The following is a 53,161-nucleotide window of genomic DNA, read 5'->3' as shown; positions in this document are numbered from 1 at the left end:
GGAATATGCTTTTCTTCCGTTGATAGTAGTTATTTTGACCGTATCTTCATCAATTACAAAATCCCTTTTGTATGAAAAAGTCATTGAGGATGGCGAAAACTCTACCTTTTGCCATTTTGCCTTTTTCTGTTTCTTCAATGTTTTGTAACATCCAGCAACCTGTCTTGGAATGTTACAACTCATCTGAGATTTCAATTTTAATGTTTCACGAAGATAGGAGTAAACTTCCTGCTGTAACTTCATTGCTGGAATTGGTTTACCTTTATCAAAAAGAACTTCAGAAGCATAGTTCATTCCATCTGAATATTTCTGCATAGTTTCCACCAAATCATTATCAGGATTTGCTATTTTCAGGATAACTGTTTTAGTGAGAAACATATACTACTATATTCACACGTAAATTATAAATACTTTACTGTGAATCAATAGACGCATTCCTCCCCTACCTTACGGAAGGGGACTCCTGCTCGGTAAGTTGAAAAAGAAAAATGAATTAATAATTGATACTATTCTTCAACCTATCCATAGCACTGGAAAAGGGATGGGAAGATTTTTCGACAGTAAATATTTTGGATAGGCCATGCGCGGACACCTCACACATGCATGGAATCGAAGTAAGTACAGGCACTCCATATTTTTCACCCATTTGCAATGATTGTTCATCAAGACACATGTTTTCCACAATCCCACATTTTTTGCCCAGGGGAGTGTATATTCCATCAATTGCCTGCTTTATATTTGTGAGACAGTATTCATTGGGTTTTACTACCATCAGGACGTAATCACTGCTTGCCACAACATTGACCGATGTGAAATCCACCCCGGGACTTGTATCCATAATTACAACGTCAAAACCTTCCTTATGAAGATCTTTTTTGGATTGAATCAATGCTTTGAGTGCATTTGATTGCCATTTCCTGTCCTTTGAAGAAAATTCCCTGATTGCGGAAATTTCGGGATTTGAGTAACCTACATAGAAACGAGCCTCTGAAGCAATGCTTTTTGAACCATCCACTATTACTTGACGTATGTTTTTTTTGTAATCAAAAATATCATTTATCCACTCACTCGAGGGAGGGAACATGCCATTAAATGTGCTGGGAGATTTCAGGTCCATGTCAAGCAAACATACATCCTTACCTTCTTTTGCATAAGCACATGCAAGATTGATGGCAACACTTGTTTTTCCCGTACCCCCACGTGGAGAGTGGACTGCAATTGTAAACGTATCTTTCATTTGATTTGCCCACAGATTAATTGCTTAATTAAATAAACCACCATCAATAATAAATTCGTAACAATGACACCAATTCTTGATGGAAATATCTTTTGTTTTTAAATATAGAGACCCATTCTTCAGAATGAAGATGTATTATACATTAATTATTCTGCTGAAGATTAATCACAGTGATTAATATTAATTTTTCTTCACTCAGAAATATGTTATCTTTATTGAACTGTAAAAAAGACTTTTCTGCCATTTCTGTACTTGTGTACATGACCCATACGTACAAGCTGATTGAGATAATTGCTTTCAACTGCTCTTTCCTTAGATGTTTTTTCCGAAATCTGTGCAGCGGTTGCAGTTCCCATTTCAAATAAGACGGTCGCTGTCGTGCGCAAATGATCCGGCAGGGAAAGAAGGGTCATTACATCGAGCTCATTTAAACCATCTTCCTGTGAAACATGAGACGAAGAATCCTGCTGGAATAACAGCCTGTCGAGCTTATCATTGATTTCATTCAAAGCTACAAGAATATTGTTCATTTCAACTTCTGAAACCATGTGACCACCATAATTTGTATCCTGGTATTACAGTAATACTGTATTCCAATAAAACTATAAAAAAGTACAGTATACACAGAAAAGAATTGAACTACTCCACGCTTACGCTTAAAGATATTTTACCATATAAGGGCCTTCCAGAACATAACCCAGTTTCCGGTAATATTCACGTACACCAATACCGCTGATAATACTGAGTTTTTCAAAACCGGCATCTTTTGCCATTTTCTCAGCCTCAGAAATCAACCTGAGACCATAACCCCTGTGTTGCCAGTCGTGATCCTTTGCAGATCCACCCACGACAACCATTGAACCATAAACATGTAATTCCCGTACAAGAGCCGAATTATCAAGTTCAGGCCGATGTGGATTGTTCGGAAACCTCAACCTCAAAAATCCAATCAAGATGTCCTGACTGACATCCTCGAACGATAGGAAATGTTCCTCCCCTCCACAGGAAGAGTAGGATTGCACCATAAATTCAATATCTTCTATTGAAGGTGGCCTTTCTTTCAGGATATTATGACCAACTTCCCTGCAACGTATACAACTGCATTTGCCACCTTTTTGCAGAAGTCGCTGGCCTGCAAGCTGGCGAATATTACTCTTTTTCACACCGGCCAATATCTGCTGTGCAGGAATATCCCGCTGGATACGTTGCAGCCGCACCCACCTGGGGAGCATTGCTTTTATGTCAGCAAGCAGTTCCACAGCTTCTTCATCATAGAGGGGATCGTACTTGCCTGCCCTCCACATTTTTTCAAGCTCTGTACCTTCGGTTACAAGAGTGGGATAGATCTTCAGGAAATCCGGCATGAAACGTGAATCACTGAACAGTTTTTTAAATCCCCGCAGGTCCCGCTCATTATCCGAACCCGGAAGACGGGGCATTATATGGAAACCTACTTTCAGGCCACTATCGCGTAATACGCGATTTGCCTCAGCGGTGTCGGCAACTGTATGGCCCCGACGCATCCTTGAAAGTACAAAATCGTATACACTTTGCACCCCGATTTCTACTTTTGTAGCACCAAAATCCAGAAGCCGGTCTACCTCCACAGGAGATGTCCAGTCGGGACGTGTCTCATAGGTTATACCTATGTTGCGAACCGCAGAACTTTCATTGGTCTCCTGTACATCTTCGATAGGAATATAGCCGTAAACATTATGGACACTATCCCGCCATTGATGCCCCTTAAAATCATTCATCGCCTCAAGACAACGTTTGGTGAACCATTCCTGGTAATCCATATTACGGGATGTAAATGTACCTCCCATGACTATAAGTTCTGCCTTATCGACTTCGTGCCCGATTTCCTGCAACTGTTTCAGGCGTGCGTGCACTATCCTGTAGGGGTCATACTCATACTGTATACCCCGCATGGCGGCGGGCTCCCTTCCCATATAACTCTGAGGAGACTCAAAAGCAGATGCAGGCCCGCCGGGGCAGGGCACACATACACCGTGAGGACAGGGTGCAGGAGATGTCATAACCGCAATAACCGCCACACCGGATATTGTCCTTACAGGTTTACGCCGCAGCCGGCTGCGCACATATTCCTTTTCACTATCAGAAGCAGCGGCTATGACATCGGAATTACGAGGAAGAGTTGACAGCCCATATTGCCTGCTTATGTTCAATTTTTCCCTGTTGAATTGCACTTTATCCAATGTTAAATCTTCAAGAACCAGCTCAACAAGTTTCCTGCAGGCTTTAGCAAAATCACTCTCATCAGACATTGGCCATCTCCGTGACCAGTCGTTCAAGATGTATCCTGTCGTTAGCGGCACTCCTGACATTCAGGTCAGCATCGGCAATCTTCAACAGGATCCGGGCAAGGATTGCGGGAGATTCACCGGTATCATTCACAATCCGATATAAATGCCTGACAATTTCCACCCCTGACATACCGTCTTCAATAAGCATTTTATCAATCGCTTTACGTGCCAGGGGAAAATCCGCAGCTGAGATGGCTTCCTGAAGGGAAGAAACACCCGCAGGTACATCTTCCATTACTACCTCAAAGATTATGTCTGCAGATAGTTTTTCGCCGGCATGTTGAAGAGCTGCAGACTGGAGAAGCCGCAGAGCACAGTCCACGTTGCCCTTACAATGACGCGCAAGACTTACGAGAGCTTCTGGTTCATAAGCAAGACCCTCCCTATCAGCAACATCACCAAGGAAACCTACAAGTTCTTCATCCGACACGTAGGTGAAAAATAATTGCAGACCACGGGAGCGCAGAGGGGAGATCAGTCTTGAGGGTTGGGTTGTGGAAAAGATGAACCTGCAGGTGCGACTGTAGCGTTCCATAATCCGGCGCAAAGCATGCTGGGCGCTTTCATTGAGGGATTCCGCACTATCGACAAAGATTATCTTATAATCTGCATCAATTGAGCCCATACTTGCATATTCATTTACCAGGTCCTTAAATATTGAAATTACACTTGACCTGATCTTTTTGGGATCATCCGTACCCAGAAAACGCACAAAACGTTTGTCCCTTACAAGATAACGTTTCCCCTGATCGAAAAAATCTGAGGCATTGAAATAGGTGAAGTTGTGCTCAAAGTTATCACCATAAATGCCTCTTGCAAGAGCAAATACAGCAGATGCTTTTCCACTTCCTGCAGGACCGTGGACTACAAGGTGTGGCAATTTCCCGGAAGATACCAGATGTTGCATTATCGATATTGCCTTCTCATTGCCTACAAAATCACCCAGGTACTGTGGCCTGTATTTCAATATCCAGAGACCTTTCATTGCTTCTCTCCTTTTTCCTGAAGCACTTCCTTTATCACCTTACCGTATACCGGACGGGCAATAAGTACACCAATCAATACACCGACAATGGTAGTTATGGCGAAACCTTTCAGGGCCCCAAAGCCCATGACAACCAGGGGCGACATTGCAATGATCGTGGTTGCAGCGGCTGCAAAGATTATGCTGAAAGCCCGGGCAATTCTCGAAAGGTAAACCTTTGTCGGTGGTAATTTGCCCTCATAGAGTACCTCGTCGGTAATTATCACAAGGTGATCGATACCCGTACCTATCACTGCTATTATACCGGCAATGCTTGGAAGGTCAAGTTGCCACCCTACAGCTGCAGCAAACCCGAGGATCATGAGTACTTCACTAACAGAAGTTGCCACCATCGGCACAAGAATCTGTTTTTTACCATAACGTCTGTAGACCACACCGGCAACTGCAAGCATTGAAAGCAATCCTGCAAGCACTGCCTGTTTCTTGAACTGGTCTCCCAGTGAAGCATCGACCTGTCCGGAACCTACGAGCTCCACATTGACCGGCAGGGCTCCTGCACGCAGGTGTATCTGGAGTTGCTCGGCCTGTGCCTTACTTTCATTATCTGCACCTGTGGAAGCTTCCCAGGAATAAATTGGGTTCGTCCTTATACGGGATGCAGCTGAAGGGCTTAGCGGAGCACCATATACTTCCTTATCATCAAGATACATGTAAAGCCAGTGAGAATTGGGATCGTTTACTGCACCTGTCTCTATTGCAGCTTTTTGGAGAGCGTTTGCCCCATCAAGGGTCAGCTTAAATGGAGTGTACCACTGTCCATCATGACGTGAGGGGACACCGACACTGGAAATATCGTCACCGTAGAGCACATGTTTGGTATTGTTGCCTTCGGTTTGTATCCGTATTTCAAATTTACCAGGTTTTTGGGCAATCTCCTTGGCAGTTGTAAGATCGATACCTGCAAAGTCCATCAGTATGTATTCATCACCCACCGTACGTACCGGTATATCCTTCAGACCAAGGGCATTGAGTTTTTCACTGAGGATCTCTTTAGTAAGGTCCCGTGTCTCTGTGCGCACACCCTTCCGATAGAGTTTGTCACCGTTTTCATCGGTCAGCAGAGAACCGCCAACATCAGCCAATAAATTTTCAACAGTTTCCTGTTCTGCTTTGGTCCTGATTTCATATTCCACACCGCCGGGAACTGCATAGGGAATTACCTCGGCATTGAGTTCCTCGGAGAGATATGTGGCTATCAGTTGTTGTTCTGTTGTGTAAAGAGTGATCTCTGAAAGATTGCCTTCTCTACTTACTGAAGAATCACTCAGACCCAGTTGATTTAGCTGGGATTGGGTCACTGAAGCTTGTGTTTTTAGGGAGATGGTGATTGTGGATTGCCCTTCAGAGGGTGGTATGACATTCACGACTTCAACCGGAGAGCCAACAATATTTTCGACAAGAGCACTTGCAGTCATTCCAGAGTCTACATTGGCCTGTATTACAGCACCCTGCAGGCTTACCTGTAACCAGGAACCCCCTTCAAGATCAAGTCCATAATCGAGGTTGGTATCAAAACCTTCATCTGCCGAATACCAGGGCTGGATTGCAACAAGAGAAAGCAGAATGGCTATTATGAATATACGTACACGCCAGTCACTCAACAGCCCCTTTGGTTTTTCTTCGCTCATGTCTTCACCCCCTTGGGATTCTTATTCACATACCACCTGAGGATGCCCGTATTCAACAGCCAGGTATTCATCAGGTCAGCAAGTAGACCGAATATCAGTACAATGGAAATGTCAGATAAGAGGTTTATCTGTGAGACAGTTGAAGTCAGGACATAAGAATATGTGGAAACAATATACATAACCACTAGCGCTGCAAGGGTCGTGGTGGTCATCGTAATACCTGTATGCATTGCTAGGGATATTTTTTCATTTGCAGATCCGCGCCGTTTGAGTACACGGGTTGTGAGTAAGATATCACTGTCAACAGAGTAACCAATAAGCATCAATAAAGCTGCAACTGTACCAAGGGATAGTTCAATTCCTGTGATATTCATGAATGCAGCGGCTATGCTGATATCGGAAAGTGCAGAAAGGACCACTGCTACGGAGGGTATGGTGCTGCGGAAGATAAGGAAAACTACTATTGCCATGCCTATAAAGGACAGAACTACAGCCTGGAGAGCCTGTACCTGCAAATCCTTGCCGTAGACAGCTCCTACCTGCCGGATCTCTACGGATGAATACGCAGATGTTATTTTCTTTTCAAGTTCCAGCTGTTCGTCATTGTCCATAGGCCCAAACTGGAGTACTGCCCTTTGTCCGGTTTTACGTACATCGGCCAGAGAATATCCTGAATAATCGACCTCCAGTTTTTCTATCGGGTCGTCTGTCTGGAAGGAAATCATTGTTCCGCCCTTAAATTCCATACCCAGGTTCACAGGGGACCCGGATGTGGAATACACAAATACCATAATCAGTAAGGCTATTGCAAACACCGCAAGAGGTATAGTTACAAGTTGCCTCTCATTATGGTTTTTAATGAAGTTTTCAAGTTTATCAATAAACAGCGCCATAAATTGTATGCTCCGATAACATAGACTCAGAAGTCAAATTACACTTTTCCATACTATGAAGTAATATATACTATTTTCTTGTGTTATTGCTTTTTGGTGAATTTTCTCAAGGCCAGATTTCTGGAAAAGAGCTATACATAACTAATATATACTGCCGACAACCCATTTTACAGGCATGCCATACAGACCATCTGTTGACGAATACTTTCTTGAGATCGCTACCGTAATAGCCAAAAGATCCACATGCCTTCGCAACCGGGTGGGAGCGGTTATCGTGCGGGATAAACAAATCCTTTCCACAGGTTACAACGGAGCCCCAAGTAATATGGAACACTGCCTGGATATCGGATGTATCCGGCAAAAAAACAATATCGAATCAGGAACACGTCATGAGAAATGCCGGGCAGTGCATGCCGAACAGAATGCCATAATCCAGGCAGCACTGCACGGAGCTGGAATCGAAGGGGCAACCCTCTACTGTACACACCAACCCTGCATCCTGTGTACCAAAATGATAATCAATGCCCGGATAAAACGGGTGGTTTACCTGACATCATATCCGGATACTGATGCCCTGGATTTCTTTAATGATGCAGGAGTGGAGATAATAAACCTGCCAGTATCAAGACTCCTGGAAGATGCGTAAGGCCTTCTTTATAATATCCATGTTGTCCGGCCGGTAAAGCTGGCGGGCAGATGTTTTTTCCTCGGTAAACAGGGGTATGCCCCGTACAACAACTACCGGATTACCTCCACTCCCTTCTCCCATCAGCAGGTTTGCAGCAGCTGCCACTTCATCGGCAACCGCCTCCTCACTGATCTGCATTTCATAACCGAAAAGGTCCTTTGTACCTCTCCAGTAATAAATGGGTGTAGCATGATACAGCCCTATTGCAACACCTGTCTGACCCAGTCTGAAAGCCCTGCCATTGGTGTCAGTTACCACAACAGCAACCCTGCAACCTGTAATCTCTTCAACTCTCTCTCCTATACTTCTGGCACTGGCATCCGCATCCCGGGGGAGATCGGCAAGTAAATCGTTCTCGACATTGGAATCATCCACTCCCGCATTGATACATACATGTGCCCTGTCGGATTGCACAAGCATTACAGGAGATTCGACAAAACACTCACTGCACCTGTCCAGTACCGCCTCTACAAGCCGTGGGTCTTTATCGTCCTTTTTGCCAATCCCGATTGCCCGATCAGAGGGCGTAATGTCGTCAAGGGAAAACAGTTCATTTTCGGCTTTTGCAATGATGGTAGAAGCAATAACCAGCACATCGCCATCTTCCAGAGCGGCACGCTCACATATCATAGCCGCAATGTCGTCACCGGGTTTTACAAGGGGTATATCATCAACAGTAAAGGCTTCCATCCTCACCTTTTTTCAACTCCACAGAAAAATACAGCAGCTCATGAACGTCGGGAGTGCAGAGGGTCGTGGAAACCCATGACTTTAGTCGTGGGAGGAAACGTACCCTCGCCGCCCTTTTCACCTCTTTTACTTTTTATTGCTTTTAAATATGAAATGAAATAAATACTATCAGCCCCTATATTATGTTGAGGAACAAACTGTCCTGATACCCCTTGTGGGAAAGGCACAATCCGACAGGAAGTAAACGGTTGAAGTTCAGGGTAACAGTTTGAACACATTGCTCTTTCGGGCAAGGTGGTTGGTAACAACCCCGTGGAAACGACATTTGAAGCGTCTCGATTGAGTAGGCTGCCACTTTCGTAAGAAAGTCTAACCCGTTGTCCGGGCAGTGTCAACCAGTCATATGCGAAATGAATGTTACTTGTTAACATGATGATTTACCTGCAAGCCCTCGACTTTAGTCGTGGGTAGTTGACATATAATACTAGCCCTATATATTGACCTGCGGCGATGATGAGAGTTACCCCCACTGAGCAAAGTATGAGGACAGAACTTAGCTGATGCCGCAAAAAATGAAACCTCCCTGCAACCTGCAGAGAGGTAATATCACATTTAGCTAATTTATTCGATTGGGATCTTCGGCTTTTCAGCTTCTTTGGTTTTTGGTAATGTGACTGTCAGCACCCCTTCCTCAAGTTTGGCCGTGGCGCCTTCCTCAGTCACAGAAGCCGGCAAAGAGACAGCCCTGGAGAAACTTGAATAACTGCGCTCTTTCTGGAAATAACCTTCTTCCTCCTTCTCTTCTTCCTTCTTGCACGTTGCACTGATCTCAATCATGCCCTCGGATACACTGATGTCCACATCCTTCTTATCGACTCCAGGAAGATCTGTGGTGACAACTACTGAATCATCCTTTTCCTGAACATCCACAAGGGGAGCCAGAGTTTCGCCCCCTTTCCACTGTACCGAAGGTAAGAATTCCCTGAAAAGGTCGTTTAGGTAATCCTGCGTCTGTTTTATCTCATCGAATGGATCCCATCTGCTTACTGAAGGTGAATTTTCCCTGCGTATTAATCCTCTTTTCATATTATACCACTCCTGTTATTCCTGTTTTGAAATAACAGACATAATATGTGCATGTACTTCTATAAGAAGATTGCGGTTGCTCAAAGGGATAGCATGGTATGTATCAAGTCACAACCCCTGACAGTTGAAAGAATACCATCTGCTGCTGCATCTTCTGAGTAGGTTTTGACAATATCAGCATCCTTATTGAAAGATGGATAAATCACAAAGGGTACAGGATCGGGCGTATGAGTCCTAACTACAATTGGTGTAGGGTGGTCAGGAAGGACAAGTACGTTACACTCTTCAGACATTTTATCTATTCCTTCAAGGATGGTACCCACAACTTTGGAATCAAAATCCTCGACTGCCTGTATCTTGGCCTCCAGACTACCCATATGTCCCGCTTCATCCGGAGCTTCCACATGGACAAAAACAATGTCATGATCTTTCAGGGATTCAAGAGCATATTCTGCCTTACCTACATAATTTGTATCAAGATATCCGGTAGCTCCGGGAACTTCAATCACGTCCATTCCTCCACAGATACCCAGACCCTTGATAAGATCCACTGCAGATATTACAGCTGCTTTTAGTCCGTACATTTCTTCAAAAGAAGGCATCGAAGGAGCATAGCCCTGACCCCAGAACCATATGGAATTGGCAGGTCTCTTTCCCTCTTCAATGCGTTTTTTATTAACAGGATGCTCGGAAAGAATATCCCAGGATGCCCTTATCAATTCTTCCAGTTTTTCTGCTGAATCCCTCATTGGCATGTGATTTGAGGCCGGGTTCTCAATCACATCATGAGGAGGAGTACAGATAGCCTCCACACCAAATTGGGCAACCATAAGATGGCGATAGCTGATCCCCGGATAAAAATGGACATCTCCACCCAGTTCATCCTCAATTGCCTGCATGAGTTGACTTGCTTCTTCGGTGGAAATATGACCGCCACTGTGATCCAGTATATTACCATTTTCAATTGTTATCAGGTTACAACGAAAAGCAACATCATTTTTATCCAGCTCAATTCCCATACTTGCTGCTTCCAAGGGAGCACGTCCCGAATAATGTTTGGCAGGATCATAACCCAGAATGGACATATTAGCCACATCACTACCTGCGGGCATCCCATCCGGAACATTGGTAGCCAGCCCGTTTATTCCCTCCAGTGCCATACGGTCCATGTTGGGAATATCCGCAGCTTCTAATACAGTTTTGTCTCCCAGTTCCCTAATAGGATAATCTGCCATTCCGTCACCGATTAATACAATATGTTTCATACAAACACCTGCCATCTTTTTAAATACAAAACTGCCAATTATTCATAAGACAATTAAAAATATAATCATACAAGGGTGAGGACTAATGAAATATATACGTTTTGCAACTGCCGTCATTTGTGTATTCATAATCTTCTGTGGTTTTGCCAGTGCTGCAGAAGAAATAGAGGAACAAATCCAGCATGCTGAAATCACGGTGGGAGCAGGAGACAGCATCGTACTGGATCAGGGTTATTCCATCAATGTAATTGATATAAACAGTGAAAATGGAGATTTGCTCATAGAAGTTTACGTTGATGAGAAAAAGGTAGAACAGGGAATTGTCAAAGAAAATAAGCCTTTCAGATATCTGAAGACAATAGAAGATGAGGATGATGAAGAAACTGACTACCTGATATTCAATGTCAGCCTGCAGGATACTGAAGATAAAGACGGCGAAACATATTCCGAGATCATAATCAAACAGTATATCGATCCAGAAATTGCTCCTGATGACTATTTGATATCGGAAAAATCAGATAAGTCGAACAAGTCGTTGTCCATGATTATCGGAAAAGAAACAGAACTTAAAGAAGATTACACCATCAAGGCAACAGATCTTGACGATAAAACCGTAACTATCACACTTCGTAAAAACGGCAACATTGTAAAAATGACAGAAGACCTTGGTGAGGGGGATGTTTTTGCCTATACACGCAAAAATGGAGATCGTCTGAGGACTATTTTTATGGGAGAAATTGATACAATATTTGAAACTACGGATTCGGATCATGTAATCCTAAAAAAAGTTATTCAAAAAACCGATAAGGTAATGGGGGAAGGACTGGAAATCAAAATAGAAGTCCCTGAAAAAAGTCCGGCAAATGAAAAAGCCATCATAAGTTACACCCTTGATGGTTATGCAGACAAAGTCGAGATCTATGTAGATGGAAATCTCATTGACCAGAGAAAAGAAGTATATGAAGATACCTACGACGCAGTTACCGACAGATTAAGCACCGGGGAGTACAATATCGAGGCAAAAGCAATAACATCCGAAGGAATGGTGGGAACCGAGTCTGCGCTGTTGATTGTGGGGGACATAGCAAAAGAAGGAAGCCTGGAAAATGATGCCGCAGATATCATTGAAAGGGCAGAAAATGTGACTTCAAGTGCATCAGAGGCCGTGGACAAGATCTATGAAACTGCCAATACCCTGGAAAAAACTCCTGCACCTGGCGCATTTTTTGCTATATTCATACTTCTGGGAGCATGGATGTGTTGCAGGAGGAGGTGACAATATTTATATGCGCTTCTTCCCTATAACAGCCAGAATTTTACAAATCATCAATAACGTGATACTAATATGAGATATGTAATGAAATTCGGCGGGACATCCATCGAGAACGGGGAAAAGATCCGCCATGTCGCAGAATTACTGAAAGACTACAGGGGACAGGGACACGAAATCGTGGCAGTGACCTCGGCCCTTGGTGGAGTCACCGACGGGCTGATGGAAATAGGTATTGATGCATCCCATAAAGGCAAGATTTCCCGGGTAAAGGAATTTATGGCAGACCTTGCCAAAAAACACTACGATGCAATTGAGATTGCCATCGATGATGCCAGCATTGCCGATGAAACAATCCGCACGATCGATGCTCTTATCGATGAACTCGAAAAAGCACTCATCGGCATCTGCTATCTGGGGGAACTCTCCCCGCGTTCCATAGATTACATATCCTCCTATGGGGAACGTCTTGCAGCTCCTGTTGTTAGCGGAGCTGTGCAAAGTAAGGGAATTAATTCCAATTCATTTACCGGTGGAGAGGCAGGCATTGTAACCAATAGTGAATATGGTTGTGCCAGACCTTTCGAGAAAACCTATGAAAATGTTGGCAACATCCTGAAAAGGGTCGTTGCAGCATATGTTCCTATAGTTACCGGTTTTATCGCAGAGAATGAAGAAGGAATCATTACCACCCTGGGACGCAGTGGATCTGATTTCACTGCTTCGATTATAGGGGCTGCTATAGAGGCTGACGAGATCTGGTTATGGAAAGAAGTTCACGGCATAATGACCAGTGATCCCCGGATTGTCCCTGATGCACGTCCGATACCCCAGATATCCTATATTGAAGCAATGGAACTATCCTATTTCGGCGCAAAGGTACTTCATCCCCGTACAATTGAACCTGCAATCAAGCATGGAATACCCGTACGGGTGAAAAATACATTTGATCCTGATTTTGAAGGAACATTGATTGTTTCAGACCAGCGACTGCGCAAGGATGTAGTAAAAGCCGTGACCTTGATACGATCGGTAGCCGCAATAAACATCTCTGGGGCCGGTATGGTGGGTGCAATCGGTACAGCCGCCAGGGTATTTTCCACACTTGCCAATGCTGGAGTGAACATTATAATGATAAGTCAGAGTTCCTCGGAAGCAAACATGTCATTCGTTGTGGATGAGGCTCATCTGGAAAATGCTGTAGTTGCCCTGAAATCCGAGATGAACCGGGATGTAATAGGAGAAGTGGCCTGCGATCGGGATATCTGTGTAGTAGCGGTTGTAGGTGCCGGTATGGATGGTATCCCCGGTGTGGCAGGCAGGGTATTCAGCACACTGGGCAGGGAAAAAATAAATGTTATCATGATCAGCCAGGGATCTTCCCAGCACAACATTTCATTCGTTGTCAGCTCCGATGAAGCTGAAGAGGCAGTACGCCTGTTAAACCATGAGTTTGAACTTGGAAATTAAAACAGAGGGATAAAATGGACAAAAAACTTACCTACGCTGATTCAGGAGTTGACATTCATCAGGAAGAATCCACCATAGGCAATCTCACAGGAGGCATGACCTACAGCAGGGAAGGGTTGGGAGCCCCAATGACATGTATTGGGCATTATGCCGGCCTGATGGATTTTGGAGATTTTGCGCTTGCAATGGCCACCGATGGCGTGGGCTCCAAGGTGCTGATTGCAAATGAGATGAAAAAATGGGACACCGTGGGGATTGACTGTATTGCCATGAATGTCAATGACCTGATTGCCATTGGCGCCGAACCTGTCAGTTTTGTGGATTACCTGGCAATCGAGAAACATTCCGACGAATTCGCACGGCAGATCGGCGAAGGGCTTGCAAAAGGTGCCGAGATTTCCAGAATGTCCATTGTAGGCGGGGAGACCGCAACTCTTCCCGAGATAATCAAAGGATTTGACCTGGCAGGTACATGTCTGGGAATGGTGGACAAGGATGCCATCATTACCGGGGAGAAAGTAACAGAGGGTGACGTGCTTGTGGGTGTTCCCAGTAGCGGGGTCCACAGCAACGGCTATACCCTTGTCAGGAAGATCATTGGGAATTCCGATTATTCCTATCATGACCCCCTGCCCTATGATAGCTCCCGCACCATCGGCGAGGAACTGCTAACCCCCACACGGATATACATGGAAGTGCTCGATGCAATCCATAAGTGCGAGGTACACGGCCTGGCACACATTACCGGCAGCGGCCTGCTGAAGTTGCGCAGGGTAAGCGAACTGGGATTTGATTTCACAGACCCTATCGAGCCACCCGAGATCTTCCGTTTCCTCCAGAAAAAGGGCAATGTCGAGGAACTGGAGATGTACCGCACCTTCAATATGGGGATGGGCTTTCTGCTTATTGTCCCGCCACATGAGGCTAAAAACGTTGCAGAAATAGTCAACGGGAAAATTGTGGGCAGGATTACGGAAAAAGATATCCGTGTAAAAGACCTTATTATTGAATGATCAACATGGCATGTATCAGTGACCTTCCCTATGAGATCCTGCTAAAGGGCGCATCCGTCAAGAAAAGTGAGGAATTCATTCGTGAGAACTGTGACGAGGTCTACCACGTGCCGGGTGGCTATAGCCTGGCCGGAGTTATGCTTAAAGGCGGCAAGACCATACCCATAGGCGTCAAGGGCAATTCTATTTATTTCCAGTACGTCAAACCCTGCAAGGGACTGTTCGTCCTCAAACTGGATGATGCACAGGAAGAAATTGAAAAATTGAGGCAGGGAAATTACCAGTAATTACAATCTGGTATTCTTGCCCTGATCCACCGCACATCCCAGGAAATCCGCAGAAGGGAATTCATGGACAGTCGTGGCAATGATCAAACCCTCACCGAACTCTTTTTTCACCATCACAGCCCGGCCCTGCTCATCTTTAAGAATCACTTCCCCATCGGCCCGTGAGAAGTAACCATCGCATTCCACCGGCTCCTGAGGTTCTCCAATAATACAGGGCATAGAATCATCCACAACCTCCAGCGGGGATTGCATGTGCTCTTCCACATAGGACAGTTCAAAGGGCAGCCATTCATATTCATATTCCGGCATACAGGCCCCGAATACCACAAGCACACCGCCCCTTTTCACAAAATCGGCTATCTTGTCGCCTTTGTTCTCAATACCTTTCTGCACTTTCGTATAGGCCGGATTGGCAAAACCGGTGGGCACCATCAGGCATTTTGACGAGGGTAAAAAAGGAGTGCCCAGCGAATTGCCGTCCACCCGCAGGCATTCATAGCCGTGTTCCTTGAACAGTTTTTCAAAAAGGAGGGGAGTATCCCAGAGCAGCATTACGTCGGTCATGGAAGTTTGATTTGTGGCGGGAGATTATAATTGTGGCGGATGGTGTGGAAGAGGTTATGAATAAAGGTTGTATCTATTCTGTACTTCAGTTGCATTTAATGCATAGTCATAGATTGCGACTTCATCAAGTTCTCCATCAAATCCAAATTGTTTCATACCTCCCCCATAATTCTGAGTGATTTGAGCTCCTATTTGAAGAGAACCATCACTATTTTGGGCTGAGATACCTAATAAATTAACCTCTGAATTATCCAGTTCACCATCTATATATAAATTTATAGTACTTGAGTTCCACGTACCAATCAGATGGTACCACTGGTCTTCATTAAGTGAAATCGTTGAATCTACATCAACAGACTCCGACCCTGAAGAAGTTATACCAAATTTAACTTTTGAAGTGTCCCAAAATTGGAAAGTATATGCTTCATCCGAAAAATCTTTTAATTCACCTTTATGTACAAAGCCTGCAAAAGGTGTAAATTCGTCCATATATATCCAAGCTTCTACACTACCTTCATTAGATATATCAAGATTATCACTGTCAGGAACTGTGACATAATCATCCCGTCCATATACAACTAGTCCATTTGTTCCATTCAAACCTGTACCCCATGTTGCTTGACTGACAGTATTTCCATCATTTCCATCGATGTCATCATTCGCATTACTATTGTTAAAACTCCAGAGAGAAACAGGAGTAGGCAGCGTCGGCGCAGATTGATCTGGTATTGATAGTTGGTAGTAACCACTGCATTTTAAATATGTATATGATGGATTGAAGGTAAGGACCGTTGAGCCAAGATTGTAAAATCCAATGCTCGATATGTTTACTGCTGAATTATTAATCGGCCACCAATCAATTATTTTATTTCCATCGACTTTAAGATACATCTCACTATCATGAGAAGGAAGCTCATACCTTAAAGTAGAAGCATAATCAGACACTGGTTTGACATAAATATCTGTAACCTGACCGCTATCTTCCAAATTCCCATTGACATATAGTTTGACATTGAAATCAAAATTCGATATCTGAGAGCTGCCAATATTCATATCAATTTGACCTGATGTCTGATTACTTAAAATTTCAAGTTTAATAGAATCACCAGAACTTAAATTATATCTAGTATCATCTATTTCAACATATCTATAATCCCCACCATTTGTGAAACTTATGTACCCACCATCTTTTATAATTCCACCTTTGTTCGGCTTTTGCAGAATTATTTGATTCGCATAGGTACCAAGCAAATCTGTAACAGTCCAGACCCAGGAAATCGAATCCGTAAGTGATGGATCGGTTTGGTTGTGGGCAATAAGTGTCAGGTTATAGGTACCCACGGAAGGAGTATTCGTATAGGAAGGACTGGTGCCATTGGACCATGCTACACGGGTACCATTCAGAAGGAATTCATTGTCTGAAGACTGGTTGCTGGTTGCACTGAAGGTTACAGTTTCCAGAACGGTGCTGGAATAGGGAGAAGTTGGGGTCTGACTCGATAGTACCGGTGCTGTGGCTGGATCTCCATCGTCTCCACCACCCCCACTACCGCCATTACCACCAACTCCACTGTCCCCTATGGACCCATAGGCATCATAGATTACCAGACTGGAAGCGGTATGGACCAGTTTGGTAGGCACCCTGTCATCGGTGATGTCGTAATTGAACTGTGTAGAAGTATTAATCTCTATTACATCCCCCAGAGCCCATTCGTCCGAATCGTAATTGGCCCGGATCTGCTCTGAAGTCAGGGTTTCATAGGAACCATTGACATTGACCACAAGTTCAAGGTCTTCCACATCAACAGTTTCGCCTCCACTGTGGCGAAAATAGAGGGTATCGGTATCCTTATCGGCCCAGTGGTCGATGTCCACCCTGACGTTATCGGGTCCATCAAGAGAAGATAAAACAAAAGCAGCGACTGCCGCGATTGCAAGAACGATGATGCCGGTCAGCAGTATTTCACTGAAAACCTCGATGACCGCATCATCTTTTTTGGCAAAATCCTGCAGCCGTTTTGTCATGATACGCTTTATGATATCATGAATATATTAATTTATCTTATATATTATACTGCATTGAGATACCGTTTGGTTTCCCAGTCATGCACCTGTAATTTGTAGGCATCCCACTCGGCATAGGCAATCCGCAGCAGGTTCTCATGCACATGCGCACCCAACGCATCCCTGAGGAAATCATCCTTTGCCAGATGATTGGCTGCATCCAGCAGGGTTGGAGGCAGGGTTTCGATATTCCTGTCAGCAAGACCCTTGGGAGTGAGATCATAAATATTCACATCGGTGCCTTCACCCGGGTCAATCTTCTCTTTTATACCTTTCAATCCGGCAGCCAGAATCGCTGCAAAAGTAATATAGGGGTTGCAGGACGGATCGGGACTTCTCAGTTCCACACGGGTGCTCTGGCCTCTGGCGGCAGGAATCCTGACAAGGGAACTGCGGTTCGGGCCGGACCAGGTAATGTACACCGGTGCTTCATAACCCGGCACTAGGCGTTTGTAGGAATTCACCAACGGATTGGAAATTGCAGTGATACCTTTAATGTGTTCCAGGACCCCACCGATGAAATGATAGGCGATTTTGTCCAATTCTTCCTCATCCTGCGGATCAAAGAAAGCATTCTTACCATCCTTGGAAAGGGACAGATTGACATGCATCCCAGAGCCGTTTTCAGAAGTGAGAGGTTTAGGCATAAAAGTTGCATGTAGTCCATTGAGTTTTGCTATAGTACGTGTAACGTATCGGAAGGTCACCACATTGTCAGCAGTCGAGAGAGCATCATCATATTTGAAATCGATCTCATGTTGTCCGAAGGCAACTTCGTGATGTGCCGCCTCTATATTGAAACCAAGATCAATCAAGCCGAGAACAATCTCCCTGCGTATATCCTCTGCAAGGTCTGCAGGAGCAAATTCAAAATAGCGTCCGAAATCGTGGGGTTTGGTGGTTGCCTTACCATTTTCAATCTGGAAGAGGAAAAATTCCAGTTCAGGACCCACATTGAAAGAAAATCCCAGATCATGGGCTTCCTTCAGGACTCTGCGCAGGACGTACCTGGGATCACCTTCAAAAGGGGAGCCGTCCGGTTTGCAGATATCACAGACCATACGGGCTACAACTCCTTTTCCCTGATCCCAGGGGAGCAGGGCAAAAGACCTCACATCCGGTCTTAGTACCATATCGGATTCGTCTATTCTCACAAATCCTTCGATTGATGAACCGTCAAAAGAAATACCTGTTTCAAGGGCTTTTTTAACCTGCGTGACAGGAATTTCCACATCTTTGACCACACCCTGGATATCAGTGAACTGTAGTCTGATGAATTTGACATTATTGTTCTCTATCTCGTTGTATACGTCTTCCTTGCTCTTAATGTTCATTAAATCGCCTTAATAGCTTTGTACGAACTATATGAATGTGTTTTTTAGGATTAATATTGTATATCATGTTTTTGGTTTGGGAGAATGATACAGGAGAGATTGAGATAACCTTGATAAAAATCGTAGAGGATTTTATTCTGGATCCGGGAATAAACCATATATCTAAGAAAGAGGCCACAGATGAATCGGTAGTAGGACTGAAATTATTTGAAAAACCTGTTATTGGATATGCCAGTGCAAACGATGAGTTATTTGAAAAATTCAAAACCGACGAGAAGATAACACACGGTCGTTTTATTCCACCTCAAGAGTGGCTTGGAAGATGCTAAGACTGGCATATCGATTTTTTAGCCATATTCAAAACAGGTAAAACCAGGCAATAGTCGTAATATGAGGGAGCCATCAAAAGAATGGCTGCATGTTAGGCGTGAAGGCAAAAAGGCTATCGATGAACTTTCCCGGTATATTAAAGAGATTCTTACACAGAAGGGGTATTTGTGCGTTGCGCCTGGTATTGAGGATTGTTTTGAAGAGATAATAGACATCTGGCTTGATATCAATAGACCCCTTGATAACAGTGACTTTGGAAGTAATTGGTCACAAAGACACGTAGCTTATGTTGCTGGATTGGGCACCTTTGGTTTATCGAAAACCCTGATTACTAAGAAAGGAGTAGCAGGGACTTTTACAAGCCTTATCACGAACATGGAACATGAGCCTACAAAAAGGGACTATCAGGGAATTTATGATTATTGTTCCATGTGCGGAGCCTGTATCTCTAATTGCCCCCCCAAAAGCGATCACTTTTGAAGGAAAGACTATACACGTTGCTCTAAATTATAGATAATATCGCTAAAAATATGGACCCGGATATGGATGTGACAAATGTCAGGTTAAAGTTCCATGTGAAAATGGCATACCAAAAAGAAAAAATCAGTGACATGGGAATTAATGGAATGTTAAGTAATATGGAAAAACCTGAAAAATGTAAATGTTAAGAGATTGATATTAACATCATTCTTCGTAAAGAAAGATATCTTCAATTGAACATTCGAAGAATCGTGCCATCTTGAACGCCAGTTTTATGCTTGGATCGTACTTGCCTCGTTCTATGGCATTGATGGTTTGCCTTGTCACCTCCATTTCCCTGGCAAGGTGTTCCTGAGTAATATCCTTCTTTGCTCTCCAGACCTTTAGGGTATTTTTCATTCAACATCCATCCTAAAATTACATTTGTCTTTTGTACCAGTGGTAAAATCCCGCATAGGATAGCATTGTTATAGCAAACAACAGGGACACAACAGGATAGGCCTGGATATCGAATGCTGTAACCCCCAGCAATGCCATCAGTGTACCTTCGAGGATAATGAGTATGACCAGGGTTTTATGGCTGGCTTTCTCAGCAATATGAAGGATTCTTTCATCTTCAACTACGTTTCCCTTGTTTTTGAGGCGGATTTCACGAAGAGTGACCAGGAATAATGCAACTCCCGCACCTATGAAAGCCCCACCTGCCCCGCTCGGATTTATGATCCGGTCCGGCTCAAAAATGTGAATACCTGAACCTATCAGGAACAATATGAATCCAACAATTAACATATCTGTTTCTTTGACTTGCATATAACTCGCTATGTGAAGTATACATTACATTTTGTACATATAACTTTTCATAAAGGCATGTTATTGCTACATATTGTCATGTATATTTTGAGCGAAATGTGAACCGTTCATGATCAAATTGAACACATTACTCGATCGACCATATTAGGCAACCCTTTTACTAGTAAAACTTATATAATATGAAGTCTACAGTCAGTTACCGGTTTCCTAATAGAGAGGTGAATGAGAAGTATGTTAAAAAATATGGAAAAGTTTGGAAAATTAATGATACTAACCTGTGTGATACTTATTGCATTGTCATCACCAGGAGCAGCTGTTACGGCAGAAGAAAATGCGCAGGCAATCAATGACGTGCAGACAGCACTTACTTTTGTCTGGCTACTGGTAGCAAGTGCCCTTGTATTCTTCATGCATACCGGGTTCTCATTGGTAGAAATCGGACTTACCAGAAGTAAGAACACGGCAAACATCCTCATGAAAAACTTCATGACCATTACCCTCGGCATTTTGGTCTACTGGGCTGTGGGTTGGGGAGTTATGTACGGTGCTGATGCCGCAGGCCTGATAGGGACTGACCAGTTCCTCCTTATGGGGGTCGATAATGCGACTTTCAACGGCTGGTTCTTCCAGATGGTCTTTGCAGCGACCGGAGCAACGATTGTATCAGGAGCAATGGCTGAGAGGACCGGTTTTAAGGCTTATCTGGTCTATTGTATTCTGATGGTCGCCATTATATACCCCGTATACGGACACTGGGTCTGGAGCGGAGCTGATGCAGCACTCCTGACCGGGGCTGAAAGCCCGATCGTAAAGGCTATCGGGGTTGCACACCACGACTTTGCCGGATCAGGGGTAGTACACTCCATTGGCGGATACGCTGCTCTGGCTGGAGTGCTCCTTGTCGGAGCAAGGATTGGCAAGTTCAGGAACGGAAAACCCCTTGCTATTCCGGGTCACAACCTGACCTACGCTTTCATGGGGACTTTGATCCTTGCCCTTGGCTGGATAGGATTCAACGGAGGAAGTACACTTGACGGAAACGACCCTTACATGAATCTCGTTGTTGTCAACACCTTCCTTTCAGCCGCCGCCGGAGCGGTCATGGTAATGTTGATCACCTGGATGAAAACCGGAAAGCCTGACCCGTCCCTTACCGCAAACGGACTTCTGGGAGGGCTTGTTGCAATTACCGCTCCCTGTGGATCTGTCTCCAACGGAGCATCTATCGTGATCGGAATTATTGCAGGAATTATTATCTACGCAGGGGTCATGTTCAACGAAAATGTCCTCAAAGTAGACGACCCTGTAGGTGCCATCGCAGTGCACGGGTACTGCGGAAGCTGGGGCCTGCTTTCAGTAGGACTCTTCTCAATAGGGATAGGAAACGGAATTCTTGCAAATGCAGCTTATGCAGCTGAAGTTCCCGGACTGCTCTACGGAGGCGGTGTCGGTTTACTTGCAATCCAAGCAGTAGGAGTAATCCTGAGCGTCGTATGGGCTTTCGGGATATCATATATAATCTTCAAGATCATTGACGCGGTTATCGGACTGCGGGTTCCTGAGGAGATAGAAATCATGGGCCTGGATATCGCCGAACACGACATTAGGGCATACCCTGAACACCAGTTAATAGAGGACTGAGGTGATTGGAATGTACAAGGTAGAAGCAATCATAAAACCCACTAAATTACATGAAGTAAAAGATTCTCTTGAGGAAGCAGGATTTGCAAGCCTCACTGTGACCGAGGTTAAAGGAAGAGGGCAGCAAAAAGGGATGGTGCAGCAGTGGAGAGGAAGGAAATACTGTGTAGACCTCCTTCCCAAGACCAAAATAGAGATCGTGCTGTCTGAAGATGAAATCGATGAAGTTGTCGAGCTTATCCGGAAAACAGCTTCCACCGGAGAAATCGGGGACGGAAAAATCTTCATATACCCGGTAAAATCCGTGGTCAGGATCCGTACCGGGGAAAAAGACGGGGATGCACTCTGAAGGCATCCCTTTCTCATTTTTCTTTTTTTGAAGTTCCAAAGAGGCTAAAAAATAAGAAAACAGATCATATCAGTTGAACTGTACCAGAATATGTAAGACGAGTTAGAATATTTTAGAGATTCTAACATTTATTTGAAACAACTCCACTATTAGTAGGTATCCATAATGTCAGAATCCGAATTATTATCAAAACTCAACCCCAAAAATGTACACTTCGAGGTCCCTCGGGGATATGGCATGTCCGTTATCAAACTCTATTTTTGGGTAGGACTCGTATCCGCAATTCTCCTCAGGGTTATAATAATAGCCGACCACTACAGCGCATTCTATGCAAAAGTGATCTGGTATCTCGGAGTTGCAGGATACCTTTGGTTTTTCATGCACAGATACCATATAGCAAAGCGCAGGTTCAGTGTAATCAATGACCTTGAACTGCTAAAAAAGGTCCGAAACCAGCAAAATCTCTCGGAAAAAGATATTGAAGGGCTTAATTATCTGCTCTGGAGCCTCTCGGTTTCCAAAGAAAGTTCAAACTATCTGATTATCTCGGTATTTTCCGTGCTTGCAATCGTTTTATCTCTTGTCCTGGACCTGGGCATCCTACATATTTAAATGCTACCTGCAGGGTCCCTATTACTTTTTTATAAATTGTTATTTCTACAGAGCCCAAAAGACATTTTCCGAGTTGGTGTTTTGATCAGGAAATAGGTTATTTGACTACAACGTAGGGTACTTTATGGCAAGCCCTGACCCTGAGCAAACTATAAATAGAACCGATACGGTAAACGATTAGTTATTAGTGACAAAAGTCACATTCATACATTAAGGAGTAATTAAAGATGGGCAATCTTAGACAACCAAATGCAAATGAAGCAACAAGGACTTTCAACAGGTCCAAAAGTGTTGCCCCGATGTCCGGAATCTGCACACGCTGTGTAGATGGATGCCGTGGTAACTGTGAAATATTCAAATCATCATTCAGGGGACGTGAAGTCCTTTATCCAGGGCCTTTCGGAGAAATAACTGCCGGTGCAGACAAGGAATATCCTGTAGACTATTCTCACCTTAACATACAGGGATATGCAGTGGGTGCAGTTGGTCTCCCTGAGGGAATGGAAGCCAGCCCCGAAACCGCAAGGTTCCCCAACGTAGACACCGAAACCGAATACGGATGGAACAAAAAAGTAAAAATGAGGCTGCCCGCATTCACCGGTGCCCTCGGTTCCACCGACATCGCAAGGAAAAACTGGAACGAGTTCGCCGTTGGTGCAGCAATCACCGGAATCACCCTTGTATGTGGTGAAAACGTGTGCGGAATCGACCCGGAACTCAAACGTGACAACAACGGTCTGGTCACCGAGTCACCGGAAATGGACAGAAGGATCGCAGCCTACAACAAGTTCCACGAAGGCTACGGTGAAATGCTTGTCCAGATGAACGTAGAAGACACCAAACTCGGTGTTGCAGAATACATCTCCAGCAAACACGAAATGGACACCCTTGAACTCAAATGGGGACAGGGAGCCAAATGTATCGGTGGAGAAATAAAGGTCCGTGACCTTGACCGTGCACTTGAACTCAAAAGACGTGGCTACATCGTAACCCCTGACCCCGAAAATGCAGCCGTCCAGGAAGCTTACAAGGTCGGTGCAATCAGAGAATTCGAACGCCACTCAAGACTTGGTTTTGTTGACAAGGAAGGCTTCCTCGAAGAAGTTGACCGTCTCAGATCCATCGGCTATGACCGTATCACCTTAAAGACCGGTGCCTACTCCATGGTTGAAGCCGCAATGGCACTCAAATACTCTTCCGAAGCAAAGATCGACCTGCTCACCTTCGATGGTGCACCAGGTGGTACAGGTATGAGCCCCTGGCCAATGATGGAAGAATGGGGTATCCCAACGTTCTATCTCCAGTCCCTTGTATATGAGTTCGCAGAAAAACTCAACAACAAAGGCGAAAGAGTACCCGACCTTGCAATGGCCGGTGGATTCTCCAGTGAAGATGGTATCTACAAAGCACTTGCAATGGGTTCCCCATACTTCAAGGCAGTATGCATGGGCCGTGGTCTCATGATACCAGGAATGGTCGGTAAGAACATCGGCAAATGGCTCGATGAAGATAACCTGCCAAAAACCGTCTCCGAATTCGGCCACCGTCCAGAGGAAATCTTTGTCCACTACGAAGACCTGGAAGAACGCTATGGTGAAGATGTCAAGGACATCCCACTCGGTGCAATGGGTATCTACTCCTACGGAGAAAAACTCAAAGTCGGTCTGCAGCAGCTCATGGCCGGTTCACGTAGATTTAACATCAACACGCTGTCCCGCAAAGACGTAATGGCTCTTACAGAAGAAGCCGCAGAAGTCTCAGGCATCGATTATGTCATGAATGCCTACAGAGACGTAGCAGAACAGATTCTGGACGAATAAGGGTAAATACCCTTATTTTACTTCCTTTTTTAAAAAAATATATAAGAGAGCAGCTTTGCATGCTGCCAGCTTTAAATGAACTTTACTCCCACATCATCCATATTGTTCCTGGCTGCTATGTTTATCAGCAGAGGAGTGAGAGATTCGATCATGGAAGAAGCCTCAAGAGGGCCTGCATCCAATGATCTCAAATTTGGTATATCATCTGTGAGTTTGCAGATAACTTCTTTTGAAGCCATATCATTCCCACAGATAGCAATATCATAATCCAGCTCAAGAGAGAGGTCTTCAAGATGTTTGGCAGGAACATTGTGAAAACCCGATACCAGTCGAATGTCTTGGGGGAGGAGTTGTGCAATTTCCTCGGCGGCACTGCCACCGGCAGGTTGTGTATAGCAGAAATATTCCGCATTGTATGCAGAATCCCGTACATCGACTTCCATATGTTTTGCATCTGGAACGATACAGCAGCTGTCCTTTTCCATAGGAACAACCACAGAAACCACAATCTGGTCATGAAGCACGGGAGTAATAGTTTCAATAACTGATGAAACATGACGATACTTTATTGCAAGCAATACGACATCGGCCATTTGCGCAGCTGTTTTATTATCTAAACCTTCAAAGGAGCCTTTCTTTCCAAGACCTTCCAGCATACGCCTGTACTCTTTTGCAGCTGAAGACGCTCTTTCTGCATTTCTTGAGCCAATGATGATATCGTGAAGACTGCCCCACCGCAGAGCAAAGCCTTTACCAATATGTCCCGTGCCGCCCAGTATCGCTATTTTCATGAACCTTTCATCTCTCATAATAACGTTTATACCTATTGGTTGTCAGACGTCAGATATATAACGGAGAATGCTGGTACTCCTATTTGCGTATTGTAAGGTCCTTGCACAAGAATATGGCACAAGCCATTCGATGAGTGTACAGACAACCTCAGTACGCTACAGCAGGAGACGGTGTGACATTACGCCTGTCACGAGGGTAACCGGGATGGACAGCGGATATTCCATAGGATGATATCCTGGAGTTAGTGCGTCGGGTTACAGCATCGCTCTCCACAAAATATAGTTGATGGAATAATATGCCTATCCGGGATGCCATACATACAAAGGGGAATGGTTGTATAATTGATTTTGAAATAAATCCCGGCTCCAGCAAACTGGTAGTTCCTTCTGGTTATAATATCTGGCGCAAAAGGGTAGAGGGCAAATTAACCGAACCCGCACAAAAGGGAAGAGCCAACGACCAGCTTATACAAGAGCTCAGTCATATATTTAAAATAAAAAGCTCCTCCATAACCATTGTATCCGGTGCAAAAACTACCAAAAAGTAGGTATATCTTGAAAATGTGGGCCCAAAAGCAGCAGAAGATGTTCTGGAGCAATACCTGTGAGAAAATAATATGCACAAAGTTACAAATGTCCTGATCCTGCTAAAAAGCATGATTTACGAAAGTACCGGTCCACTGGAGACCCTTAGATTTGCAAAGCACTACAGTGAACAGGGCCTGAATGTAAATATAGTCCTCTTTGGTCCCATGGGAGTAATGCTTGCCAAGAAGAATAAAGCAGGAGCACTGGAATACGACCAGAAAATCGATGAATGTATGAATCTGGGTGTGAACTTTATGTGTTGCAAACTTGGTTCTTCACTTGTAGGGCTCAAATATGAAGAAATGATACCGGGCATCGAGATGGTCGAACCTGAAGCTATTGCTGATACCATTCTGGAATTTAGCCAGAAACAACAACTTATTATTACGCTTTAAAAAAGATTACAGGGATTTGATATAATCCCTGACCTGCTGGGCAGTACCTACAGCCTTGAAGGCCCCGAGGAACATGAGGGTCTCAGCATAGACCTTTGCATCAATGACACGCCTTGTGTTCTCATCAACAGCATCTATGCGGTCAAAGAACTGCTTTACTGCATATTTGCTGAATTTGCCGAATATCTCATTATCACCCTTTTCGGGAGCTTTACTGCGGAAATTCTCAATAGTCCATTTCCGGATGTCACTGAAAAGCTCAGGTTCATATATCCTGAACACTTCCCATACAATATTCTGGAAAAATGTGGCAACATTGCCCTTCAGTATATCCCCGTGAGGGAAATGCTCGTAAATGAGTTCCCTGGGAGTACCGGTAATCCCGTGCTGGGCAATCCTGACACTAAAGCCATTCTCTTTCAGGGCATCAGCAACCGCAATGGTCTGCTCTATATCAACTGAAACCTGCTGGATAAGATTTCCATTTGTGTCATAGGTGTTCCCATGGGCACTACCGTTTGCGATTGCGATCACATGTGGATATACACCGTTTTCATTAAGCGCTTTGATGAAGGTTACTGCTTCTTCAGGTTTGGTAAGTACCCTGCCGTTTTCATCCTCTCGGCCTATTTCACCAACCTCAACTTCAAGCCCGTACTTACGACCATCCATTTTATCCTGGATATGATGGGCGATCTCTGTAGTTGCATCAATATTTCGGGAGAGTTCTTCCCGGAGATTGCCACCCTGGAAATTGAAAAGATGGGAAGCATCGATTGCAAAAGAGGTATATCCTGCATCAATCTGCCCACTTACAAGTTGCCTTGTGGATTCAATATCCTCAGGAGTACCTTTTTTGATTCCAATATGATCTGCATGCAGAGACCATACATCCAGACCAACTTCATTGGCGGTTTTTTTGCATCTTTTTGAAAATTCAGCCGGGGTCATACCTGAATAACCACCGTCCAGATCGGATTCAGAACGGGCGAGTTCTACTATCAGGGGAGCATCTGCATCTTTGGCTGCCTTCATAATCCCACGCATAACAAGAGAGATACGCGGATTTGCAGCGAGTATTATGGTATCTTTATCCAGCAAACTGTTAAATAAATAGGAACTTGGCAACGGTTCATATTTGGATTCACTCATATCTTTTAAACCTCATTCTGTTTTATGGTACCTACATGTACCTTGCAATTCATAATGATTTCTGTCCGGGAATACACACCATAAGGAATAAATAGAAAAACTAGAATTTCTCACAAAAAACGACAGGAGGAGAAAGATGGAAGAATTGCTTAAACTCAAGGACAAACTTGAAAAAATGACGTCTGCCGAACTCTATGAATATGTAAAGGAGAACTATCCGGAAAAACCCGATGCGGGTCTGGGAAAGAAAAAACTGGTAATCCGCAGGATCTTGAATCTGGAAAGAGAAAAAATGAACAAGTGAGAGTGAACCTCTCAGAAACCAGCGAGCATAGGCTGGATCACCAGTTTATATATTACAAATCCCAAAAGGAAGATAACGATCAAAACAAGAATTGCGACCAAAAAGCATTCCCTGTTCAATTTCTTATTTCTATCTTTGCAAAAATGCATAGATATACCCCCGAGAAAAGGGTAGTATCCAATAGTATATCAACCTTCTGAAGGAAAAAAGAGGCCTTTTCAGGCCTCTTCATCTATCAGGCGGGTACCAACTCCCATAATCCTGATTTTGGTTTCCATTGGGAAATCCCAACCTTGTGGCACAATCTCATCCTTCTTGACGTCAATTTCCACATGATCCGGGTCCAATCCGGCGTCTTCCATGTATTGCATGACCATGGATTGTCCTGTTTCCCTGGCGTATTTTATAGCATCTTTATACTCATAGAAACTCTGTCGCCCTTTTTCGGAAAATACATAGTATTCCCAATCAGGGGCTGCCATGGAAGCAGGCCTGATAAGGAAATCAACCCTTCTTACACCTTTGGCTGCAAGGGCACCTGTGGCATTACCGACATCTGAATATTCTGGTACAATGATCTCGGCATCAATAATACTTCCAAGTATATCCTTATAAGCAACCACAGGCCCACCAATAAGAACAACCGGGATATCAACCTTAAACTTTGTAGGACAATCTATATCGAATATTTTACGAATCTCTTCTCCTGGAATGCCTTCCAGGAAAAAGGAAATCAGGTCTGAGGCCATATTCTTGGCAAAGGTTTCCTTGACATATTTGGCAAATTCCTCCCCGGTTCTCTTACACAGGGAACCCAGATATTCAGCACCTACCTCAGCTGCCTCCACATTGCAGGCAGTATAATCGCCAAGTACATGCAGAGCATCCGTGGGTGTAAAACCAATACACTGCACAAGCCTTTTCTGAATAAGGCTATCCAGAACCCTGGTTGAGGGATACCTGCCCATGCGGCTGCGTAACTCCCTCAGCGAAGTGGGGCTGCTTGAAATGGAATCAAGCAATTCCTGCTCCAGGTCATTAAGGCCCATAGCTTCATATTCGGTACGTGTAAAGAAAGTTGTGGGCTGGAAATTCATGCCGATCAAAGTTTTGGATGGCATGGGATTGATCTTGAGAAGTTCCAGGAAATCGGGATAGAGATCCGCTGCTCTGCAGAGGGGAATTACACGCCGGGGTCCGACATTCAATTTACCGTCCTTTACCCATATGTGACTGTCACCACCCATTGCAGATGTTTCCATCTTAATAGCTTTGACACGGGTCTTCCATCCACCTACAACCGCCCCCATCTCACTCATTTCAGGTACGCCGTCTTTTATAACCGATATATCGGTACTTGTACCTCCCACATCAATAACAGCACATGAATCATTTCCTGTCAAAAAGGAAGCTCCTACAAGGCTTCCCGCGGGTCCCGAGAAAATAGATTCAATCGGCTTTTCCAGTGCACTCTTGATACCAATTACAGAACCGTCACATTTGAGCATGAATATCTTTGGACTGATTCCCCTGGAAGTTACATCCTTTTCCACAGTGGACATGAATCTTTCTGTAATGGGCAACAGCTGAGCATTGAAAAAAGCAGTCGTTGCTCTCTCAAAGGCACCCAGGTCCTGAGAAAGCTCGTGTGCACATACCACTGAAAATTACCAGTACCCACACGATACTTAAACCGATTGCAACGAGAAGATACCCTGTCTTCCTTTCTGAAGCCAGGAAGCCGGCGCCTCCTCCCAATACATCCAGAGCCCCGATATAAGCGATCACTTTAAGGATATAACTCAAACTGTAAGTTTGAGGGTGAGTACTTATTCCTGAAAGATGCCCGTAAATCATAAGGCTGGTTATTGGTACCACTCCTACTACAATCCCTCCCACCTTCTCTTTTGTGACCCATCCATAAATAATCGGTATAACAGGCAAAAGAAAAACCATTTCACCAAGTGCTATTTTATTGCCTGTTGTTTCTTCAAGTGCGTGCTCGAATGCATCGATGTTCATAAAAAATATGACTATCAATACTGATAAAATTATTGAATATATTAATGTAGTATTCTGAATATATTTTGTATATTTCTGTAAATCCATATAATTTCCTCAAAAATAAGAAGGTGATCAAATCACCTTCTATTTATAGCGCAGCCTTTACAGTTTTAACTTCCGACCTTAAATATACAGGTCGCTTCTCCGTCACAGAATGGTTCCTGATTTGGAGTTCCTTCTTCATTGTCGAGTTCCTCATAATCATAAAGTACCCACCAGTTAGAAACATCATTATCAAAGAAACCAGCAACCAGGTCTTCAGCAGTTTCAAATTCAATCACTTCATGGAGTGGCAGGCTGTCACGATGTGCATTTCCAACAATATCTTGAGTGGAAAGATCAAATAATCTAACATGATAGCGCTCAGTAAGCAAACCTGTTTTATCGTCTGCCACACCTTCGTCTAAAACCCAATCATATTGCGGATCAGATACATACTGGTTATGCTCATATGGATAAGCTACGCTAACCCAACCTTCATCCAATATTTTTCCCTTTATTGTGTTCATATTGGTTCCTTCCCATGCCAGATTAATCGGATCAGCTCTGGTATATACACCGTAGTATTCAGACCACGTGTATTGCGGGTATTCATACCCTATGTCCCACCATTCAAATGGGTCAGTTTCCGTAGTCATTACCACTGTTTTTTCAGTTACAGTGATTCTTTGGTTCCCTTCGGTAAGAGCAAAAGTTTCACCATTTAATGACAGCGCTTTTTCGGCATTTTCAGGAACTTTAAGTTTTTCCATCTTTTCGAACTTATTGATTCCTAGATTCTTTTTCAGTTCTCTGCCGGTGTAGGTCTCTTTGATTTCAATCAATCCGTCTTTGTACGTGTATGTCTTGGTTGAAGTGACATTCAAAGTATGGTTCTGCATCCATTGTTCAGTCTGTTCTTTCATCCAAAGTTTAGTTTCTTCATCCTTTTGGGTTTCCATTATCCATTGTTTTAGTTCTTTTGGCATCTGTACTTTGTCAGATGTGCTTGAATCTGCACACACAGCTGGTACAAAAACCAAGTTTAACAGCAATATTGCTGCAAGCATTGCACCTATGCCAAATTTAACACTTGTTTTCATCGATTTACCTCTTTGATTTTACTCCAGAGGCAAAGCTATGTTTATATAATGTAAAGAGCAAACTAGCTCTGCCTCTGGGCCGATGTGGGGTTCTGGTTGGTTAACATTCATTGGAACTCCACATTGTAAATATATAATATCTGCATGATACTTATTGTTTGTGCAGGTATAATTTCATCACATGCATTTATATTAATCATTTAGATTAATCCAGTCTCTTTAATCCTATAAGTCACACAACTATTAGGCAATCGGACGAAAAATATTAATCGGCTTCTCTCGCTTTATCCAGTATGGAAAACAAACTGGCAGTGGTCTTTGACAGTGCGGGAACATTGTTGCATATGTACCGGGTTGCCAGGGACATTTCCGATGGAGCAATGCTGGAAGATATAGAAAGCACGATGCTGGTGGCAGGTCGCAAAGGCAGGGCACTCGTAGTGCTTCATGCCGACATGGAAATGATACTGGAGGCCCAACCCCACCGGTTAATTTCGGATTTCATGGAAAAAGAACACGTAGAGCTGGATGTGAGTTGTTCCAATGGAGAGGTATCCCCTTCGGAAATCTCAAAAATCGTCCAGCAAAGCGATGTGGTGCTTGGGGATGTCCAGGAAGTATTTTGCAGGGTAAAGACTCGTTGTCCTAATATATTTTACCTGGCTTGTGGGTTTATAGTAGATGTTGTTGAGCAGTCAGTAACCTATGTGGTTAGTACCGGAGGGCGCCTTTATCCTGAAAGCAAGGATACTTTGCAAGCTCTTCATCAGAGGGGAGCGGGTCTTTATATTGCCTCAGGAGATAGCATGAAAAACCTGAGCAGGCTCTCTCGTTGCATCGGTGTTCCTATTGATGGGGTTTTTGATATCGCCTCTACATTTGACAAGGAAAGAATAGTTCAGGATCTAAAAAAAAAGTACAATAAAGTCATTATGGTAGGGGACGGAATGAATGATATGCTGGCATTAAGGTCCGCTGATATAGGAATTCTTACAGTTCAGCAGGGTGACTCCCGCCCTTCAAGATTGCAGGAATCTGCTGATGTAGTGGTGGGCAATATTTCCGAGGTTGTCAGATTTGCAGATGAGGCAATTTCATCTTAACGCTACCGGAAGCAGTTTTTCAGAAGTTAACAGCGATATAATTATGCGTTACGTTTATGTAGTGTTCAATGCAATCCAGATATAAAATACCAGATTTAAATTTTTGGTTATGTTGGGCCTGCTCACAGGTTTATGGTTTTGTGCATACCGTGCAAAAAGTTAAGTACATATACGACTGTATAATCTCAAAACAGGTCTGATAATATCCATGTTGGAGGGACTCAAATGTCATTATTCATCGAGATCAAAGACCTTACCATTTCTTATAATGGTGCAGCGGTCTTAAAAAATATCAATCTCAACATAAATGAAGGTGAAGTTGTCGGAATCCTGGGGAAAAGCGGTTCCGGTAAAACTGTATTGATGCATGCGCTTCGTGGTGCAGAGGAATTAAATGAAATCACAGGTTCAATAATCTATCACGTTGCACGCTGTGAAAAATGTGGTTATATAGAACCGCCCAGTATGGTGGGGAAGGCCTGTTCGCATTGCGAGAACGGTAAATTTGGAGCCTTCGAAGCGGATTTTGCAAAACTTGGTATTCATAATAATGAACGCAGGGCAGTATCCCGTAGAGTTGCGATTATGCTCCAGAGGACCTTTGCCCTTTATGGTGATGACAGGGTAATTGCCAATGTAGTAAATTCCCTGACAGAAATTGGTTATAGTGGCCCCGATGCGATGGAACGTGCCGTAGAACTGCTGGAAGAAGTCCGTCTTTCTCACAGGATGATGCACGTGGCCCGTGATTTAAGTGGTGGGGAGAAACAGAGGGTAGTTCTTGCGCGCCAGCTTGTGAGAGATCCCATGCTGCTGCTTGCCGACGAACCTACAGGAACCCTAGACCCCAGGACAGCAAAAGTTGTACATGATGTTATAGAGGATACTGTTTCATCCCACAACATGACAATGGTAATCACTTCTCACTGGTCGGATGTCATTGAAGACCTGGCCGATAGGGCAATTCTCCTCGAGGAAGGGGAAATTGTATGTGAAGGTGATGCCTGTGATGTCTCCCGCGACTTTATGAAAATGGTTACTGATATTGGAGAATGGAAAAAAGCCAATGTAGGCGAGGACATCATCAGGGTGGAGAACCTCGTTAAAAAATACATCTCCGTTTCAAGAGGTGTGGTCTATGCCGTAGGCGGTGTGAGCTTTAATGTGAAGGAAGGTGAGATATTCGGGCTTGCAGGTACCAGTGGCGCAGGGAAGACCACGACTTCTGAAATGCTCATGGGCAATGTACAACCAACAAGCGGGGCAGTGCATGTTCGCGTTGGTGATGAGTGGGTGAATATGAGGGAACCCGGAGCTGACAACAGGGGTCGTGCGGTTCGCTACATGGGTATCCTGCATCAGGAATATGGTCTGTACACACACAGGACAATCATTGATAATCTGACTGAATCAATCGGGGTTGATCTTCCCTACGAACTTGCTACCAGGAAGGCTATCAATACCCTTGTGACAACCGGTTTTACTGAAAACAAAGCCAAATCCATCCTCCCTAAGATGGCCGATGAGATTAGTGAAGGAGAGAGGCACAGGGTTGCTCTGGCCCAGATTTTAATGAAAGAGCCAAATATCATTTTAATGGATGAACCAACCGGCACAATGGATCCGATCACAAGGACCGAGGTAACCAAATCCATCCTAAAGGCAAGGGAAGAGATGGGCAATACATTTGTGATCGTGTCACATGATATGGATTTCCTTAATGATATCTGTGACCGTGTAGCACTAATGAGGGATTCAAAGATAGTTGATATAGGAGAACCAGAAGCGGTTCTATCCCAGCTTACTGAAAAGGAACTTGAGGAAGTTCCTCAACAGTAACTTTATTATTAAGCGCTCTCTATGTAGTGATTGGAGGAATTAGGGACGATTCAAGTGCTTGTTAACGGCGAGAAGTTATCTCTCCCGGATGGTGCTACAGTACAATCAGCCATCGACACAGCAGAGGCACCATACAAAATAGGTGCATCTGTGGGCATTCTCAAAAAGTCGGAAAGTGTCCGCTCTGAAAGTGTAAGGGAGTATCGGGTCAAGACCACAAAAGGAGAATTACGCCTTGAAATAATTGATCATCTTTCCGCTTCTGCCCGCAGGTGGATGGAAGATTTCAGGCAATATGAAGGAATTTCCCTACGCTGGAGTAGCAAGAATGCCATAGCCTTTGGTCCATTTTCAGAATCTCTGAAACCGGAAAGAAATCTCACAAAGCTGGATAAATATGATGTAGCATTTTCAGCTGGGGGATATAATCCTTCTAATTTCCATCTTCTTTTTTCCCTTGCAGAGCATTCTGCAGACTACGGTGCACCTGAAGATGGTCCTTTTGCCAGGGTCGTGGGCGGTAAGAAACTTCTGACCAGTTTTGAGCGTTCAGATCGCATTCTTGAAATTGAACCCGTAATAGAATGGCAGGAATCTGCAAAACACCTGGTCACAGATGATACTAACACAATCCTGGAGGACGGTGATGGTCTCTTTACCTTTATAAAGGTAGAACTTGCTCTTGAATCCCCTGAAGGAGCTGAATTTTTCTTTGGATTAATCAAGGATGGGTTTTTCGAAGTTGATTATGAATCCAGTTCTTTTATAAGTGACAATAGTTTAAAAGGTGAGATCTGCTCATTTGAAAACTTTGAAGCACGAAAGGATGGTGCGGTATGGGTACGAACTGCAGGTTATGGTACCGGTAAAGTGTTCATCTCCCGTGATGAAAGAACTGCCAGTGTTGTACATTCTGTAATTGGCCATATACAACAAGGTATTGAACTGATCCATATGGCAGGCAAGGGTCACTCTATATTTGTAAAGACGGACCCTGCTCCCATCAATATACTTGGCATGGGCTTTAAAGAAGCTGAAAAACATCTTGAAGGACTGGGAGTTGAACTGGTACGTGAAGGGTATAAAGAAGACGATGCTAATATTGTGAAATTAAACCCCTCCAGTACTATCGATATCCTGCTGGCAAAAAAAGTAATTGCAACCGGGGCACCGGATTCCCTTGTTATTCGTGTTGAACTGTATGATGAACTCGCTCCTAAAAGCGTGGATTTCTTCAGGCACGCAGTAGGTCTTACCTTCAGGCCTATAGGTACACTGCCTGTGATGATGATATATGAAGATACATACCTGTTTAAAGCCGCAAAGTCCGCTGAAAAATATAAGGAAATATTGCCGGAAAACGTGCTTGTGGACAAAACCAAAGCTTTTGAGATTGGGATTACTAACCAGGCCGCTAAAAGAATGGGTATTGTGGGAGTTAAAACAGAGGATGACGATCTGTTTGGTCCCACCGGAGAGAAATTTTCAAGTACCAATATAATAGGAAAAATCCTTGAGCCCGAGAAATTCAAGGCATTAACCGAAAAGGATACCATGTACGTTCTGGAAAGTAACAAGGAGGAGATTGAATGAGCGGGGAGGATGTTGATGAGATTACAAAGATCGTGGTGATAGACTCAGAAAGTGTGCTTCCTTCTGATGCTGCGATGAAAATTTATGAGTCCGATGTAGATATTACCATTAAGGAAACCTGTTTCGGCACAATGGTAACAGGTCCGCGTGATTCCGTGGAAAAGGTAGTAGCCGAAGTAAGGGCGCTTGATCCGAATCATGTTTTTGTGAAACAGAGGGGTTTCCCACCAGGTGATGAACGTCGCTGCAGGGCTTCCAGAGGCGGAGGGCCAAGACCGGGGTTTCATTACCTGAGAACCGAAGTCGCATCATTGCCTATCATCAGCAGAGCTCTTGATGAGTATGAAACATATAATCCGTCTGAAAAGGAAGAATCTCCTGACAAAATTTCACCATCCAAACTTAAAGATATTATTGAATCCGAATTATGAGGTGACACATTGGCAAAAATTTTCATCTATCCCACAAACAGCCTTATCCTTTCTGATCTTGTTGAAAGGTTTGGCCATAAACCCCTTGCAATGATGGAGAAGATCCGGGAAAAAATCACTACAGTAGGAATAGATTCTCCGCCGATAAATATTACTCCCGAAGATCCCAAACTTGGTTTGAAATATGCTGCAGTGGAAGTTCCTGCCGGTGTGAGGGGCCGCATGTCCATAGTGGGTCCCCTGATTGATGAAGCCGAAGCTGCGATCATAGTGCTGGATTCGGCATCTGCTTTTGGTTGCATGGGCTGTGCACGTACCAATGAACTTACTAAGTTCCTTGCACGCCAAAAGGACATCCCCCGTCTTGAAGTCAAATATCCTCGCACCGAAGAAGAAGGTAAAGATTTTGTATACCAGATTGCTGAATTCCTGAATTCCCTGCCTAACGAGGAGGATGAAGAATGAGTAATTCTGATAAAGTAAAGATAGCACTGGTTTCATGCGGTTCTGAATATGCAGGGGTCCAGAAGGAACTGGAATCGGCAGCATCTTCCTTGAATGCTGAACTTGTCTATCCGGAGATGGATGTGTCATCTCTGGATACCATAGGGCAGGAATTCGGACTGGAAGTTGCAAGTCCTGATCTGCGTCTCATGATGGCCAGGGCAAAAGCCGTAGTAGAAGGCGTGGCGAAGGTGGACGGTGTATTTGTTGCTACCTGTTTCCGATGCGCTGAAGCTGCGATTGTTCGTAATGAAGTGCGTCGTTATATATTTGAAGATTCAGGTCTGCCGGTTATTAGTTATTCCTTTACCGAGCGAACGACTGCAGCTACCCTGCTGACACGTATGGAAGCCCTGACAACCATTGCAAAGAGCAAACATTTACTTGCAAGGGAGAATCAGGAAGGATTGACTGCAGGTATTGATTCTGGTTCAACCACTACCAAAGCTGTGGTTATGAGGGATGATGAGATAATCGGTGAAGGCTGGGTGCCCACCATCAAAGTGCTTGAAAGTGCTGAAAAAGCCCTTCGGCAGGCACTGGACCAGGCTGGTGTGAAGAGGGAGGACCTGCAGGCAATTGGTACAACAGGCTACGGACGTTTCCTTATAGGCGATCACTTCAATGCCGACCTTATGCAGGAAGAAATCACGGTAAATTCCAAGGGCGCAGTTTACCTTGCAAAGGCACAGCAGGGCGATGCCACTGTAATTGATATTGGTGGAATGGATAATAAGGCCATTTCTGTACAGGATGGTATTCCCGGCATGTTCACCATGGGAGGTGTTTGTGCCGGTGCTTCGGGCAGATTCCTCGAAATGACTTCCAAGAGACTGGGTGTGGATATCACGGAACTAGGGGATCTTGCAATCAAGGGAATGCAGAAAAATGTAGAAATGAACAGTTACTGTATTGTTTTCGGAATCCAGTCTCTGGTTAATTCCCTTGCTAAGGGAGCTACGCCCGAAGATGTGGCTGCTGCTGCCTGCCACAGTGTTGTGGAACAAATATTTGAACAGCAGCTTCAGGAAATTGAAGTTAAAGAACCTCTTATCCTGGTCGGCGGTTCATCCCTTATTGCAGGTGTACCCAAAGCTCTGGAAGAACTGCTCAAGATCAATGTCGTTGTTCCTCCATATTCCCAACATATCGGTGCAGTGGGTGCTGCGTTGCTTGTTTCCGGTTTTGTGGATAAGGAGTGATTAGAATTGGCAACCCTTGAAAAGTTTGTGGTTGAAACCACAGTTGAAGAGGAAGCCCCACCTTATCGAAAGATTGTATCAGATATAATCTCCGATCTGGGCATGGCAGGCAGAATCGCAAAAATCAAAGTAGCAATAAGGCCCGAAGATTCCCTTTTCCAGCTGGTGGCAGTTGTGCGTGGTGTTCTTCCACAGGTAATATTGAAAGATTTTGCTGAAATACAAAAAGGGGACCATGAAGGAGAAATTTTGATTACTATCTCTGTAGAAAAACATCTTCCACGCCTGTTGCAGATTCTCTGGGATCGCTATGGACGTGACAGCCTTGAGCAACCGGACAGGTGGACGATTTCCCTGTTTGTGGATAATCCGGAGGAGGAGATAGGCTCTCTCGAAAATCTTGTTGTGGATGACCCGCGGCGCACACTCAAGTCCAATCTGGCGGATATGGCTATCAGGGTTGCTCCTGAAGGTTTCAGGGTACGTTATCATTCCTTGAACGGTAATGATTTCATATTTGTGGCATCCGAAGATACGATGCAAAAAGAATGGATTGATGAAGCCCACGCGATGCTGAAAGAACTAAAAGGAGATGATGCCAGTGGCAGCAGTGCTTGAACCCTATGTCTATGAAGGCGGTGTGCACAAACACGGCCTTATTATTGAACTCCTGGAAGACCTGGGCGGCTATCTTGTACAGAGTACGCCGGCTGCCACGGAAATTAATCTTGTGATGTTGATTCCCCGTAAAGATGTCCCCCTGATGGAAGAACTTGCAAAGAATATACTGGGCAAACTCACGCGAGCTCCCTTAACAGGTACCGAAATCGCTGTAGTGTCCCCAACCCTTGCCTACCATCATCTTCCTCATTCTGCATGTGATGTTGCCGAACATCTGCGCAGGGATGGTGCTAATACCAATATGCTGGGACTTGCACGTGGTATGGGCCGAAGAGTGGCTCTTTCTCAGGATTATGAAAGAAAGCTGATCAACGAACATGATATTGCCGTTTACAGTTTTGGTAATTTCAGTGACTGTATAATGAATAAGAAACCCAAACTTTTCTCGGGTGTTGATGTTCCTATCGTGGCTACAGGAGGGCCGGATCTCAGTACTGACGATGTAGAAGGAGCCGATGTCTATGTTGGAGGCATCGGACGTGTATCTCACAGGCTGCGTAATGAAGGTGAAATTGACAGCCTTGATGTATTGAATAAAACTGTCGGGGAAGTTGTGGATAAACTGCGTGAGGAAATATCCAGGGATCCTCTTGCGGTATTGCCTGCACGAGTTATGAAGGAGATTAAAGAGCAGGTGCCTGAAATTAATGATGTGTTAACTCCTGCCCCCATAACCCTTCAACTGGATGGCATGAGGGTAAAACTTCCCTTTGATCAATTCCACGAAAAGCTGAAACAGCTGGATCTGGATGAGGATGTTTCTCTCTCTGATGTGGCAAATATCATGCCTTCAAAAATGAAGGATTACATTCTCATAAAGATACGTCGTCGCTCAGAGACCGGATTTACTATATGATAAAGAGGGTGTGTAATGGATCTGGAAAATATCAGGCAAATTCTTGAAAAGGATGAAGATGAAGCGGTTTCCGATGTGCTTTCAACAGTTGAGGAACGATATGGGGAAGTACCCTATATACTCAATTTCATGAAAGATATGCCGGAGCTGTTAATCCCTAAAGTAATGTATGATAATTCTATAATGCGGGAGTTTGAAAGACTTGATCCAGAGACAATCGAACTTATCTGTGTGGGTGTTGCTTCTGCACTGAGATGTGACCATTGTCTCAAGATGCATATCAGGGTTGCCCGCAGGCTTGGTTTGACAAGGGAGCAGATATTTGATGCTATTCTTATAGGCGGCGCTCTATCCAATGCCTCGGTGCTTGCAGAAGGCACACGGGCCCTTGATGACGAGGGAAATGGTAACTCTCCTTCCTGTGACAGTGACTGCGATTCATGCAACATCACAGGTTCGGACAGGTAATTTTATCCCAGAAGGGGCATCCCGGCTATTAAGGCACCAGCCACATAACCCAGAATTGCCCCGCTATTTAAAAATGGTAGGCCTGCCTGGGGTTTCCCCTTCATGACCAGGATTGTCAGGGCAAAAAATCCGATAAGGGTGCCGATCATTGCTCCAATGGCGGGAACTCCTATGAAGCCTTCATGGGGAAGGAATACATTTGCAGAAACGACTATTATTGTTGGCATTATAGCATCACCCAATCCCATGTAGAAGGCTTCTTTTTCCCCTTCTGTTGAGGGGGTGTCCTCAATAAATGAGTAATTTCTTTTTTTGGGTATAACAAACAGGATTGGCAGTTTCAGGTCCATCACGCCTTCTGCAAGAGCAATCATATGTTTTGTCTTATACACCGAGATTGCATCGTAGGCTGCAAGCAGACCCAGCAGCACAATTGCAGGCAAAATGCCAAATGATATTCCAAATATTGAACTTGCCGCTGCTCCCACAATGATTCCTACAAAATCTATTATGTACCATTCAGGATGGACGTAAAGCAGGATGGTGAAAACAGTTGCCATTAACAGCCCTCCGATTACCGGACCTTCTCCTCCCAATCCTGTAAGGTGGAAGAGGGGATAGAATCCGTAATACATGGTAGAAGCAACAGCAACAAGGATAATCATCTGGATTACCCATTGTATTTCTTTCTTGATGGCGAAAAGTAAAAACAGGGTGAATATGAGAATTGCAATTATGTAGTATATGGAATTGGTTGCGGATTGGGGGTTATCTACTGCCTGCATACCCAGATCGTTCATTGGTTGTGCAAGGGTAAGTGCAATGATCTGGATGACCAGTATGAATCCGGCCATTACAATCATCGGGAAGTATTCCTTGGTCTCGTTTTCATTCTTGCTCAAATTTTCTCATCCTGTTTGTATGATACAGAACCTAATGCAATATCCATTAATTAAGTTTATGTAATACTTAAGTAGTAACATGGATTAAGTAAAATAGAGGTCTTACCATGGAAACAAGGGACATTGTTTTTTCTATCGTTATGGTTGTATCAGCTTTTGTGTTGACATATGTATGGCTGGGCAGGTTCAAATACAGTCCGGCTAACTCATTGATCGTTCTTGCTGCCATTGTAATGGTAGGAGCTCTTGCAGCGATGCTCCTTTCCCTAGATATGCGGATGCGTAAGATTGAGGAGCAGCTCGATCTAAGAGAACGCTCTCTTCGGATTAATATTCAGAGTGTTGAAGATAACATGGGTAAAAAAATAGATACTGTCACCAATGTGGTGGATGATGCCATGGAAACCTTTAACAGAAGAAATTATCGTTAATCTTTTCTATTCTTCATTATTTTTAATCATCGACATATGCCGAAAACAATATTAATGTGATGGTTTGTATGGGCAATTATCAACAAGTTTCATAATGGTGGGTGGGCTCAATGCAAATTAATCTTAAACCAATTGGTGTCATAAAAAAATCCGGGAAAAATTCAGAAATTCTGATATATTCGGAATTTGAGCAGGTAATCAGGAATATGCTCTCCAGGACAGGTAAAACTGCTGTTGAAGGAAATGATGTGCTGGTAGTCCATAAAGGTGACAAGAAGGATGGTCATCAGTTACAGGTTTCCAGAACAACTCTCCTTGAAAGGGCAGGTAATGTACTGAAGGTAGGGCGGATGAAAGCCGATTATGACTCAGTGCTTGATATACGCCTCGATACGGATATTCAACTTCATCAAACCAATGTAAGAGGACACTGAATGGGTGTAGATATAGGTGACATACTGGAAAAAAGACAGGTTGGATTGGATGATCTTGCTCACAGGACTGTGGCGATTGATGGATATAATACCCTTTACCAGTTTTTGAGTATCATCAGGCAACGTGACGGTACCCCCCTGAAGGATTCCAGGGGCAATATCACATCCCATCTTTCCGGTATCCTGTACAGGATGACAAACCTTTTTGAAGCCGGTATAAAACCTGTTTTTGTTTTTGATGGCAAACCTCCTGATTTCAAGGCAGATACAATTAGCCAGCGTAACAAGTCCAGGGAAGAGGCCCGTACAAAATGGGATGAAGCAAAAGAAAAAGGCCTGTCAGAGGAAGCCTACAAATATGCACAGGCTTCTTCAAAGGTAGATACCCGTATAGTGGAGGATTCGATGCAACTTCTGGATTTCATGGGAATTCCCTGTGTACAGGCTCCTTCTGAAGGGGAAGCGCAGACAGCCTATATGGTGAACAAAGGTGATGCAGATTATAGTGCCTCCCAGGACTATGATTCCCTGCTTTTCGGTGCTCTGCGGGTAGTGCGCAATCTTACAATTACGGGTAAACGCAAATTGCCGGGCAAGAATGTTTACATTGATGTAGAACCCGAATCTATTGATCTTATGCAAAACATCAAGTTACTGGATATAGACCGTCAGCAACTGATCGGTATTGCCCTGTGTGTGGGTACTGATTACAATAAAGGGCTGAAGAAAGTTGGCCCCAAAACCGCCCTTAAATTAATAAAACAACATGGCAGTATTCATAAGGTTCTGGAGCACAGGGGTGAAGCCATTGATGAGCTTGATGCAAAGATCGATTTTTTCCTGAATCCGCCTGTAACTGATGCTTATGAACTGAAATGGAAACCTCCACAAAAGGAAAAAATAGTGGATTTCCTTTGCAAACAGCACGATTTCTCTGAGGAGCGAGTTCTCAAAGCTGTAGATCGGCTTGAAAAAGCCGGCAAACAGCGAAGTCAGCAAACCCTGGATCAATGGTTTTGAACAATCAGGGATTTACCTGTCATTTCTTCTGGTTGTTTTATTGCAAGCATTTGCAGGACGGTCGGTGCAACATCAGCAAGTATGCCATTTCTCATTTTGATATTTTGTCTCTCTGAGATACATATGCATTTAACCGGATTGCTTGTATGAGCGGTATGGGGCTGGTCTTCACGGGCTTCTTCCATTTGTTCCGCATTCCCGTGGTCAGCGGTTATCAATGCTTCACCGCCTTTCTGTCGTATCTTTGCGATAACTTTTCCCACACATTCATCCACAGCTTCTACGGCTTTGATAGTCGGTTCAAAGAAACCGGTATGTCCCACCATATCCATGTTGGCAAAATTGAGTATGATCACATCATAATTTGCTGATTCGATCCTGCTGGTGAGTTCTTCAGCAACTTCATATGCACTCATTTCGGGCTTGAGGTCATAGGTTGCAACTTTTGGGGAAGGAATAAGACACCTTTCTTCTCCTTTGAATTTCTTTTCCACTCCACCGTTTAAGAAAAAGGTTACATGGGCATATTTTTCAGTTTCAGCGATACGCAACTGGGATATATTTTCCCTGCTCAACACTTCACCCAGTGTATTTTTTATTTGTTCTGGCGGATAGGCAACAGGCACATCCAGTTTTTCATCATACTGTGTCATACAGACATAGTGTACCTGTGGGTGCTTTGTCCGTTCGAAGCCTTCGAATTCATCTTCCACAAATGCATAGGTAAGCTGCCTTGCCCTGTCCGGCCGGAAATTGAACATTATCACAGAATCATTATCTTCAATTGTGGCTACAGGTTTGCCCTTCTCCTGAATAACAGTGGGTTTGACAAATTCGTCATTTTCCCCTCTGTCGTAGGCGAGCTGTACTGCTTCCACAGGATCACCAGCAGTTATTCCTTCTCCCAGTGTCAGGGCGTCATAGGCAAGTCGGGTACGCTCCCACCGCTTGTCACGGTCCATTGCGTAGTATCTGCCACATACACTGGCAGTCTTTGCGATACCGGTTTCCCTGCAGAAAAATTCATGTTCTTTCATATCCTCAAGGGCAGCCCGGGGGGCTACATCTCTGCCATCCAGGAATGTATGGATGAATATTTCGCTAAGGCCTTCCCTTTTAGCCAGCTCTATCAGGGCACGCATGTGTTCTATGTGACTGTGGACACCTCCGCGGGAAAACAGACCCATTATATGCAGTTTTGAATCTTTTTCCTTCACATTCCTGATGGCATCAAGCAGAACCCGGTTTTCGTAGATCTCTCCATTTTTGATTGCCAGGTTTATCCGGGTCAGGTCCTGATAGACAATTCTGCCTGCACCGATGTTTAGATGACCAACTTCAGAGTTTCCCATCTGTCCCTGTGGAAGGCCCACAGATTCTCCTGCAGCCTGCAAAAGGGAGGTTGGATTCTCTTTTTCGAGCCTGTCAAGGTTGGGGGTATTTGCTTGTGCTACAGCATTTCCTTTTCTGATGGGTGAGTATCCCCATCCGTCCAATATCATTAACAAGAGAGGTTTTCGGGTCAATGTCATGCTTTCACTCACGCTTTTATGCTATATAAGGAATCAGGAATGTATTATTCAGTGGCAATATATGAACCATCAAGCTTTATATGAATGACAATAATAAATTTATATTAAGTAGGACTTGATGAATAATTAGTTCGAAATAATAATTCTCTCATAATAACGCCTGTAATTTTTATGTGTAAGTGTTATCGGCAAAGATTTATTATATATTGATGCTGAAACTATGAAGGTTCTTTGATGAAAAATGCACAAATAATGATAGTCGAAGACGAAAATATAGTTGCTATGGCAATTAAAAACAAACTTGAATCTTTAGGCTATTCCATTCCATGTACGGCATCGTCTGCAGAGGATGCTATACGCAAAGCCGACCTTTTTTATCCTGATCTGGTGCTGATGGACATCTTTCTGAAAGGAGAAGGTGACGGGATTAAGGCAGGAGATCACATAAGGAAAAAATTTAGCATTCCTGTAATCTATCTAAGCGCCTATACTGATGAAGAAACCCTTGAAAGGGCGAAATTAACAGACCCTGCAGGTTATATTTCCAAACCTTTCAAAGTAGAAGACCTCCATACCAATATTGAGATTGCTCTGCACAAAAATAACGTATCTGATGATTCCTGATATCAAGGAGTATTTTTATACATGGCCAGGGCTTTGATTTTTGATATGGATGGCATTCTTATTGACTCAATGCCCCATCATGTAAAAACAATTAACCGGGTATTTGGTGCAGTGGGAATACATCTGGATGAACAAACCATCTATGACATGGAAGGTTCCAGGACAGTTGACATTGTAACTCACATATTAAAACACAAAAATATCAATCCTGCATCTTTGGATATTGAAGGACTCCTTGCACAATATCAGGAGGAATTCAAAAGAACGGCCAGATTCAAACCTTTTGAAGAGATACGTGCTATTTTACCAGAACTAAAGAAAAGTTTCCTGCTGGCAATGGTTTCGGGCGCCGACCGGACAATTGTTAAAACTATAGTTGATCATTTTTTCCCGGATATCTTTGATGCTGTCGTCAGCGGGGAGGATGTCAACAAGGGCAAACCCGAACCAGACCCGTTCTTAAAAGCTGCCCGTATGCTTGACGTGAACCCTGTGGATTGTGTCGTGGTGGAAAATGCAACAAAAGGCGTAGAAGCGGCCAAACGGGCAGGGATGTACTGTGTGGCTGTTCCTACTTATGTGTCCCCCGATAAACTGGAGAGGGCGGATAGAATATTTGATAACCACGGGGAACTGGCACAGTACCTTTTATCCCTGGAATAAGTTCAGGTAAGTTCCTCAACTCTTTTCCTTTTCCGGTATGCCAGGCCTTCGAAGCGGGCAACAGTGTCTGCCGTATCATCCGTGACGGTTACAGTATAGGTTGCGATTTTGGGATTCAGGGATGTTTCGAAAGCTTCGGCTGTAAGGCTACCTTTGGTTGCTGCTTTTGGATAGCTTATGTTGGCATTGATCGCAACAGCCACTCGTCCGTGGGAGTTTGCTGCTGCGGCAAATGTCAAGTCTGCAAGGGTGAATATGGCACCTCCCTGTACTGTACCAAGGCCGTTTTTGTGCTTGTCTTCTATTTTCATGGAAGCTTTTGCATATCCTTCTGAAATTTCCAGTAACTCTATTCCGATATATTGGGCAAACAGGTCCATTTTCAGCAATTCTTCTGCTTCTTTCATATTTCATTCCTCTTTGAATTATAACTGGATCCAGACTTTCAGTGTTCCCTCTTCTATGTTATATTCCCTGACATTTGTCAACTCGATGTCAGCAGGTGAATGTATGTAACCCAGACGCTTCCTTTTTGTAGCTTTTTTACCGCAGCAAACTTTTCTATCCATCATAGTATTCAGCTCGACTCCCTTGAGTCCAGTGTCATCGATCTTTTCAATCTGGTTTTTGTACCATTTTTCCAGTATGATCATGTTTTCCCTTCCTGAATTAAAACATGCAGATTACAATAGTTTCCTTCCTGTTGTCGGCTATATAGCTATAACCGGGGATTAATATCTCAATCGATGACAGTAATATTAAAAAAGTTAATGCGGACCCGGTGGGATTTGAACCCACGACCACCGGGTTAGAAGCCCGGTGCTATATCCTGGCTAAGCCACGGGCCCAGGATAGTGAAGCGACATGAAATAGGATTTGGTGCATAAAAGCCTTTTGTCAACTGTCGGATATGAGTTCACAAATATTCATATATATTATGATTACATTTGTCCATCTTAATACTGATAATTCATACTAAGAGGGCTTAAAATGAGTGAAGTTCTGGTTTATTACAACGGTGATTATGTCCCCCAATCCGAAGCAACCACTTCTGTCTATGATCATGGTTTCCTCTATGGTGACGGTGTCTTTGAAGGGATCCGGGCATACAACGGCAGGGTATTCAAGTTAAAAGAGCATGTAGATCGTTTATTTGATTCTGCAAAGGCTATCGCAATGGAAATTCCTCTCAGCAGGGAAGAGATGAGTCAGGCAATCCTAGAAACCCTGAGGAAAAATAATCTCAGTGATGCATACATAAGGCCCATCGTATCCCGTGGTGTAGGGGACCTCGGTCTTGATCCTCGCAAGTGCAAAACTCCCAATATATTCATCATTACCCAGGAATGGGGGGCAATGTACGGGGACCTCTATGAGGTTGGCTTGAAAGCAGTCATGGTTGCAACCCGGCGCAACGCTCCCGATGCCCTCTCCCCGAATATAAAATCCCTAAACTACCTGAATAACATCCTGGCCAAGATCGAAGCCAATGCCAAGGGTGGTGACGAAGCGATATTCCTGGACGGCAATGGCTACATCTGTGAGGGTTCAGGGGATAATATCTTCATCATAAAGAATGGCAAAGTGTATACTCCTCCAACGATTTCCAATCTGAAGGGTATTACCCGTGCAACAGCTATTGAGTTACTTGTGGAAAGGGGTTATGAGGTACTTGAGGAAAATGTAGGCCTTTTTGATTTGTTCACAGCAGACGAGGTTTTTGTAACCGGCACAGCTGCTGAAGCCGCCCCCATTACAAAAGTTGACGGAAGGCTTATCGGGAATGGAAAACCAGGACCCATTACCGGGGAAATGGTAAAGGCTTTCGAGGAGATCACAACTACTACCGGTACTCCAATCTACGAATAAGTGTTAAAGGTTGCACAAACGAAGATGCGCAAAATACTCAACGATCTAACATCGCTGGATGAGGCCAGGCAAATTCTGGACGCTTTGCCCCTAAGCTGCGGAGTGGAGCATGTTTCACTTGAACAAGCCGACGGTCGCATACTTGCAGAAAAAATAGTATCTGCCATCAATGTTCCACCCTTTGCCAAGGCACTCAAGGATGGTTATGCGATCCGTGCCAAAGATGTCCCTTCGCCGGGTACATGTCTGTTGCTGAAAGATTATGTACCTGCGGGCAGGGGGGATGTCCTATCCCTTGGAAAAGGTGAAGCTATGGAAATTTCCACCGGGGCACCGATTCCACAGGAAAGCGATTCTGTTGTCATGGTAGAAGATACCACTCTTGCAGAAGGGAAAGTGTGTATCCATAGTGATGTTCGGCAAGGCCAGCATATCCTTGTCGCAGGCACTGATATTTCCCTAGGTGAGACTGTTCTTGAAGCAGGGCAAATGTTGTCTCCTGCAAAGATCGGTATCCTTGCGGCGCTGGGTATCAATAATACAATTGTCAAAAACCTGAAAGTGGGCATTATATCTACCGGGAATGAATTGACCGAGCCTGGAAATCCTCTCAGTCCGGGCATGGTATATGATGCCAATTCCTATACTCTGTCAGCTGCCATCAGACGTTTGTCAGCAACTCCTGTAGCCTATGGCATAGTTGGGGATGAGCCTGAAAAAGCCCGTTCTCTCCTTTTAAAGGCAGTTTCTGAATGTGATATCGTATTGACAACCGGCAGCACATCGGCAGGTTCGGATGATTTCATGCACCGGTTAATGGAAGAAGAAGGCCAAATCCGGATGCATGGCTTAAGATTCAAACCCGGCAAACCGGTGATAATTGCATCAGTCAGGAATATTCCCGTAATTGGATTGCCCGGTAATCCTACAGCATCCCTGATGATATTCAATGAGATTGTGTCCTTGCTTGTAAGAAAGGGACTGGGGATCGCTGCCCCTGCAAGGCAAAGGATGAAAGCAACCCTTATGGATGACGTGTATTCTGATAACAGGCTGGAATACCACTGTGTGGAAGTAATTGATGGTTGTGCCTATTCGGTGGATAAAACCTCTGCTTCAATAACAACACTGGCAAAGGCCGATGGTTTCATTGTAATCGAACCGCAAATCACCTTTGTGAAAGCCGGGAATGAGGTAGAAGTCACTTTCTTTGAGAATTGATCCTGGCTTCATTGTCTCTTAAAGAAACTTATTTATTGCATGTGTATCAATGCACCGATATGTTTCCCCATACATATCTCTTGAAGCATAAGGTGGTTGAATGAAACGAAATAATCAGATAATACTTCTGGTAGCAACAATAGCAGTCTTAGCTGTGGTCGGTATATATCTGGCCAATTCCACTGCATCATCCGCGCAGGAAGCTGACAGTGAGGAAATCACGGTATCTGCGGCTGCCAGTTTGACGGAAAGTTACCGTGAGATAGTAAAAGATTTCGAGGCTGATAATCCTGATATAAAGGTTAATCTCAATCTTGCAGGTTCGGGTTCCCTGAGGATGCAGATTGAGGCGGGAGCACCGATCGATGTTTTTGCTTCAGCATCCCAAAAACACATGGATATTCTGGATATGAAGAATATGATAGTTGCGGATTCAAGACGGGATTTTGCCCGCAATAGTCTTGTTCTGATAGTACCAGCAGGTACAAACCAGATCGAAAATCTTGAGGATCTGGACTCAGAGGAGATCACAAAGATCGCCCTGGGCAATCCTGAAACTGCGCCGGTGGGACGTTATGCAAAACAGGGGCTTGAAGAGGCAGGACTCTGGAAGGCTATTGAAGGCAAGACAATATTTGCGGAAAATGTGAAACAGGTCCTTGTGTATGTGGAACGCGGGGAAGTGGATGCAGGATTTGTATATATGACAGATGCACAAACTTCTGACAAAATTAGGATTGTAGAAGAGGTGCCGGTGGATGCCGATATAAGTTATCCGGTGGCAATCCTGGCAGATTCTGAGGCAAAGGAAGCATCCCAAAAATTCATTGATTTTGTAACAGGGCCAGAGGGTAAGCGTATTCTGGAAGAGTATGGATTTAAGGTAGAGTGAGTTTTGTGCTTGAGCAGGCTATTTTTCCCTTATACATAACCCTGAAGATAGCCACCCTGTCAACGATACTGGTGGTTCTGGTGGGCCTGCTCATTTCGTACCTGCTGGCACGCCGCGATTTTACGGGCAAAAACCTTGTGGACATTCTGGTAACCCTGCCCCTTGTATTGCCTCCCACGGTAACCGGATACTTACTAGTCATCCTGCTCGGGAAGAATGGTGTGCTGGGTCAATCTCTTTTTGAGATTACGGGTTTTGGCATTCTTTTCACATGGCAGGCAGCCGTGATCGCTGCATTTGTGGTGTCCCTGCCATTAATGGTTAAAACCACGTCCGCTGCGATAGGGAGTGTGGATAGGGAGCTGGAATATGTGGCTTATACACTGGGGCACAGTGAACTGGAAACTGCCCTTTTTGTGACCCTGCCCCTTGCGAAGAAGGGAATTATAGCAGGGCTGGTGTTGAGTTTTGCAAGGGCTGTGGGGGAATTCGGTGCAACTCTAATGGTTGCGGGCAACATTCCCGGGAAAACGAATACTATGTCGCTTTCTATTTACACTGCCTTCCAGTCAGGTAATGACAGTCTTGCCAATATTCTTGTTGTAATCCTTGTAATAATGTCACTTGTTTTCATGGCTGCAACGGCAAAACTCGTTAACAGGTGGAAGGTGTGAGACATGACTGGTAATATTCAGGTTGATATAAAAAAAAGATATTCAGGGCAGAAGGAAGCACCGGATTTTAATCTGGATGTTAATTTTACTGCTTCAAATGAACTGGTTGTCCTGTTTGGGCGCTCTGGTTCGGGAAAAACCACAACCCTGAGATGTATTGCAGGGCTGGGGAAACCTGATGAGGGTTTTATTGAAGTTAACGGCAAGGTCTACTTTGACAGTGGGTCAAAAAAGAATCTATCTCCTCAGGATCGCAGACCGGGTTATGTTTTTCAGAATTATGCCCTTTTTCCGCATATGAGCGTGGCCAAAAATATCACTTACGGGTTAAAAGGCAAGTCGGATGCTGCAAAAGAGCAAAGGTTACATGAGATGCTGGGACTTATGCACATAACGGGTCTGCAAAACGAGTATCCTTCCCGGCTATCGGGAGGACAGAAACAGCGAGTTGCCCTGGCCCGTGCCCTGGCTCCTAATCCTGACATATTACTTCTGGATGAACCTTTTTCAGCGCTTGATATGGTAGTCCGGATGCGCCTGCGGGAGAGGATACACAGTATTCAGGAGACACTGGATATCCCTGTGTTGTTCATCACTCACAATCCGGTTGAAGCCTTTACGCTGGCTGACAAAGTAGTGGTATTACATGAGGGTTCGGTGCATCAGGAAGGCAGGCCTGAGGACGTTTTCTATAATCCGTGCAACAGGCATGTGGCAGAACTTGTGGGTGTATCGAATATTTTTGATGCCGATTTTGCTGGTAAGTCTGAGGATGGTTGCGTTCTGGATACAGATTCTATTACGGTTACTACCGCAATGGATATTGAACAGGATGGCAGCTATGCCTGGGGTGTGCGGCCGGAGAATGTGCATCTTCATCCTGCCCGGGAGGATATTAGCGGGTGCAATGTTTTTTCCACGACTGTGCGCAGTGTTGTCAACAGGGGAGCAAGCAGGGTTGTGGCTGTGGATATTCCGGGTGGGGGATCAGTGCTGCTGTCGGAAATGGATAACCGTACCTTCGGGAAACTGGATCTGGGGCCGGGTTCGGAATGCCTGGTGGAAATTGATCCCCGGGATGTACTTATTTTTACCCGTGAGGATTCTGCCTGTTGAATACAACTGGTAAATCAACAAAAAGTGATGGGATTGCAGGAACGGGAAAGTCTTTTTAACATTGAAGTGGTGTTAGGTGGCGATGAGCGTCGAGGACGATATTGCCAATATTGAGAAAGAGATTCGAGACACTCCCTATAACAAAGCAACATCTCATCATGTAGGTAAACTGAAGGCCAAGATTGCCCGTTTGCGTGAGGAACTCCAGAAGAAAGCCTCTGCCAAATCCGGCGGTGAAGGTTATGGAGTACGTAAATCAGGAAATGCTACGGTTACACTGGTAGGTTTTCCTTCAGTTGGTAAATCCACTCTCCTGAACCGGCTTACAGGGGCAAATTCCGAAATCGGTGCTTATGAATTCACAACCCTGGATGTTATTCCCGGTGTAATGGAACACAAAGGTGCAGCCATACAGATCCTGGATGTACCGGGTCTTGTCAGGGGTGCGGCCAGTGGACGTGGCCGGGGTAAGGAAGTTATCGCGGTTGTGCGTAACAGTGACCTGGTAGTTTTCATGCTTGATGTTTTCCAGACAGAACACTTTGAAGTTCTCAAAAAGGAGCTTTATGATGCCGGTATCCGGCTGGGCCAGCGTCCGCCTGATGTCGTGATCAAGAGGAAGGATCGCGGTGGAATTACTGTGAGCAGCACTCTCGACCTTGATATTTCGGAGGATCTTATCAAGGCAATCCTGGATGATTACAAGATACACAATGCTCATGTGCTTATCAGGGATGATATAGATGTGGACCAGCTGATCGATGTGATAATGGGCAACCGTGTCTATATTCCCGATGTGACCGTCATCAATAAGGTGGACCTGGCGGATGAAAATATCCTGGCTAAAGTAAGGGAAAAGTTCCCGGATTCCCTGCTGATCTCTGCCAATGAGGGCACTCATCTGGAAGAGGTAAAGGATATGATCTTCAATTCCCTGGATTTCATACGAATATACCTCAAACCCCAGGGTGAGGCTGCGGATATGGAGGAGCCGCTTATCATCCGTAAAAGAAGCACGGTGGGTGATGTGTGTGATCACCTGCATCGTGATTTCCGGGATAAGTTCAGGTATGCCCAGGTATGGGGTGAATCGGCCAAACACCCGGGCCAGCGTGCAGGGCTGGACCATGTGCTCGAGGATGAGGATATCCTGACCGTGATCATACAGACATGAACTTATTTTTTTCATCCCATTGTTATCTGGATGGCAGTTGGATATTTGCGCATGATCGAGTAGGCCATACTTTTGCCAACCCAGACTTTTCCCTGACGCATGCGGTACATTTCCCCCTTTCCGGGGGTATTTGCAGGGCCCTGAGGGCATATCTGTCATTGGAAAAGCAACTGTCTTCCACACGGCAAATCAAAGAAAAAGAGGATGGGAAGTTTCAGCCTGTCATGCAATTCTGAGGGCAGTTCCTCTCCCAGCATCCCGATTACCTGTCTGTCGAATACGTACCTGTCCCCTGCCGGATTCTGGAGTGTGGCACCTCTTTTTCAAGCAAACCGGGCCAGGGTCTTTCTCTGCGCCACTATTGCCCTGTTGATCTTGCCCATTTCCCCTTTCATCCAGCGGGCAAATACCGGGTTATAGCGAGTCGGGCAATCTTCCTGTCATGTATCCCCCAAAACAATGACCTGCTGGCAACTGCCGGACTGAATAGCCGCAAATTTAACCTTATATCAGGAAAATAAGCAGGTCCCCTTACATAAAAATTAAGTAGGATTATGCGATTATCACAGTGAACAGTAGCAGTCCCGTAGGGTAGTGGTCAATCCTTTCGGCCTTTGGAGCCGAAGACCCTGGTTCGAATCCGGGCGGGACTA

At 44.4% G+C, this 53,161-nt stretch carries 59 protein-coding genes, 2 tRNA genes and 2 pseudogenes; 36 read left to right on the top strand and 27 right to left on the bottom strand.

The window, feature by feature from the left end:
* From CI957_RS05505 to CI957_RS05475, 7 genes and pseudogenes are all read right to left on the bottom strand, one after another.
* Positions 1-315 (bottom strand): annotated as a pseudogene (locus tag CI957_RS05505) (RNA-guided endonuclease TnpB family protein); the annotation flags it as partial.
* 178 nt (positions 316-493) lie between these two features.
* A complete protein-coding gene (locus CI957_RS05500; RefSeq protein ID WP_105460421.1) occupies positions 494-1,237 on the bottom strand; it encodes a ParA family protein in 744 nt (247 codons plus the stop codon).
* Between the two features lie 212 nt (positions 1,238-1,449).
* Positions 1,450-1,785: a transcriptional regulator gene (locus CI957_RS05495; RefSeq protein ID WP_096712335.1), complete on the bottom strand. Its 336-nt coding sequence runs from the start codon at positions 1,783-1,785 to the stop codon at positions 1,450-1,452.
* Between the two features lie 108 nt (positions 1,786-1,893).
* Complete coding sequence (locus tag CI957_RS05490) at positions 1,894-3,525, bottom strand: tRNA uridine(34) 5-carboxymethylaminomethyl modification radical SAM/GNAT enzyme Elp3 (RefSeq protein ID WP_096712336.1); 1,632 nt, start codon at positions 3,523-3,525, stop codon at positions 1,894-1,896.
* Complete coding sequence (locus tag CI957_RS05485; RefSeq protein ID WP_105460422.1) at positions 3,518-4,549, bottom strand: AAA family ATPase; 1,032 nt, start codon at positions 4,547-4,549, stop codon at positions 3,518-3,520. The genes CI957_RS05490 and CI957_RS05485 overlap by 8 nt, the downstream gene beginning before the upstream one ends.
* Positions 4,546-6,237 (bottom strand): preprotein translocase subunit SecD, encoded by a 1,692-nt coding sequence (locus tag CI957_RS05480; protein WP_128754400.1) that lies wholly within the window; start codon positions 6,235-6,237, stop codon positions 4,546-4,548. Before CI957_RS05480 ends, CI957_RS05485 begins: the two co-directional genes overlap by 4 nt.
* A complete protein-coding gene (locus tag CI957_RS05475; protein ID WP_096712339.1) occupies positions 6,234-7,130 on the bottom strand; it encodes a protein translocase subunit SecF in 897 nt (298 codons plus the stop codon). The genes CI957_RS05480 and CI957_RS05475 overlap by 4 nt, the downstream gene beginning before the upstream one ends.
* A 175-nt stretch (positions 7,131-7,305) precedes the next feature.
* Here CI957_RS05475 and CI957_RS05470 point away from each other — a divergent pair, with 175 nt between their 5' ends.
* Positions 7,306-7,776 (top strand): cytidine/deoxycytidylate deaminase family protein, encoded by a 471-nt coding sequence (locus CI957_RS05470; RefSeq protein ID WP_096712340.1) that lies wholly within the window; start codon positions 7,306-7,308, stop codon positions 7,774-7,776.
* Here the strand turns inward: CI957_RS05470 and CI957_RS05465 are convergent.
* The 3 genes from CI957_RS05465 to CI957_RS05455 all read right to left on the bottom strand — a co-directional run bounded on the left by CI957_RS05465 (position 7,753) and on the right by CI957_RS05455 (position 10,859).
* Positions 7,753-8,514 carry a coenzyme F420-0:L-glutamate ligase gene (locus CI957_RS05465; RefSeq protein ID WP_164909036.1) on the bottom strand — a complete coding sequence of 254 codons (762 nt, stop codon included), beginning with the start codon at positions 8,512-8,514 and terminating at the stop codon, positions 7,753-7,755. The genes CI957_RS05470 and CI957_RS05465 overlap by 24 nt on opposite strands.
* A 615-nt stretch (positions 8,515-9,129) precedes the next feature.
* Complete coding sequence (locus CI957_RS05460; RefSeq protein WP_096712342.1) at positions 9,130-9,594, bottom strand: Hsp20/alpha crystallin family protein; 465 nt, start codon at positions 9,592-9,594, stop codon at positions 9,130-9,132.
* An 80-nt stretch (positions 9,595-9,674) separates the two neighbouring features.
* A complete protein-coding gene (locus CI957_RS05455; RefSeq protein WP_096712343.1) occupies positions 9,675-10,859 on the bottom strand; it encodes a cofactor-independent phosphoglycerate mutase in 1,185 nt (394 codons plus the stop codon).
* A gap of 85 nt (positions 10,860-10,944) precedes the next feature.
* Between CI957_RS05455 and CI957_RS05450 the strand changes: the two genes are divergently transcribed.
* From CI957_RS05450 to CI957_RS05435, 4 genes are all read left to right on the top strand, one after another.
* Positions 10,945-12,135 carry an S-layer protein domain-containing protein gene (locus CI957_RS05450; RefSeq protein ID WP_128754399.1) on the top strand — a complete coding sequence of 397 codons (1,191 nt, stop codon included), beginning with the start codon at positions 10,945-10,947 and terminating at the stop codon, positions 12,133-12,135.
* Between the two features lie 69 nt (positions 12,136-12,204).
* Positions 12,205-13,599: an aspartate kinase gene (locus CI957_RS05445; protein ID WP_128754398.1), complete on the top strand. Its 1,395-nt coding sequence runs from the start codon at positions 12,205-12,207 to the stop codon at positions 13,597-13,599.
* Between the two features lie 14 nt (positions 13,600-13,613).
* Positions 13,614-14,612, top strand: coding sequence for a phosphoribosylformylglycinamidine cyclo-ligase (gene purM, locus CI957_RS05440; protein ID WP_105460427.1), 999 nt, complete (start codon positions 13,614-13,616; stop codon positions 14,610-14,612).
* Positions 14,613-14,617: 5 nt separating this feature from the next.
* A complete protein-coding gene (locus CI957_RS05435; protein ID WP_241645940.1) occupies positions 14,618-14,899 on the top strand; it encodes a DUF1894 domain-containing protein in 282 nt (93 codons plus the stop codon).
* Here the strand turns inward: CI957_RS05435 and CI957_RS05430 are convergent, their stop codons facing one another.
* From CI957_RS05430 to glnA, 3 genes are read right to left on the bottom strand one after another with little or no spacing between them, the layout of a single operon-like run.
* Positions 14,900-15,463 (bottom strand): hypothetical protein, encoded by a 564-nt coding sequence (locus CI957_RS05430; protein WP_128754397.1) that lies wholly within the window; start codon positions 15,461-15,463, stop codon positions 14,900-14,902.
* Between the two features lie 54 nt (positions 15,464-15,517).
* Entirely contained in the window at positions 15,518-17,488 is a 1,971-nt protein-coding gene (locus tag CI957_RS05425; RefSeq protein WP_128754396.1) for a LamG-like jellyroll fold domain-containing protein, read from the bottom strand.
* A 44-nt stretch (positions 17,489-17,532) separates the two neighbouring features.
* Positions 17,533-18,861: a type I glutamate--ammonia ligase gene (glnA, locus tag CI957_RS05420; protein WP_128754395.1), complete on the bottom strand. Its 1,329-nt coding sequence runs from the start codon at positions 18,859-18,861 to the stop codon at positions 17,533-17,535.
* A 110-nt stretch (positions 18,862-18,971) separates the two neighbouring features.
* Here glnA and CI957_RS05415 point away from each other — a divergent pair, with 110 nt between their 5' ends.
* The 3 genes from CI957_RS05415 (at position 18,972) to CI957_RS10620 (ending at position 19,859) form a co-directional block, all read left to right on the top strand.
* A complete protein-coding gene (locus tag CI957_RS05415) occupies positions 18,972-19,190 on the top strand; it encodes a hypothetical protein (protein WP_128754394.1) in 219 nt (72 codons plus the stop codon).
* Positions 19,191-19,251: 61 nt separating this feature from the next.
* Positions 19,252-19,671, top strand: a complete 420-nt coding sequence (locus CI957_RS05410) for a hypothetical protein (protein WP_128754393.1) — start codon at positions 19,252-19,254, stop codon at positions 19,669-19,671.
* Between the two features lie 50 nt (positions 19,672-19,721).
* Positions 19,722-19,859: a hypothetical protein gene (locus CI957_RS10620; protein WP_164909035.1), complete on the top strand. Its 138-nt coding sequence runs from the start codon at positions 19,722-19,724 to the stop codon at positions 19,857-19,859.
* A 16-nt stretch (positions 19,860-19,875) separates the two neighbouring features.
* Here CI957_RS10620 and CI957_RS05405 read toward each other — a convergent pair whose 3' ends face one another.
* Positions 19,876-20,070 carry a helix-turn-helix transcriptional regulator gene (locus CI957_RS05405; protein ID WP_096712352.1) on the bottom strand — a complete coding sequence of 65 codons (195 nt, stop codon included), beginning with the start codon at positions 20,068-20,070 and terminating at the stop codon, positions 19,876-19,878.
* An 18-nt stretch (positions 20,071-20,088) separates the two neighbouring features.
* Entirely contained in the window at positions 20,089-20,481 is a 393-nt protein-coding gene (locus CI957_RS05400; protein WP_128754392.1) for a DUF2178 domain-containing protein, read from the bottom strand.
* 231 nt (positions 20,482-20,712) lie between these two features.
* Between CI957_RS05400 and CI957_RS05395 the strand changes: the two genes are divergently transcribed.
* From CI957_RS05395 to CI957_RS05380, 4 genes are all read left to right on the top strand, one after another.
* Positions 20,713-22,122 (top strand): ammonium transporter, encoded by a 1,410-nt coding sequence (locus tag CI957_RS05395; RefSeq protein WP_128754402.1) that lies wholly within the window; start codon positions 20,713-20,715, stop codon positions 22,120-22,122.
* 10 nt (positions 22,123-22,132) lie between these two features.
* Positions 22,133-22,471 (top strand): P-II family nitrogen regulator, encoded by a 339-nt coding sequence (locus tag CI957_RS05390; RefSeq protein ID WP_172425458.1) that lies wholly within the window; start codon positions 22,133-22,135, stop codon positions 22,469-22,471.
* 237 nt (positions 22,472-22,708) lie between these two features.
* Positions 22,709-23,083 carry a hypothetical protein gene (locus tag CI957_RS05385; RefSeq protein WP_241645937.1) on the top strand — a complete coding sequence of 125 codons (375 nt, stop codon included), beginning with the start codon at positions 22,709-22,711 and terminating at the stop codon, positions 23,081-23,083.
* Positions 23,084-23,310: 227 nt separating this feature from the next.
* Positions 23,311-24,903 carry a glutamate synthase-related protein gene (locus CI957_RS05380; RefSeq protein WP_128754390.1) on the top strand — a complete coding sequence of 531 codons (1,593 nt, stop codon included), beginning with the start codon at positions 23,311-23,313 and terminating at the stop codon, positions 24,901-24,903.
* Positions 24,904-24,974: 71 nt separating this feature from the next.
* Here the strand turns inward: CI957_RS05380 and npdG are convergent, their stop codons facing one another.
* The gene (gene npdG, locus CI957_RS05375) at positions 24,975-25,712 is read right to left on the bottom strand and encodes an NADPH-dependent F420 reductase (RefSeq protein WP_128754389.1); all 738 of its coding nucleotides are present in this window, start codon (positions 25,710-25,712) and stop codon (positions 24,975-24,977) included.
* A 278-nt stretch (positions 25,713-25,990) separates the two neighbouring features.
* Between npdG and CI957_RS05370 the strand changes: the two genes are divergently transcribed.
* Positions 25,991-26,242 carry a DUF167 domain-containing protein gene (locus CI957_RS05370; RefSeq protein WP_096712359.1) on the top strand — a complete coding sequence of 84 codons (252 nt, stop codon included), beginning with the start codon at positions 25,991-25,993 and terminating at the stop codon, positions 26,240-26,242.
* Positions 26,243-26,311: 69 nt separating this feature from the next.
* Positions 26,312-26,677, top strand: coding sequence for a DsrE/DsrF/DrsH-like family protein (locus tag CI957_RS05365; RefSeq protein ID WP_096712360.1), 366 nt, complete (start codon positions 26,312-26,314; stop codon positions 26,675-26,677).
* Positions 26,678-26,683: 6 nt separating this feature from the next.
* Here CI957_RS05365 and CI957_RS05360 read toward each other — a convergent pair whose 3' ends face one another.
* Positions 26,684-27,829, bottom strand: coding sequence for a class II fructose-bisphosphate aldolase (locus CI957_RS05360; protein WP_096712361.1), 1,146 nt, complete (start codon positions 27,827-27,829; stop codon positions 26,684-26,686).
* Positions 27,830-27,965: 136 nt separating this feature from the next.
* On the opposite strand from CI957_RS05360, the gene CI957_RS10610 reads away from it, so the two are divergent.
* Positions 27,966-28,133, top strand: coding sequence for a hypothetical protein (locus tag CI957_RS10610; RefSeq protein WP_164909033.1), 168 nt, complete (start codon positions 27,966-27,968; stop codon positions 28,131-28,133).
* Between the two features lie 218 nt (positions 28,134-28,351).
* On the opposite strand, the pseudogene CI957_RS05355 reads toward CI957_RS10610, so the two are convergent.
* The 3 genes and pseudogenes from CI957_RS05355 to CI957_RS05345 all read right to left on the bottom strand — a co-directional run.
* Positions 28,352-29,794 (bottom strand): annotated as a pseudogene (locus CI957_RS05355) (hydantoinase/oxoprolinase family protein); the annotation flags it as partial.
* Positions 29,751-30,155: a hypothetical protein gene (locus tag CI957_RS05350; RefSeq protein WP_128754388.1), complete on the bottom strand. Its 405-nt coding sequence runs from the start codon at positions 30,153-30,155 to the stop codon at positions 29,751-29,753. The gene CI957_RS05350 and the pseudogene CI957_RS05355, both read right to left, overlap by 44 nt.
* Before the next feature lie 152 nt (positions 30,156-30,307).
* Complete coding sequence (locus CI957_RS05345; protein WP_096712363.1) at positions 30,308-31,279, bottom strand: hypothetical protein; 972 nt, start codon at positions 31,277-31,279, stop codon at positions 30,308-30,310.
* Positions 31,280-31,572: 293 nt separating this feature from the next.
* Between CI957_RS05345 and CI957_RS05340 the strand changes: the two genes are divergently transcribed.
* From CI957_RS05340 to CI957_RS05300, 9 genes are all read left to right on the top strand, one after another.
* Entirely contained in the window at positions 31,573-32,382 is an 810-nt protein-coding gene (locus CI957_RS05340) for an HAD family hydrolase (RefSeq protein ID WP_128754387.1), read from the top strand.
* 225 nt (positions 32,383-32,607) lie between these two features.
* Positions 32,608-34,221, top strand: coding sequence for a methyl coenzyme M reductase system, component A2 (gene atwA / locus CI957_RS05335; protein ID WP_128754386.1), 1,614 nt, complete (start codon positions 32,608-32,610; stop codon positions 34,219-34,221).
* Between the two features lie 30 nt (positions 34,222-34,251).
* Positions 34,252-35,814, top strand: coding sequence for a methanogenesis marker 3 protein (locus CI957_RS05330; RefSeq protein ID WP_128754385.1), 1,563 nt, complete (start codon positions 34,252-34,254; stop codon positions 35,812-35,814).
* Positions 35,811-36,245 (top strand): methanogenesis marker 6 protein, encoded by a 435-nt coding sequence (locus tag CI957_RS05325; protein ID WP_096712367.1) that lies wholly within the window; start codon positions 35,811-35,813, stop codon positions 36,243-36,245. The genes CI957_RS05330 and CI957_RS05325 overlap by 4 nt, the downstream gene beginning before the upstream one ends.
* 9 nt (positions 36,246-36,254) lie before the next feature.
* Positions 36,255-36,710: a methanogenesis marker 5 protein gene (locus CI957_RS05320; RefSeq protein ID WP_096712368.1), complete on the top strand. Its 456-nt coding sequence runs from the start codon at positions 36,255-36,257 to the stop codon at positions 36,708-36,710.
* Positions 36,707-37,951, top strand: a complete 1,245-nt coding sequence (locus CI957_RS05315; protein WP_128754384.1) for a methanogenesis marker 15 protein — start codon at positions 36,707-36,709, stop codon at positions 37,949-37,951. The genes CI957_RS05320 and CI957_RS05315 overlap by 4 nt, the downstream gene beginning before the upstream one ends.
* Positions 37,952-37,957: 6 nt before the next feature.
* Positions 37,958-38,569: a methanogenesis marker 17 protein gene (locus CI957_RS05310; RefSeq protein WP_105461082.1), complete on the top strand. Its 612-nt coding sequence runs from the start codon at positions 37,958-37,960 to the stop codon at positions 38,567-38,569.
* Positions 38,547-39,488 (top strand): methanogenesis marker 7 protein, encoded by a 942-nt coding sequence (locus CI957_RS05305; RefSeq protein WP_128754383.1) that lies wholly within the window; start codon positions 38,547-38,549, stop codon positions 39,486-39,488. Before CI957_RS05310 ends, CI957_RS05305 begins: the two co-directional genes overlap by 23 nt.
* Before the next feature lie 15 nt (positions 39,489-39,503).
* Complete coding sequence (locus tag CI957_RS05300) at positions 39,504-39,956, top strand: carboxymuconolactone decarboxylase family protein (RefSeq protein WP_128754382.1); 453 nt, start codon at positions 39,504-39,506, stop codon at positions 39,954-39,956.
* 2 nt (positions 39,957-39,958) lie between these two features.
* Here CI957_RS05300 and CI957_RS05295 read toward each other — a convergent pair whose 3' ends face one another.
* Positions 39,959-40,858 (bottom strand): presenilin family intramembrane aspartyl protease PSH, encoded by a 900-nt coding sequence (locus tag CI957_RS05295; RefSeq protein WP_128754381.1) that lies wholly within the window; start codon positions 40,856-40,858, stop codon positions 39,959-39,961.
* A gap of 107 nt (positions 40,859-40,965) precedes the next feature.
* Between CI957_RS05295 and CI957_RS05290 the strand changes: the two genes are divergently transcribed.
* The 3 genes from CI957_RS05290 (at position 40,966) to fen (ending at position 42,743) form a co-directional block, all read left to right on the top strand.
* A complete protein-coding gene (locus tag CI957_RS05290) occupies positions 40,966-41,289 on the top strand; it encodes a hypothetical protein (protein WP_013038284.1) in 324 nt (107 codons plus the stop codon).
* Between the two features lie 110 nt (positions 41,290-41,399).
* Positions 41,400-41,723 (top strand): hypothetical protein, encoded by a 324-nt coding sequence (locus CI957_RS05285; RefSeq protein ID WP_096712374.1) that lies wholly within the window; start codon positions 41,400-41,402, stop codon positions 41,721-41,723.
* Positions 41,724-42,743: a flap endonuclease-1 gene (gene fen, locus CI957_RS05280; RefSeq protein ID WP_096712375.1), complete on the top strand. Its 1,020-nt coding sequence runs from the start codon at positions 41,724-41,726 to the stop codon at positions 42,741-42,743.
* Here fen and gpmI read toward each other — a convergent pair.
* The gene (gpmI, locus tag CI957_RS05275; protein ID WP_128754401.1) at positions 42,731-44,275 is read right to left on the bottom strand and encodes a 2,3-bisphosphoglycerate-independent phosphoglycerate mutase; all 1,545 of its coding nucleotides are present in this window, start codon (positions 44,273-44,275) and stop codon (positions 42,731-42,733) included. The two genes, fen and gpmI, sit on opposite strands and share 13 nt — an antisense overlap.
* A gap of 234 nt (positions 44,276-44,509) precedes the next feature.
* Here gpmI and CI957_RS05270 point away from each other — a divergent pair, with 234 nt between their 5' ends.
* Together CI957_RS05270 and CI957_RS05265 are read left to right on the top strand one after the other, a co-directional pair.
* A complete protein-coding gene (locus CI957_RS05270; RefSeq protein ID WP_128754380.1) occupies positions 44,510-44,899 on the top strand; it encodes a response regulator in 390 nt (129 codons plus the stop codon).
* A gap of 21 nt (positions 44,900-44,920) precedes the next feature.
* Positions 44,921-45,562 carry an HAD family phosphatase gene (locus CI957_RS05265; protein ID WP_128754379.1) on the top strand — a complete coding sequence of 214 codons (642 nt, stop codon included), beginning with the start codon at positions 44,921-44,923 and terminating at the stop codon, positions 45,560-45,562.
* Between the two features lie 2 nt (positions 45,563-45,564).
* Here CI957_RS05265 and CI957_RS05260 read toward each other — a convergent pair whose 3' ends face one another.
* From CI957_RS05260 to CI957_RS05250, 3 genes are all read right to left on the bottom strand, one after another.
* Positions 45,565-45,969, bottom strand: coding sequence for a PaaI family thioesterase (locus CI957_RS05260; RefSeq protein ID WP_128754378.1), 405 nt, complete (start codon positions 45,967-45,969; stop codon positions 45,565-45,567).
* An 18-nt stretch (positions 45,970-45,987) separates the two neighbouring features.
* Positions 45,988-46,215 carry a hypothetical protein gene (locus tag CI957_RS05255; protein ID WP_128754377.1) on the bottom strand — a complete coding sequence of 76 codons (228 nt, stop codon included), beginning with the start codon at positions 46,213-46,215 and terminating at the stop codon, positions 45,988-45,990.
* Between the two features lie 120 nt (positions 46,216-46,335).
* Positions 46,336-46,410: transfer RNA gene (locus CI957_RS05250), tRNA-Arg, on the bottom strand.
* A 142-nt stretch (positions 46,411-46,552) separates the two neighbouring features.
* Here CI957_RS05250 and ilvE point away from each other — a divergent pair.
* From ilvE to CI957_RS05220, 6 genes are all read left to right on the top strand, one after another.
* Positions 46,553-47,431: a branched-chain-amino-acid transaminase gene (gene ilvE, locus CI957_RS05245; protein ID WP_128754376.1), complete on the top strand. Its 879-nt coding sequence runs from the start codon at positions 46,553-46,555 to the stop codon at positions 47,429-47,431.
* A 24-nt stretch (positions 47,432-47,455) separates the two neighbouring features.
* The gene (gene glp / locus CI957_RS05240) at positions 47,456-48,652 is read left to right on the top strand and encodes a gephyrin-like molybdotransferase Glp (RefSeq protein ID WP_128754375.1); all 1,197 of its coding nucleotides are present in this window, start codon (positions 47,456-47,458) and stop codon (positions 48,650-48,652) included.
* 100 nt (positions 48,653-48,752) lie between these two features.
* Positions 48,753-49,544, top strand: a complete 792-nt coding sequence (gene modA, locus CI957_RS05235; RefSeq protein ID WP_096712383.1) for a molybdate ABC transporter substrate-binding protein — start codon at positions 48,753-48,755, stop codon at positions 49,542-49,544.
* Positions 49,545-49,549: 5 nt separating this feature from the next.
* Positions 49,550-50,218: a molybdate ABC transporter permease subunit gene (gene modB / locus CI957_RS05230; RefSeq protein WP_181079330.1), complete on the top strand. Its 669-nt coding sequence runs from the start codon at positions 49,550-49,552 to the stop codon at positions 50,216-50,218.
* Between the two features lie 3 nt (positions 50,219-50,221).
* Positions 50,222-51,334, top strand: a complete 1,113-nt coding sequence (locus tag CI957_RS05225; RefSeq protein ID WP_128754374.1) for an ABC transporter ATP-binding protein — start codon at positions 50,222-50,224, stop codon at positions 51,332-51,334.
* Between the two features lie 82 nt (positions 51,335-51,416).
* Positions 51,417-52,508 (top strand): GTP-binding protein, encoded by a 1,092-nt coding sequence (locus CI957_RS05220; protein WP_128754373.1) that lies wholly within the window; start codon positions 51,417-51,419, stop codon positions 52,506-52,508.
* An 11-nt stretch (positions 52,509-52,519) separates the two neighbouring features.
* Here CI957_RS05220 and CI957_RS10880 read toward each other — a convergent pair whose 3' ends face one another.
* Complete coding sequence (locus tag CI957_RS10880; RefSeq protein ID WP_241645933.1) at positions 52,520-52,618, bottom strand: DUF61 family protein; 99 nt, start codon at positions 52,616-52,618, stop codon at positions 52,520-52,522.
* 45 nt (positions 52,619-52,663) lie between these two features.
* Positions 52,664-52,765: a DUF61 family protein gene (locus CI957_RS10875; RefSeq protein WP_241645932.1), complete on the bottom strand. Its 102-nt coding sequence runs from the start codon at positions 52,763-52,765 to the stop codon at positions 52,664-52,666.
* Between the two features lie 323 nt (positions 52,766-53,088).
* On the opposite strand from CI957_RS10875, the gene CI957_RS05210 reads away from it, so the two are divergent.
* A tRNA-Gln gene (locus CI957_RS05210) sits at positions 53,089-53,161 on the top strand.

The sequence above is a fragment of the Methanohalophilus sp. WG1-DM genome, assembly GCF_004104135.1.
Lineage (GTDB): Archaea > Halobacteriota > Methanosarcinia > Methanosarcinales > Methanosarcinaceae > Methanohalophilus > Methanohalophilus euhalobius.
The sequence above is the reverse complement of the archived record's forward strand: the minus strand, read 5'-3'. Positions and strand labels throughout refer to the sequence as shown.

What these genes read in the sequence shown, in the direction of transcription:
- CI957_RS10620 (WP_164909035.1), top strand. Translation starts at nt 19,722, where the DNA reads ATGGACCCGGATATGGATGTGACAAATGTCAGGTTAAAGTTCCATGTG.
- CI957_RS05475 (WP_096712339.1), bottom strand. Translation starts at nt 7,130, where the DNA reads ATGGCGCTGTTTATTGATAAACTTGAAAACTTCATTAAAAACCATAAT.
- CI957_RS05445 (WP_128754398.1), top strand. Translation starts at nt 12,205, where the DNA reads ATGAGATATGTAATGAAATTCGGCGGGACATCCATCGAGAACGGGGAA.
- CI957_RS05390 (WP_172425458.1), top strand. Translation starts at nt 22,133, where the DNA reads ATGTACAAGGTAGAAGCAATCATAAAACCCACTAAATTACATGAAGTA.
- CI957_RS05315 (WP_128754384.1), top strand. Translation starts at nt 36,707, where the DNA reads ATGAGTAATTCTGATAAAGTAAAGATAGCACTGGTTTCATGCGGTTCT.
- CI957_RS05410 (WP_128754393.1), top strand. Translation starts at nt 19,252, where the DNA reads ATGAGGGAGCCATCAAAAGAATGGCTGCATGTTAGGCGTGAAGGCAAA.
- CI957_RS10880 (WP_241645933.1), bottom strand. Translation starts at nt 52,618, where the DNA reads ATGTACCGCATGCGTCAGGGAAAAGTCTGGGTTGGCAAAAGTATGGCC.
- fen (WP_096712375.1), top strand. Translation starts at nt 41,724, where the DNA reads ATGGGTGTAGATATAGGTGACATACTGGAAAAAAGACAGGTTGGATTG.
- CI957_RS05425 (WP_128754396.1), bottom strand. Translation starts at nt 17,488, where the DNA reads ATGACAAAACGGCTGCAGGATTTTGCCAAAAAAGATGATGCGGTCATC.
- CI957_RS05400 (WP_128754392.1), bottom strand. Translation starts at nt 20,481, where the DNA reads ATGCAAGTCAAAGAAACAGATATGTTAATTGTTGGATTCATATTGTTC.
- CI957_RS05305 (WP_128754383.1), top strand. Translation starts at nt 38,547, where the DNA reads ATGCCAGTGGCAGCAGTGCTTGAACCCTATGTCTATGAAGGCGGTGTG.
- gpmI (WP_128754401.1), bottom strand. Translation starts at nt 44,275, where the DNA reads ATGACATTGACCCGAAAACCTCTCTTGTTAATGATATTGGACGGATGG.
- CI957_RS05255 (WP_128754377.1), bottom strand. Translation starts at nt 46,215, where the DNA reads ATGATCATACTGGAAAAATGGTACAAAAACCAGATTGAAAAGATCGAT.
- CI957_RS05430 (WP_128754397.1), bottom strand. Translation starts at nt 15,463, where the DNA reads ATGACCGACGTAATGCTGCTCTGGGATACTCCCCTCCTTTTTGAAAAA.
- CI957_RS05435 (WP_241645940.1), top strand. Translation starts at nt 14,618, where the DNA reads ATGGCATGTATCAGTGACCTTCCCTATGAGATCCTGCTAAAGGGCGCA.
- CI957_RS05490 (WP_096712336.1), bottom strand. Translation starts at nt 3,525, where the DNA reads ATGTCTGATGAGAGTGATTTTGCTAAAGCCTGCAGGAAACTTGTTGAG.
- CI957_RS05340 (WP_128754387.1), top strand. Translation starts at nt 31,573, where the DNA reads ATGGAAAACAAACTGGCAGTGGTCTTTGACAGTGCGGGAACATTGTTG.
- CI957_RS05225 (WP_128754374.1), top strand. Translation starts at nt 50,222, where the DNA reads ATGACTGGTAATATTCAGGTTGATATAAAAAAAAGATATTCAGGGCAG.
- CI957_RS05470 (WP_096712340.1), top strand. Translation starts at nt 7,306, where the DNA reads ATGCCATACAGACCATCTGTTGACGAATACTTTCTTGAGATCGCTACC.
- CI957_RS05395 (WP_128754402.1), top strand. Translation starts at nt 20,713, where the DNA reads ATGTTAAAAAATATGGAAAAGTTTGGAAAATTAATGATACTAACCTGT.
- glp (WP_128754375.1), top strand. Translation starts at nt 47,456, where the DNA reads ATGCGCAAAATACTCAACGATCTAACATCGCTGGATGAGGCCAGGCAA.
- CI957_RS05485 (WP_105460422.1), bottom strand. Translation starts at nt 4,549, where the DNA reads ATGAAAGGTCTCTGGATATTGAAATACAGGCCACAGTACCTGGGTGAT.
- CI957_RS05300 (WP_128754382.1), top strand. Translation starts at nt 39,504, where the DNA reads ATGGATCTGGAAAATATCAGGCAAATTCTTGAAAAGGATGAAGATGAA.
- CI957_RS05350 (WP_128754388.1), bottom strand. Translation starts at nt 30,155, where the DNA reads ATGAACATCGATGCATTCGAGCACGCACTTGAAGAAACAACAGGCAAT.
- CI957_RS05460 (WP_096712342.1), bottom strand. Translation starts at nt 9,594, where the DNA reads ATGAAAAGAGGATTAATACGCAGGGAAAATTCACCTTCAGTAAGCAGA.
- atwA (WP_128754386.1), top strand. Translation starts at nt 32,608, where the DNA reads ATGTCATTATTCATCGAGATCAAAGACCTTACCATTTCTTATAATGGT.
- CI957_RS05405 (WP_096712352.1), bottom strand. Translation starts at nt 20,070, where the DNA reads ATGAAAAATACCCTAAAGGTCTGGAGAGCAAAGAAGGATATTACTCAG.
- CI957_RS10875 (WP_241645932.1), bottom strand. Translation starts at nt 52,765, where the DNA reads ATGCTGGGAGAGGAACTGCCCTCAGAATTGCATGACAGGCTGAAACTT.
- CI957_RS05265 (WP_128754379.1), top strand. Translation starts at nt 44,921, where the DNA reads ATGGCCAGGGCTTTGATTTTTGATATGGATGGCATTCTTATTGACTCA.
- CI957_RS05450 (WP_128754399.1), top strand. Translation starts at nt 10,945, where the DNA reads ATGAAATATATACGTTTTGCAACTGCCGTCATTTGTGTATTCATAATC.
- CI957_RS05500 (WP_105460421.1), bottom strand. Translation starts at nt 1,237, where the DNA reads ATGAAAGATACGTTTACAATTGCAGTCCACTCTCCACGTGGGGGTACG.
- CI957_RS05495 (WP_096712335.1), bottom strand. Translation starts at nt 1,785, where the DNA reads ATGGTTTCAGAAGTTGAAATGAACAATATTCTTGTAGCTTTGAATGAA.
- CI957_RS05370 (WP_096712359.1), top strand. Translation starts at nt 25,991, where the DNA reads ATGCCTATCCGGGATGCCATACATACAAAGGGGAATGGTTGTATAATT.
- CI957_RS05480 (WP_128754400.1), bottom strand. Translation starts at nt 6,237, where the DNA reads ATGAGCGAAGAAAAACCAAAGGGGCTGTTGAGTGACTGGCGTGTACGT.
- CI957_RS05385 (WP_241645937.1), top strand. Translation starts at nt 22,709, where the DNA reads ATGTCCGTTATCAAACTCTATTTTTGGGTAGGACTCGTATCCGCAATT.
- CI957_RS05360 (WP_096712361.1), bottom strand. Translation starts at nt 27,829, where the DNA reads ATGAGTGAATCCAAATATGAACCGTTGCCAAGTTCCTATTTATTTAAC.
- purM (WP_105460427.1), top strand. Translation starts at nt 13,614, where the DNA reads ATGGACAAAAAACTTACCTACGCTGATTCAGGAGTTGACATTCATCAG.
- CI957_RS05365 (WP_096712360.1), top strand. Translation starts at nt 26,312, where the DNA reads ATGCACAAAGTTACAAATGTCCTGATCCTGCTAAAAAGCATGATTTAC.
- CI957_RS05270 (WP_128754380.1), top strand. Translation starts at nt 44,510, where the DNA reads ATGAAAAATGCACAAATAATGATAGTCGAAGACGAAAATATAGTTGCT.
- CI957_RS05260 (WP_128754378.1), bottom strand. Translation starts at nt 45,969, where the DNA reads ATGAAAGAAGCAGAAGAATTGCTGAAAATGGACCTGTTTGCCCAATAT.
- ilvE (WP_128754376.1), top strand. Translation starts at nt 46,553, where the DNA reads ATGAGTGAAGTTCTGGTTTATTACAACGGTGATTATGTCCCCCAATCC.
- CI957_RS05290 (WP_013038284.1), top strand. Translation starts at nt 40,966, where the DNA reads ATGGAAACAAGGGACATTGTTTTTTCTATCGTTATGGTTGTATCAGCT.
- CI957_RS05380 (WP_128754390.1), top strand. Translation starts at nt 23,311, where the DNA reads ATGGGCAATCTTAGACAACCAAATGCAAATGAAGCAACAAGGACTTTC.
- CI957_RS05220 (WP_128754373.1), top strand. Translation starts at nt 51,417, where the DNA reads ATGAGCGTCGAGGACGATATTGCCAATATTGAGAAAGAGATTCGAGAC.
- CI957_RS05455 (WP_096712343.1), bottom strand. Translation starts at nt 10,859, where the DNA reads ATGAAACATATTGTATTAATCGGTGACGGAATGGCAGATTATCCTATT.
- CI957_RS10610 (WP_164909033.1), top strand. Translation starts at nt 27,966, where the DNA reads ATGGAAGAATTGCTTAAACTCAAGGACAAACTTGAAAAAATGACGTCT.
- glnA (WP_128754395.1), bottom strand. Translation starts at nt 18,861, where the DNA reads ATGAACATTAAGAGCAAGGAAGACGTATACAACGAGATAGAGAACAAT.
- CI957_RS05325 (WP_096712367.1), top strand. Translation starts at nt 35,811, where the DNA reads ATGAGCGGGGAGGATGTTGATGAGATTACAAAGATCGTGGTGATAGAC.
- CI957_RS05285 (WP_096712374.1), top strand. Translation starts at nt 41,400, where the DNA reads ATGCAAATTAATCTTAAACCAATTGGTGTCATAAAAAAATCCGGGAAA.
- CI957_RS05345 (WP_096712363.1), bottom strand. Translation starts at nt 31,279, where the DNA reads ATGAAAACAAGTGTTAAATTTGGCATAGGTGCAATGCTTGCAGCAATA.
- modA (WP_096712383.1), top strand. Translation starts at nt 48,753, where the DNA reads ATGAAACGAAATAATCAGATAATACTTCTGGTAGCAACAATAGCAGTC.
- npdG (WP_128754389.1), bottom strand. Translation starts at nt 25,712, where the DNA reads ATGAGAGATGAAAGGTTCATGAAAATAGCGATACTGGGCGGCACGGGA.